This window comes from Brevibacillus panacihumi W25 (assembly GCF_000503775.1).
Lineage (GTDB): Bacteria > Bacillota > Bacilli > Brevibacillales > Brevibacillaceae > Brevibacillus > Brevibacillus panacihumi_A.
On record NZ_KI629786.1, the window covers coordinates 207501 to 250000 of the forward strand.

A 42500-nucleotide genomic window follows, 5' to 3' on the forward strand; every position below is an offset into this window, starting at 1 on the left:
TCGCTCCATCACTCAACCATCTGACTTGAAAAGCACTCATCATCGGCGAGCAAGAAATAATATAACACCAAAACAAGTTCAATGCAAGTGAAAAAATAAAAGTCGCTTGAAAAATATCAAGCGACCTCTTCATTTAGTCTCTCGCACGCATATGTGGGAAAAGCAAGACATCACGAATAGATGGCGAGTTCGTCAACAGCATAACCAGTCGGTCAATTCCGATCCCCAGACCACCGGTTGGCGGCATGCCGTATTCCAGCGCTTCAATAAAATCCTCATCCATGTCATGCGCTTCGTCATTCCCAGCTTCTTTTTCCAACAGCTGCGCTTCAAACCGCTCGCGTTGATCGATCGGATCGTTCAACTCTGTAAACGCATTGGCATGTTCACGCGCGACAATAAACAATTCAAAACGATCCGTGAAGCGCGGATCTTGCTCGTTTTTCTTAGCCAATGGAGAAATTGCCACCGGATGACCATACACGAAAGTTGGCTGAATCAGCGTATGCTCCAGTTTCTGTTCAAAGAATTCGTTTACGACATGACCAAACGTATGGTGAGGTTCCACGGTCACTCCATGCTCCTTAGCCAATGCCCGCGCCTCATCATCACTCATCTCCTGCCAGAAATCCACGCCCAGGTTTTCCTTGATCAGGTCAACCATGTGAACACGGCGCCATTGTGGTGTCAAGTCGATAACATGTCCCTGATACTCAATTTTCATTGTGCCTAACACGTCCTGGGCGATATGGGCAATCATTTCTTCCGTCAGCTTCATGATGTCCTGGAAGTCAGCGTATGCCTCATACAGCTCAATCATGGTGAACTCGGGATTGTGGCGTGTGGAAATTCCCTCATTGCGATATACCCGCCCAATCTCGTACACCTTCTCCAAGCCGCCTACGATCAAGCGCTTCAGATGCAGCTCGATGGCGATCCGCATATACAACTGCATGTCCAACGCATTGTGGTGCGTGATAAACGGACGAGCAGATGCACCGCCGGCGATGGCGTGCAGGGTCGGAGTCTCAACTTCCAGATAGCCAAGGTTGTCCAGGTAACGACGCATCGAGGTAAGAATCCGACTACGCGTCATAAAGGTTTGGCGCACTTCCGGATTGACGATTAGATCGACGTACCGCTTGCGATAACGAGTCTCGATATCTTTTAAACCGTGGTATTTCTCTGGCAGCGGACGCAGCGACTTGGTGAGATAAGTCAATTCCTTCGCCTTGACACTCAACTCGCCTGTCTTGGTCTTGAAGATCACCCCGGATACGCCTATCAAATCGCCAATATCACTGAGGTCGAAAACTTTTGCGGCTTCCTCCCCCACTGTATCCTGACGCACGTAGATCTGGATCTGTCCAGAGCGGTCAAGCACTTGAGCAAAACTCGCCTTCCCCATTTTGCGCTTAGCCATGAGGCGACCTGCAATGGTGACGACTGGTTCTTCTGCTTCCAGCTCTTCTTTGGATTTTTCACCATAAGCCTTTACGATGTCCTCAGCATGATGGGTTTGAGCGAACTTTTTGCCAAACGGGTCAAATCCCCATTCGCGAAGTTGATCCATCTTGTCGTGACGCACTTGAAGCAGCTCATGAAGCCCTTCCTGTTGTTCCAATTCACCTTGCTGCACGTCTTGCTCGTTTGCCATAACCTTTCACTCCTCTTAAAAGATGCCTGAATTAGTAAATTTGGGCAGACGGGTTTAAATAGCGATACGGCGTACCTTTATAAAAAAGGTACGCCACGGAAGTCCTGCTTACAGGGAGATATCGAGAATTTCGTACTGAATCACGCCAGCCGGGACTTGCACATCCACTACCGCGCCCTTTGCCTTACCCAATAGTGCTTGCCCTACTGGGGACTCGTTGGAAATCTTGTTGTTCATCGGGTCAGATTCAGCAGATCCTACGATTGTATAATCCACAATATCGCCAAACTCCAGATCCTTCAATCTTACTTTGGAGCCTACGCTCACCACACCGGTATCTACGTCCTCATTGGTGATAATTCGTGCGTTGCGAAGCATTTTCTCCAGTGTAAGAATACGTCCCTCGATAAAAGCCTGTTCGTTTTTCGCTTCCTCGTATTCAGAGTTCTCACTGATATCGCCAAAGCTGATCGCTTCTTTAATCCGAGCAGCTACTTCCTTGCGTTTAACCGTTTTCAAATCTTCAAGCTCTTGTTCTAACTTTGCTAACCCTTCTGGTGTCAAGATCACTTCTTTTTCAGACATGACTCAATTCCCCCGTTTATAGATAATTCCATTCGTGCTGGGTTAAAGTACGAATGATTATATGTAGTTGTTTTATGCATTATACAGTCGATTGCTAACTCTCGTGAGGATTCATAGGTAAAGCTGCCAGGTTGAACTGGCAGCTCGGTTCCCGATATTACGGCATATTATAGGATATGAAGGAACCCTTGTCAATGTCTGGGTGTTAGTAGCGAATTGCCTCTTCACGGGCGGATTCCAGAGGCTCCTCCATATCATCTCCGTAGTTTTCTACCCATTCGACATAATCATTGATAATCCGACGGAGTTCCTCTTCCGTCTCCACTGCATTGATCAAATTCTTGGTATGCGTAGCGCCCCTCAGGCCTTTCAAATACCAGGCTGCGTGCTTGCGCATTTCCAATACGCCTACGCGCGGCCCTTTCAAGGCAATCAACCGCTCCGCATGCAACAGGCAAATGTCCATTTTTTCCCGTACGGAAGGCTCACCCGGCAAATCTCCCGTAGTCAGGTACTGAATCGTCCGGTACAGCATCCACGGATTACCCAGTGCTGCACGTCCGATCATGACGCCGTCGCAGCCAGTGGTATCGAGCATGCGACGAGCATCCTCAGGAGTGGCGACATCCCCGTTCCCGATCACCGGAATGGAGACCGCTTCCTTGACCTTGCCAATCCAGCTCCAGTCCGCATGTCCCTTGTACATTTGCACACGTGTGCGTCCATGAATGGCGACCGCCTTGGCACCGGCTCGTTCTACAGCTCGGGCATTATCCAATACAAACAGATGCTCTTCATCCCATCCCAGTCTCATTTTCACTGTGACAGGCTTTTCAACGGCATCGACGACAGCCGAAACGACCTCATAAATCTTGTTCGGGTCCAGCAAAAGGCGCGCTCCTGCATCACAGCTGGTAATTTTCGGAACAGGACAACCCATATTGATGTCGATAATGTCGGCATTGGTATGCTGGTCGACATATTTCGCGGCTTGTACGAGGGTCTCCCTGTCACCGCCAAAAATTTGCAGGCTGAGCGGTTTTTCCCGTTCATCCACGTACAACATGTCCATGGTCTTCTTGTTGCCGTGGACGATTCCTTTGTCACTCACCATTTCAGCACAGACCAAGCCCGTGCCAAATTCTTTGGCGATCAAGCGAAAAGCAGGGTTGCAGACTCCTGCCATCGGAGCCAAAACCACGTTGTTTTTTAATTCGATGTTACCGATTTTCATCTATAAAACCTCCTATCTGCAAAATCACCCGCCGCATGCGAGCGGTTGCCTGGAGAGGGAATAGCCCATCCATTCCATCATGCATTATTTATATCACATAATTCTTCTACATCGATTTGTAAAGTACTGGCGATCTTCCGTAGAACTGGCTCCGTCGGGACTCGAGTTCCACGCTCCAACGACCCTACAAAGGAGAGCGACACTCCCAGCTTTTCCGCCAGTCCTTGCTGCGTATACCCTTTTAATTTTCGGAAGGACCGGATTCGGTTTCCCAGTCGATTGTTCCCCACTTTCGTACCCCCTTCTGATCCTCCGACAAATATGAAAGATAATGAGAAATCGTCTGATTGAAAATCGGCAGAGCCCCGCCCTTCCAGACGTCATTCAATGGTACGAGCACAAAAGCCCGTTTTGTCAGCTCCGGGTGGGGGATGCGCAAATGCTCCAGAGAAATGCTGCTCTCCCCGTACAGCAACAGATCAATATCAATCGTACGCGGTCCCCAGCGGATGGTGCGTACACGGCCCAGCTCCTGCTCGACTAAGAGTGCGGCCGACAGCAATTGCTCAGCAGACAGCTCTGTTTGCACGGCGATGACCATATTCAGAAAAGCGTCTTGATCCACATAACCGACCGGATCGGTCTCGTACACATCCGAAATCTGCAATACGCGAATCCCCGGGTGTGCATCCAGCCGGGTAATCGCCTGTTGCAGATGGTCCGCACGATCTCCGAGATTGGACCCAAGCGCCAGGTAAGCGCGAACTGTCATCAGCGAAAATCCTCTCTTTTGCGCGTCATCTCGATGGCTACCGAATCATAATGCCCGTTAATCGGCGGGTTCGGCTTCGTAACCTTGACTTTTACTTCTGCCAGCGGAAACTGGTGCAGAAGCTTTTCTGCAATGTTCGCAGTCAAAGCCTCCACCAGCTTGAAGCGCTGACCCTCCACGATCTGCTGAACACTGGAGAAGATCTCCGCGTAATTGATCGTATCATTCAGGTCATCACTTGCCCCCGCCTTGGAAAGGTCTGCAGAAAGCGCAAGATCGACATAAAAACGTTGTCCCAGCTCTGCCTCCGCTGCAAAAACACCGTGGTATCCGTAGAATGACATGCCGCTGAAGTAGATTTTATCCAACGTGTACGCCTCCCTTGACCATTGCGTCCATCATCGTGGTCACGCGCTTCATTTCTTTGACGTCATGCACCCGGACCATGTGGCATCCTTTGGCGACGCCCAGCGCCACTGTCGCCGCCGTTCCTTCCATTCGTTCATCCACCGGAAGGTCCAAGACATGTCCGATCATTGATTTTCGCGAGGTAGCCAACAAGACAGGAAAACCAAGTCCGACCAGATCGTCCAGCCTTCTCATCGTCTCCAGATTTTGTTCCAGAGACTTGGCAAATCCGATGCCAGGATCCAGGATAATCTGGTCATGGCGCACCCCTGCCTGGAGCGCAATCTGTACGGATTCTCGCAAGTCTTTGACAAAATTGGCGAAGAAGTGCTGATAATTCCGGTCTTCCCGATTGTGCATCAAAATAATCGGCACCTGGTGGCGTGCGGCGACCTCCGCCATGCGCTTGTCCCGTTTGGCGCCCCAGATGTCATTGATAATATGTGCGCCTGCCTGTACCGCTCGATCCGCCACTTCTGCTTTATACGTATCAATCGAGAGCGGCACCTGAAGCTCGGTCGACAGAGCGCGAATAATCGGGAGGACCCGATCCATTTCCTCGGCTGCATCTACTGGCTCTGATCCCGGACGAGTCGATTCGCCGCCGATGTCAATCAAATCGGCACCCGCCTCAACCATATGACGGGCCTGCGCGACCGCCTGATCCAAATCTATATACCGTCCACCGTCCGAGAAGGAGTCCGGCGTGACATTCAAAATTCCCATCACCAGCGTACGCTCGCCCAAGGGCAGCACATGAGGACCGCATACCAGCCTGCGGCGTCGGTCCAGCTGTTCGCGCATAGCCAAGGCTTCCCGTATCTCCTCCGCTGCCGCATACATCCTCTGCTCCTCGTTGGATAAGCGTTGCAATGCCAGCTCCAACTGGGAACGTGTAGCTAAAAGCAAGGCTTCCAGCTCATCTCCAGGATGACCCGAAAAAATGGCTTCTCCACCGCACGCTTGCATGGTTTGACGCAAAAAATGAGCCTCTTCCCATGTGAGGCCCTCCAAATGGATCAGCATATTCTCACCATATTGAGCCAACTGCTCCGCTAGGGGAGAAACAATTCCTCGTTTGGACAGCTCTGATACACGTTCCCTGTGCTGGGCCTGGATCAGGAATGGATTGTACTTCATCTTTCTAACTACTCCCTTTACCGTCTTGGCATGTTGATTAGTAGCATACCATAAGTCAGCCGTTGCCCGCTACAGACTCACGGTAGGCGCGGTGCAGTTTGCTCGTATGCTCCCCGTAGCAAACCGGAACTCTTTTTCCATCTATTTCACTGACAGGAACCATCTCCTGCACAGAATTGGTCAGAAATACTTCTTCAGCTCCCAACAGCTCTTCCAATCGGTATTTGCCTTGCTCCACAGACATGCCAAGCCTTTGCGCCAGCTGCAACACATGCTGCCTGGTAACCCCGCCCAAAATTCCCGTATCGAGCGAAGGCGTGTAGAGACAGCTATTTTTCACCCAAAAGAGATTGCTGACGATCCCTTCTGCCACATACCCTTCTGCGGTCAAAAACAACCCCTCCGCATCTGTACGCGGTCCCAGCTCCTGCTTGGCCAAGGCGTTATTCAAATAGTTGTGGGATTTGAAGCGCTGATGTCCTTCTGCGGTCTGTCGCGCGAGTCTTAGAGTCTGCAGTTTTTTGGGAGCAGGAGGAATAGTCAAGGCCGCGACTGGCTTGACGAAAATAAACAAGGAAGGACGCTCGTAACCCTCCGCTGCCAATCCGACTCCTTCCTCTCCTGCCGTCACGCTAAGACGAACGTAAGCGTCAGACAGTCCGTTGGCAGCTACGGTCTGCAAAACAGCCTGGGCCAGCTCATCCGAGGTCCACGGAGCCGAAATGCGCAACGCCAAAAGCCCGGATTGAAGCCGGGCGTAGTGCTGGTCCCACAAAAACAGTTGGCGGTCGTACACGCGCATCGTCTCAAACAAGCCAATTCCGTATAAAAAGCCGTGGTCCATTACGGAAACCACGGCTTCATGAGCAGGGCAGATAGATCCGTTTACATAGACATGCATGTTCGTTCTCTCCCGATATGATCAATACATCCATCATATCATACATTCTACGAGGTGAGCGCTGTCTCCTCTGCGCGCTTGCGGTGAATGAAGCGGGAGATGGCGATTGAACATTCGTACAAAAACAGCAGCGGCACAATAACCAGCACATCGGAAAGCAAATCCGGCGGCGTGATCGTAATGGATATCACACAGAGGATAAAATAGGCTGGCTTCCGCATTTTCGCCAGCCGATGCGGATTGACGATGCCTAGATGGCTGAGAAAAAGCACGATGACAGGCATCTCGAACAGCAGGGCAAACGGCAGGCAGAGATGAAACATGAACGTAAAGTAGTCATTGGCTGTAATCACCAGGTCAAAATTGCCGTTGGACAGGCCCAGAACGAACTGATACGTCATCGGAAACAAAATGAAATACGCAAAGGAAAGGCCCAGCAAAAAAAGGATAAAGAGGGCGGGAATGTACATCAAGGCTACCTTTTTCTCCCGCTCCCGCAAGGCAGGTACGACGAATTTCCATATCTGGTAGGCAGCGACCGGGATCGTCACCGCAATCGCTCCTACCGCTGCCAATTTGACATAGATCGACAAAATATCGCCGGGCCCCAAAATCGCCAGTTTTTCCCCAGAACGCCGCGCAAGCTCCTGATAGATGGTATCTACAAACAGGAAGCAAAGCACCAGGCTGCCGAGAAATGTGGCCAGCACTATCATGATGCGGCGGCGCAAATCGGTCAGATGCTCAAAAAAAGGCATCTCCTGTCTAGTTGACACGTTTTGTTGTTTCCTCCCCGTTTTTCGCCAAATCCGCATCATCGTCTTTGGTCAAATCCCTGGCCGCTGTTTTAAACTCGGTCAAGGTACGGCCAAAAGCACGGCCAATCTCTGGAAGCTTGCTGGGTCCAAAAATGACCAGCGCAATGACCAGAATTAAGATGAGCCCAGGAATTCCGATACTCGACAACATCTTCTGCTACACTCCCTCCTAGAACCCGTTGATTGCGATCACGCTAGGCAAAGCTACATGACTTCCGCCTTTGGGCCAGTGACTGGTCGGCTTGTCGTATGTCTTGAGATTTTCTCCCGGATGCTGGACAGCAAGGAACAAGGTTTTCTCATCCGGCGTGAACCAGGGTCCCGTCATTTCCGAACCGACCGGGCCAGAAGCGAATTGAACGGCTACACCCTTATTCTCTCCCGCTGTCGGAATGAAAAATACACCATTGTTGCCAAAAGACTGATAGATTCCCGTATTGGTTGACGAAGAAGAGATGTCTGTCACGACCCACAGATTGCCGGCACTGTCAAAAGCCATATTGTCCGGTGCGGAGAAGCCGCTTTGCGGACCACCTGTTGCGAAGATTTCAAAGGTGAATTCTTCCCCGGCATGCTGATTGTCTTTTTCGAACAGACGCACGATTTGGCCGTAAAAATTGCCGTGGCTGCTGTTGTTTGTCAGCGCGATAAACACGGAACCATCGATCGGGTGGACTTCCAGGTCCTCAGGACGATCCATCGGCGTAGCGCCCACTGCCTTCGCTGCATCGCGGCAATTGATCAGAACATCTGCCTGGGAAGCAAACAAAGGTTTTCCGTCCTTGGCTGCCTTTTGCAATGCTTCATTGGTAGCCAGATCCAACGAAATCCAGGTGCCTTTTCCAAAGTTGGCGACATACAGGGTGCCATCTTCCAGCAGTCTGGAATTGGCCTTGCCAGCCTTGGGATCATACTTTCCTTTGGAGACGTATTTGTACACGTACTGATCTCGCGCGTCATCCCCCATATAGACGACCAGCTGTCCTGTGGAGGCCAAGACCATTGCCGTATTTTCGTGCGAGAAACGACCGAGTGCTGTATGTTTTTTCGGAGTGGATTTTGGATCGAACGGATCGACTTCTACCACCCAGCCGTAATGTCTGGCATCCTCCAGCTTGCAGTCTCCCACGACATCCATATAGTTTTCCTCGCAGGAGAGGATGGTGTTCCACAAGGTTACGCCGCCGGAGCAGTTGGCGAAGGTCCCGGTTACCTCCTTGGCGATGCTCGCTGCAGGTCCTGTCAGCACGTGCTTGGTCAAGCCGCTGACACGTCTGCCGTATGTAGAATCAGAGACGAGCTTCCATTTGCCGTTCTGTTTTTTGATTTCAATGACCGAGCCACCCAAGGCGTACAGGTACTTCTGGATTTGCTCAGGCGTACGCTTGTTGTCTTCAGCATCAGCGCCGAGATAGTCGTAGCCGTTCACGTAGTATTCCAGCTCGCCCAAGTATTCGTGGTTCACCCACAGCAAGCCATGCTCGGGGTTGCCTTCGATTGGCAGAAAACAAGTAAAGTCGTTGTTGAAGCCGAATGTATCGCCTGCAGGGTTGATCACATCGCCATAAGAGGCGATGACATCGTAGGTGTAGCCTTTTGGCAAGACAACATCATCCTTGGTCGTAGGTTGAATCGGCGAAAATTTTGGATTGAAATGGCTCGCTTTGGTCTCCAGTCCAAACAAGTGATCCGCTGTTCTGCCGGAAAGTGGTCCCGCCGCCAAAGCCGGAATCCCTGTAGCCAGCGAAGCCAATGCTGCTGTTCCCGCTCCCAGGTAAGTCAAAAATTGTCGACGATTGACGTCCATCTTCATCGCTCCCTTTTTCTTGGTTCTGTATCTCATCCTAATTCGATGGTACAGAAGCGACGTCAAAGGAGCGTTAATTCCCTATAAAGAAAGTGTAAATAATTGATTCAAGAAATGGGCGAATTTCATATGCGTATTTTGGGATGGAACCCACTCCGCGGAATGGGTATACACATAGAAATACATTGTGTTCAAGGATAGGGAGGTCGAAAGGAGGGTTTTATGTTGAATAAAGAGCATAGCCACTCGTTGCGCTTTGTAAGAATTGTCGATACTCCAGGCCATCTTCACGATTATGATACAAACACGAGTGTCAGTGAGCGGCACCGTCACCGAATGCGGGGGAGAACGTCGCCTCCAGAAGGTGCGGAGAATCAGCATGTCCATTATTATGAAGGCACTACCTCGTATGATGATGGACATGTGCATTACTACAGTGGCTGGACAGGTCCGCCTATTCCCTTGCCGGACGGAAATCATTATCATGAATTTTCGGGGCGAACCACGTATGATGACGGTCACACTCATTCCTACCAGGGTTATACCAGTGAGGCATTTCTGTAAAATCAGAGCTTCATGCAGCCAGGCTATTGATATTTTTACTCAGTAGCCTGGCAAAACCACTCGATGAACCTTTCACTCTCTCCGCAAATAAAAAACCGCCTGATCATCCAGACGGTCTGCTTCTTATATGGTGCAATTCTTTATCCGATCATCCGATTGTGCTGGCTTTGCGCTCATACGCGGTGAGGAAATTCTTCAATAGCTGCTTGCCATGCTGAGTGATGATCGATTCAGGGTGAAACTGGACCCCCTCGATCGGGTAATCGCGGTGACGAACGGCCATAATTTCCCCATCTGCCGTCCGGGCGGTCACTTCCAGCTCATCTGGCAGCGATACCTCCTCCACGAGCAGCGAATGGTAGCGTGCTGCCGTAAACGGCGAAGGAATGCCTTGAAAAATGGTTTTGCCATCGTGAAACACATCCGATGTTTTGCCATGCATCAGCCGCTCGGCGCGAACAACTTTTCCTCCGAACACCTGCCCGATGGATTGATGCCCCAGACAAACGCCCAAGATCGGAATGTTTCCGGCAAAATGGCGAATCACATCCATACTGATCCCCGCTTCATTAGGCGTGCACGGTCCGGGAGAGATCATCAGGTAGTCAGGATTCAATCGCTCGATCTCTTCCAGCGTAATCTTGTCATTGCGGTACACCTGCAGCTCCTCACCCAGCTCCCCTACATACTGGACCAGGTTGTAGGTAAAAGAATCGTAATTATCAATCATCAAAATCATCGTACACTCGTCTCCTCTCGGCTCTTCTTGCTCTGCTCGCTCCACTCAAGTGCTTTCCACAATGCTTCTGCCTTTTTCAATGACTCCGCATACTCTGCCTCTGGCATAGAGTCGATCACAATTCCCGCTCCAGCCTGTACATGCGCTAATCCGTCCTTGACTACCATGGTGCGGATCGCGATGTTCAGCTCGACATCTCCGTTGAACCCAAACCACCCGATTGAGCCAGTGTAGACGCCTCTTCGGACGGGCTCCAGCTCATCGATGATCTCCATCGTTCTGACCTTCGGCGCCCCTGTGATGGTTCCTCCGGGAAAAGCAGCCGCTACAGCATCGAACGCATCCCTACCGTCAGCCAACTCCCCCTGCACATGCGATACAATGTGCATGACATGAGAGTACTTTTCGACGACCATAAACTCGCTGACCTCTACGCTGCCATACCGGCATACACGACCGATGTCGTTTCGCTCCAGATCGACCAGCATCACATGCTCGGCACGTTCTTTTTCGTTGTCGATCAGTTCACGAGCCAATTCCTGGTCTTCTTCGTCGTTTTGCCCGCGCGGTCGGGTCCCGGCGATTGGTCGCGTGTGTACCTCCCTGCCCTTGACCTTGATCAACAATTCAGGCGAAGCGCTCACCAACTGAAATTCCGGAAAGCTGAGGTACCCCATGTAAGGAGAGGGATTCAGCTTGCGCAACACGCTGTAGACCTCTGGGGCTGTCACCTGGATCGGTTTGCTTTGGCGTACGGAGAGATTGACCTGGAACACGTCTCCCTGCGAGATATAGGCTTGGACGCGTCTCACGGCTTCCTCGAACTCCGCCTGCTGCCAGGATACATCCGCCGGAGCAGATGCCTGTATCGGCAGCTTGCGCAAGCTCTCCCAATCCGTGCTGTCCTCTCCCACGGTCAGTTCGGTCAACATCTCGGCGCGCTGTCTGACGCGCTGGACGGCTTCGTAATAGGACTCCTCGGTCATTTGATCCGATGCCAGATGGGTCAGACAGATGACTTCCCGGCGTTCATGATCAAAGGCTATCAAATCTTTCATTATCATAACATAGAGATCAGGGAGCTGTAAGTCATCTTCAGCCGACTGCGGCAAGGTTGGTTCAAAAAAACGGTTCATCTCGTAGCTCATATATCCGACCGCGCCTCCGGAAAAGTCGGGCAACTCGGAGATGACAGGGGTACGGTATTGGCTTAGTACGACTCGCAAGGCCTCCAAAGGATCGGACACCTCTAGATCGGTCACCCCTCCATTCGGATCAATCAGTACGGCGCTTCCCTGCTTGCTTTTCAATGTCGCCACGGGCTGAAAAGCCAAGAAGCTGTACCTGCCGGCTCGTCCGCTTTCCAAGAGAACGGCGTCTTGCAAGGACGGCTGCAGGGTTTGCAGCACATGCCACGGGTCCACCTGGCTGGGCCATGGAACACGCACCGCCAATGGGACGTATGGGTAGGATCGGGAATAAGTCAGACAATCAGCATAGATAGGAAAGATCATGGCTTTTCACGCTCCGCTTTTACAAGTCTTATGCCCGTAAATTATATCCTCTTCCCGTACAAAAAGAAATGACCACATCCAGGCTCGATAAAAGCCGGATGTGGCCGTATTCGAATTCGATTAATCTTCAAACTGGTAAAGCGGTGTGGAAAGATAGCGTTCCCCATTGCTAGGAATGACGACAATCACGTTTTTCCCTTTTCCGAGCTGTGCCGCCACTTTCAGTCCGGCGTAAATAGCCGCACCGGACGAAATTCCTCCGAGAATGCCTTCCTGGCGTGCTACACGGCGAGCGGTCTCAAACGCATCTTCGTTTTCAACGGCAATGATTTCGTTGTAGATATCCGTATCCAAAATTTCTGGCACGAAGCCGGCACCAATTCCCTGGATCTTGTGCGGTCCTGGCTTTCCGCCCGACAGGACAGGGGATGCCGCTGGTTCTACCGCTACGATTTTGACGTCCGGATATTGCTCACGCAGCACCTGACCGGCACCTGTAATCGTTCCACCCGTCCCGATACCAGAAATGAATGCGTCTACGCCCCCGATCTGCGCAGCCTGTTCCAGCAGCTCCCGTCCTGTAGTCTCGCGATGAATCGCAGGATTGGCAGGGTTGTTAAACTGTTGGGGAATGAAGTAATTGTCGTTCTCACGCGCCAGCTCCTCCGCTTTGCGGATTGCGCCGCCCATTCCCTCACTGCCTGGTGTCAGCACCAATTCCGCTCCGTAGGCACGCAGCAAATTGCGCCGCTCCATACTCATCGTCTCTGGCATGACCAAAATCGCACGGTAGCCTTTGGCAGCTGCGACCATCGCCAAGCCAATCCCGGTGTTTCCGCTCGTCGGTTCAATGATCGTCGCTCCAGGCTTTAACTTTCCTTCTGCTTCCGCTGCTTCGATCATAGCGAGAGCGATACGATCTTTTACACTGCTGCCCGGATTAAAGAATTCCAATTTTAGGTAAATATTTGCCATATCTTCGTTGACGACTCGATTTAATTTTACCAATGGTGTATAACCGATCAGATCTGTGATGGAATTGGCCACACGCACGTGTCATTCCTCCTCTTCAATTGCCGAGTAAAATACTAGGTTTTATAGGTCTTATTATAGCAATCGCCGCCCAAATGGTCAATGCGGCATTTGCCCATTTGTCTCGACTCCTGCTGATTCCCGCAAGCGTTCCAAGATCGCATCCAGCGATTCCACTTGGGCAAAGGCGATCTCTTCGCGCAATTCGTCTTTGACCTGATCGTACGTAAGCTGCTTTGCTTCCCTGCGCTCCACGACCTCATAGATGACGTACTCCTCTTCCTGCTTGACGGGAGGGCTGACTGTTCCCTTCTTCAAATCAGCCAACAGCTTTTTCGCTTCATCCGTCAGATCTGATTTTTCCAGCGTGACCCACCCCATGTTCCCGCCAGCTGCTGCGGTGGCGTCATCGATCGAGCGCTCTTTTGCCAAGGTCTGAAAGTTAGCGCCTTGTTTGAGCTCTGCCAGCACTCGATCTGCTTCTTCCCTGGAGGCTACCGCGATCTTCCTGAGATGCACCTGCAACGGCTGTACAAATCGCTCGGGATTATTATGGTAAAAGGCCTGTATCTGATCTTCCGAGACGGTTACCTCCTGAGTCGCCAGTTCACGCAGCAACAGTTGGTAGGTGATCTCCCTGGTAAGTGCCTCGATTGTGGTTCCGGCCTGCTTCTTCAATGCCTGCTCAAATTCCTCGTCGGTCTGACTTCCATAGCTTTCACGAATTTGTTCCAGCTCTTTTTTCAGTCTTTCGGGATTGACCGTGACGCCGAGGCGTTGTGCCTCCTGAAACACCACTTCCCGATTAATCATATCCTGCAGGACCTGCTGACCGTACTTTTCCTTCAATGCAGTTACCCATTCAGCATCCGTGATCGTTTTCTCCCCTACGACTGCAGCCGTCTTCAGCTTGCCGGAAGACTGGGACCACGACCACGTCACCACCATTAAAAGCACCACTAGTGCGCCGACGAATGTCCACAACCCTTTGCCGTTGGTCATGCCACCCTCCCCTTCGGAGTGCCGCGCCTACATGTGTCTCTTGATGTCCTCCAACGCGGACTTATCAAAATGATACCGTTCATTGCAAAAATGGCAGTGAACCTCTGCTTCTCCCTGCTCGGCAATCATGCTGTCCATCTCTTCTTTCCCCATGCTGATCAACGCTCTGATCACTTTTTGTTCGGAGCAGTCGCAGCGGAAGTGAATTTCAGTTCGGCTCAGGATTTTGGGCTCATCCAAAACCTTGGCCAGGATCTCTTCCGGTGACAGGCCTTCCCCGATCATGCGGGACACTTGCGGCAATTGAGACAGACGCTCCTCAATTTGCGCGACTACATCGTCCGGTGTGGCTGGCAGCAATTGCAGAATAAAGCCCCCTGCCGCCAAAACGGAGCGGTCTTCAGGATTGACCAAGACTCCTACCCCCACAGCGGATGGCGTCTGCTCGGACACCACGAAGTAGTAGGTAAAATCCTCGCCAATCTCCCCAGATACGATCGGAGAGCTTCCCTGGTACGGTTCCTTCAGTCCCAGGTCTTTTGTGACGTAGACGAAGCCGTCCGTTCCTACTGCCCGCTTCACATCGAGCTTGCCTTTCTCGTTCAGTTCAAAATGAACGTGGGGATTGGTCACGTAGGCGACTCCTTCTCCGTGAGCATTGGCTTCTGCGACGATTTGGCCAATCGGGCCTCCCCCTTTTATTTTGACGGAGAGGCTTTCATTTCCTTTTAGCATCGCCCCCATCATCAAAGTCGTCGTAAGAGTACGTCCCGCTGCTGCTGCCGCTGTATTCCACATGTCGTGGCGGCGGCGCATCTCTTCGACAATCCCTGTCGTACGTGCCGCAAACGCACGCACATGTCCTTTGAATCCGGTAGCTCGTATCATATAATCGCTCATTGTGCGATCCCCCTTGTCTCTTCATCAGTATCCTTCTGCTCTGCTTTATGCATTAACCAGTTTACCACATCACTCCATTTGCTACGCCACCTTCGACACTTTCTTCACCCCGGGAACCATCTGTTTTTTTCCATATAAAAAGTCCCCCGTGGTTAGCGAGGGACGAGCGTGTCCAATTCTGCCTTAGCTTAGATAATCTTTTAACACATGCGCTGCTTTTTGCGTACGCAAACGGTCTATCGTCGTGGCTTCGATCTGGCGGATGCGCTCGCGGGTCAGGCCGAACATCTTGCCCACTTCTTCAAGCGTATACACCTGGTCGTCATACAAGCCGTAACGCATGGCGATAATCTCCTGCGCCCGCGGATTGAGCCTCTCCAATGCTGCCTGCATTTGTACTCGCAGATCCACCTTTTCGATCCAATCATCGAGGGAGGATTCACCGTCATCGACAATTTCTGCATAGCTGAGCGTCTCTTCCTCCTGCTCAGCCAAATGCTGTGAGCCATCCAACTCATCATCGATGGACTCCAGCTTGAGCATCAGCGCATATTCGATCGTATCCACCTTCTCCAGCGGGATGTCCAGCATATGCGAAATTTCAAAACGATCCGGCATTCGATTGAGCAGATGAACCAAGCTAAGCACTTGTTTTTGATACTGTCGAATTTGTTCATGCATATGGACAGGGATACGGATCAGATTTCCCTTGTCATTAATCGCACGGGTAATTGCCTGGGAGATCCACCAGTGTGAGTAGTGGTACAGGCGAACGCCCCGACTGACATCAAATTTCTCGATCGCTGTAAATAAGCCGATCGTGCCTTCCTGGATCAGATCAAGGAATGGCATGCCTCTTCGCAAGTGGCGCAGCGCTGTATTCACGACGTAACGCAAATAGGCGCGGACCAGGGTCTCACGGGCTTCCAGGTCGCCTTTTTCTTGATAACGGATCAAACATGCTAACTCTTCGTCTTTGTCCAACATGGGTGTTGCAGCGACGCTTTCCAGAAACAATAAGACAGATGTATCGGACCGAAGTGATTTTGGCACGACGATGCCCAACTGTGACTCAACCTCCCGCCAGCGCCGGGGGGTAGTATGGAAAGAAGACGTACTCACGTTCATATGCAACCCTCATTTCTCTGGATTGAGATACATGATGAAGGCAGGCTTGATTTTTTTCATTTCTTTATATCCCATTATTTTCGACAAAAACAGGCTAATCCCTTCCATTTAACAGAATATTAACAGAACTCGCGTTATGAAACGGTTGGTAACGTTGCCATTTTCCATACAAAAAAGCCATCCCTCCAATCAGGGATAGCTCATGGAAAATTGTCGCATATTGTCGTAAACGGATGATTCCGCCAATCTACTGATAGATATGGCAGGCGACAAAATGATTTTTCTCTACTTCCTGCCATGCCGGTTTTTGTTGGGCGCACACTTCCTTGGCTACTGGACACCGGGTACGGAAGACACAACCGCTGGGAGGATCGATCGGGCTGGGCACATCCCCTTCGATAATCATCCGCTCGCGGCTCTTCTCCAGATCAGGGTCAGGTACCGGGATGGCCGACAGCAACGCCTGCGTGTATGGATGCAAAGGCTTCTCGTAAAGCTGCTCACTTTCCGTCATCTCCACCAGATTGCCCAGGTACATGACGCCGATCCGATCACTGATGTGTTTGACCATCGCCAAGTCGTGCGCAATAAACAAGTAGGTGAGCTTTTGCTCCCGCTGAAGATTTTTCATCAGATTGACGACCTGCGCCTGGACCGATACGTCCAAGGCCGAAATCGGCTCATCCGCAATAATGAAGCGCGGATTGACTGCCAAGGCACGTGCAATCCCGATCCGCTGCCGCTGACCGCCACTGAACTCGTGCGGAAAACGGTGGGCATGCTCCTTTTGCAAACCGACCATCTCCAACAGCTCGATGACGCGCTCGGCTCTTTCCTTTCCTTTATATAGGCCGTTTAGCGCCATGCCCTCGGAGATGATTTCCGAGATATTCATTCGCGGGTTCAACGAGGCGTACGGGTCCTGAAAAATCATCTGCATATTGCGGGTGAGTTTGCTTCGCTCCTGGCCGGACGCCTGATGGACGTTCAGCCCGTCGAAAATCACCTCGCCCGACGTCGGCTGATACAAACCGATAATCGTCCGTCCCGTCGTAGACTTGCCGCAGCCGGACTCGCCCACTAGCCCAAGCGTCTCTCCTTCGTAAATCTCGAAAGAAACCTGGTCTGCCGCCTTGAGTGACATTCCTTTTCCCAGATGGAAGGTTTTCGTCAGGTTTTTTACTTGTACAAGTGGCTTTTTCTGCATGGGTCACTCCCCCAGTCGTCAATCCTGCCAGTAACGTCGCGAAATCGAATGCTCATGTTTCAATTTATAGCCAGACAATTGAACGATCTCAATGGCACCGCGGGAATCAGGCGAATGGATCATCTCCCCATTGCCCATGTAGATCCCGACATGATGGACGCGTCCTTTTCCTTCTTCATAGGCAAAAAACAACAAGTCTCCCGGCAGCAAATCTTCCTTCTCTACCTTCTGGCCCGCTGTTGCCTGGTCGGAGGCATCTCGCGGAATTTCAATTCCAACCGAGCGGTGCATGTTATAGGCAAAACCCGAGCAGTCATAGCCGTAGGAAGACATCCCGCCCCATAAATAGGGAAGCCCGAGGAACTGTTTCCCATGAGCCACAATAGCCTCCCCGGCATTTGCTGCCTGAATATCTTTGATTCGTTCCCCTGCCGCAACGATCTGGACATCCTCACGCCGCAAATAAGCATCTCCTAACGGCGTCGCTATCTTCACCCAGTCCGTTTCCTCCTGCAATAGCGGAAGACGAGTCAGATACGCGAGTTCAATCCCCGCTTGCCGCTGTGAATCGTACAAGCGTGCATGCGGCGCCGCAACGAGTACGGCAGATTGCCCTGATTGGATCGCATACGCGTCAGACCAAGCAGCCAACTGCGCGGTCGGAACCCAGCCCGGATAACCTCTTTCGTCTTTCTTGCTGGATTGGTCGGGTATCAGAATAGATGACCAATCTCCTCGCTCTTCCAGAACTTCCACACGCGTCCCGAACAACGCCTGAGTCTGTATCGCATTGCGATTGTAAAAGTCCAGTTTGTCTTCCACGGTCAGCGAGCCAAGCCAGCCGCGCAAATCGACAGGCGCTGTGAGGGCCGCTCGATCTGTGTCGACTGGAGACTCCGGCTTCGTCCAAACCGTCGCTACACTGACAGCCACGATTGCTGATTTCATCCCTGCTCTCCTTCCTCCCACAGGCTCACGGAGCGAATTCCCAAGCCTGGCGCTTGCGGCATCGTCATCTTTCGGCCCTCATAGATCACGCCGCCCTCGACGCCATCTCGCAACAGCATCAGCGGCGCATCAAAATCATAGCGCGTAATATTTCTTTTGCTGGCTGCAAAATGGGCAGCTGCCGAGACGGACAGGCGCGACTCCACCATGCTGCCAACCATGCAAGGAATCCCGTGCTCCTCTGCCATTTGGTTGATCAGCTGAGCCTTGAAAATGCCTCCCGCCTTCATCAGCTTGATGTTGATCATATCGGCTGCCCGGTTGCGCAATACCTCCAATGCTTGAGCCGGGGAAAAGACACTCTCATCCGCCATGATTGGAGTATCGACAGCATCTGTTACCCGTTTCAAGCCCTCAAGATCATGAGCCTTTACGGGTTGCTCGACCAGTTCGATACCCAGTCCCATGTCCTCCATCTTGCGGATCGAAACAATCGCTTCTTTGACATTCCAGCCCTGGTTAGCGTCGAGACGAATCTTCACTTGATTGCCTACCGTTTTTCGAATCTGTTGAATCCGAACGATATCTTCCTCGATGTCGTCCTTCCCTACCTTGATTTTCAGGACATGAAAACCATCCTTCAGATAGGCAGCGGCATCTTCTCCCATTTCTTCAGGGCTGTTGACGCTAACGGTATAATTCGTCTCCAACTCATCCCGGTACCCTCCGAGAAGCTGGTAGAGAGGCAGATTGGCTCGCTGGGCAAGCAAATCGTACAAGGCGATGTCTACTGCGGCTTTCGCGCTGCTGTTGCCTACCATCGACTGGTGCAGGGTATGAAAAACATGCTCATGCGCCAGCAGATTGAGACCGACCAGTTGTGGTTTGATCGTTTGCAGGATTGCAGCTTCAATGCTTTGTATGCTGTCACCGGTAATGACGACGGTCGCGGATGCTTCTCCCCACCCTACCATGCCGTTGTCGCAGGTGATTTTTACCAAAACGGAATAAAGATGGTCGACGGTACGCAACGCTGTCTTAAAGGGCTTTTTCAATGGAACCGCGATGCGTCTTGCTTCGATATTTTGGATAATCATAATTTCCTCCATGTGTCTAAGTTGGCTGTCCTGTAAATAATAGCATTATTGAAAAAGTTCGTAAAAAGGGAGAGCCATTCGCCAAATGGGAATGACGTCTCCCAGCCAACTTACGTTACTTGACCACTACTTTTCTCAAATCCGTGTAGCTGAGGGAGGAGCTTTGAATACCGCTGACCTTTTCGCTTTGCAGCAGGGACGTATTGTAGAAGAAGAGTGGAGCGATCGGCGCTTCATCCATCAGCATCTTCTCCGCGTCATGCAGCATTTGGAAACGCTTGGCATCATCTGCTTCGAGGTATGTCGCCTGAATCAGCTTGTCGTACTCTGCGTTTTTCCAGCCAGTGCGGTTATTTGGGCTCTCCGAGCGGAAGTTATCCAGGAAGTTGATCGGATCACCGAAGTCAGGCAACCAGGAAGAACGTGCGATCTGGTACTGCAGCTGCTTGGTCATGTCGGTCAGCACCTGGCCTTCTACCTTCTGCAGCTTGATGTCGACTCCCAGGTTTTGCTTGAACATCTCTTGAACAGCCAATGCTGTTTTTTCCGGGTTTGTACCGCTGCGATACGTAAGTGTGATTTCTGGCAAAGTGGTGTAGCCTTTTTCCTTCATGCCTTGCTCCAGCAGTTTTTTCGCTTCGGCTGGATCAAATTTGACCAGATCGCCGCCTACTTCACGGAATTCTCCAGTGGAGTTGGCATCAGGCATGCCATACGATACGAAGGCGGTTCCCGGTCTTTGCTTGCGCATCAGCACCATATCCACCAAGGTTTGACGGTCAATCGCCATGCTGAACGCCTTGCGGATATTGGCGTTGTCGAACGGCTCTTTGGTTACGTTGAAACGGTAAAACTCCGTTCCTGCACCATCGCGAACATATACTTTCCCTTCACTGAAAAGCTGATCTGCCAGGTCAGCAGGTACTGATGTAGTTCTGTGCAGCTCTTCGTTTTGGTACATCTGGTATTCCGTATTCGTATCATCGATCATCTTCCAGACAGCGCCTGCCAATGTCACATTTGCTGCATCCCAGTAGTTCTCGTTCTTCATGATTTTTACTTCGCTGTCATGTGCCCACTCTGTCAGCTTGAAAGGTCCGTTGCCCACGAAGGTAGCGGCTTCGTTTGCCCAGTTCGGGTCTTTTTCTACAGTCGCTTTATGAACCGGGAAGAATGCCGGGTTGGAGAGCATCAGCAAAGTCCAGGAAGCAGGCTGAGCCAGTTTGAATTCCAGTGTTTTGTCGTCGACCGCCTTTATTTGCACGTCATCGGCAGTACCTTTCCCGGTGTTGTACGCTTCTGCGCCCTCAATGATGTAGGCAAGCGGCGCAGCCTGGGAAGCGGTTTGCGGATCAAGCATGCGTTTCCAGGCGAATACAAAATCTTCGGCTTTGACAGGTTCGCCATTTGTCCATTTATTGTCGCGAAGGGTAAACGTGTACGTTTTTCCATCGTCCGATATCTTCCATTCAGTCGCTGCAGCAGGCTGCGGCTTTTGGTTCTCATCCAGTCGGGTCAACCCTTCCATCAGGTTGTTCAGAATGTTGTAGGATGGCTCATCAAAACCAACCGGAGGATCCAGGGAAGTCGGTTCCTTGATGTTGTTGAGCAGCAGCAGCTTGGCAGCTTGCTCGGTCGGTGTTGGCGCCGGCTCATTGGAATTGGCCGCTGGCGGCTGGGCATTGTTTGCAGGCGGTTCGCCCGATGAACAGCCCACGACGAGCATGGACACAGAAAGCGTGGCCGAAAACAGAAGTTTTGACCATTTTTTCACGAAAATTCCCCCTTGGATTTTTTATGTGGTAATCGGATGACGTCAAAGTCGACGTCCCCTGATCCCATCGAATGGAATGGACAAAATTGCTTACGTGCCAGTAGGCGATTGCTGTGCGGTCGTCAGCTTCTTGGCCCGCGGGTCCTGCAGCCAACAGGAGACGACATGCTTGCTGCCCAGCTGTGTTTCCTCGGGCTGGTGCGCGCGGCATACCTCCAGGGCATACTCACAGCGCGCCGCGAAGGCACAGCCGGCGGGTGGTGCGAAAAGGTCCGGCGGCGTGCCCGGAATCGGGCTGAGCGGAATGTTGCGATCCGCATCCAGACGCGGCATGGAAGAGAGAAGCCCTTTTGTATACGGATGCTGCGGATTGTAGAAAATTTCGCGCACAGGTCCTGACTCGACGACCTTGCCGGCATACATCACGTTCACCCGATCCGCAATCTTGGCGACCACTCCCAGATCGTGTGTGATCATGATGATCGAGACCCCCGTCTTGCGCTGGATGGTCTGAAACAGCTCGATAATCTGCGCTTGAATGGTGACGTCCAATGCGGTCGTCGGCTCATCCGCGATCAGGATGGCCGGCTTGCAGACCAACGCGATCGCAATCATGATCCGCTGCCTCATCCCTCCGCTGAACTGGTGCAGGTACTGCTTCAACCGGCTTTCCGGATTGGCGATGCCGACCAATTGCAGGATTTCAGTCGCCTGCCTCTTGGCTTCGCTTCTGGGGACCTTTTGATGGCGAATGATCCCTTCCATGATCTGCTCCCCGATCGATATGGTGGGATTGAGCGAGGTCATGGCATCCTGGAAGATCATCGAGATCTGCGAACCGCGCATCTCCCGCATTTCTTTTTCCGGCAGCTGCGCTAGGTCTTTTCCCTGAAACAGCATCTTGCCTCCGACAATTTTGCCGATATGTTCGGGGATCAGGCGCATGATGCTTTTGGCAGTCACGCTCTTGCCGCAGCCCGATTCACCCACGATCGCGATCGTCTCCCCCTTGTGCAGGGTAAAGCTTACGCCTCGAACGGCTTGAATGGGTCCCCCGTGCGTTTTGAACGCGACTTGAAGTCCGTCTACTTCCAGTAATTTTTCCACAGTCGCTACCTCCTTGTCTTCGGATCAAATGCGTCACGCAATCCGTCGCCAAGCACGTTGAACGCAAGCATTGTCATAGAGATGAAGAATGCAGGGAAAAAGAGACGCCACCAGTGACCCGACAAGATCGTGGGAAGACCGTCATTGGCCATCGTTCCCCAGCTCGCCATCGGCGCCTGAATGCCCAGTCCGAGAAAGCTGAGGAAAGCCTCCGCAAAAATAGCAGAAGGGACAGACAGCGTGACGTAGACGATAATGATCCCGATGGTATTGGGCAAAAGATGTTTGCGGACGATGTAGAACGGCTTGGCTCCCATGGTTTTGGCCGCCAGCACATACTCCGAGTTCTTCATCTGCAGCACCTGTCCGCGCACCGTACGCGCCATCCCGATCCACCCCGTCGCACTCAAGGCGACGATAATCGTCACTAATCCGGACCCCATCACAACCATGAGCAGGATGACGACCAAAAGATAGGGCAGACCGTACAAAATATCGACGAAGCGCATCATGATATTGTCGACACGCCCGCCAAGATAACCGGCGATTCCACCGTAAAGGACACCAATGAAAAAGTCGATCAGCGCCGCCATCAGTCCGACGAACAGGGAGATGCGCGCACCATGCCATACCCGTGTGAACACGTCCCGGCCAAAATCATCGGTGCCAAACCAATTTTCCGCAGAAGGCGGCTGGTTCTTCGTAATCATGGACTGCTTCGCGTAGTCATGCGGCGAGATGATGGGACCGGCAATCGCCATGACGCCAAGAATGATAATAATGACCAATCCTGCCAGTGCCAGCTTGTTGCCGCGCAGCCGCAGCCAAGCCTCCTGCCAATAGGTGAGCTGGGGTCGCACAATCGCTTCCGCACTCAGGTTGTCTTTGCGCATGGGGGTAAACAATTCGTCAGAAACGATCATCCTTCCCTCTCCTTTCCATGGAACTTAATACGCGGATCGATAATGCTGTACAGAACATCTACTACGAACATCATGAAGATCAGCAGGGTGCTGTAAAAGACGGTTGTCCCCATGATCACGGAATAGTCGCGGTTGTTGATGCCCGCCACAAAGTACTTGCCCATTCCCGGAATCGCAAAAATTTTCTCGATGACAAAGCTTCCGGTCAAAATATTGGCGATCAGCGCACCCAAGAGAGTGACGACTGGCAATATGGCATTGCGCAGCGCGTGCTTGAACACGATCGTGGCAGGCGACAAGCCTTTGGCGCGAGCCGTCTCGATGTATTCCGCCGTCAACACCTCCAGCATGTTGGTGCGGGTCAAGCGCGCGATAATCGCGATCGGGCTGAAGGCCAATGCCAGCGCAGGCAAGACCACATGCTGCCACGTTCCCCAGGTGGCCGTGGGAAACAGCTTCCATTCTACAGCCAGGTATTTGATCAACAGGGAGGCCAACACGAAGCTGGGAACCGAGATCCCGATCACCGCAATCACCATCGCGACATAATCAATCAGGCGATTATGCCGCAGCGCCGCTACCACGCCGAGCGCGATCCCGGTCACTATGGCGAAGAGGATCGCGACAAGTCCCAATTGAAAGGAGACGGGAAACCCGCGAGCGATAATTTTGTTGACCGAATCCGAGCTGTTGGCGATGGAAGGGCCCAAATCGAATTTGACCAGATTTTGCAGGTAAAGCCCGTACTGCACAATCAGCGGCTTATCCAGATTGTAGAAGGCATTCAGGTTGGCAGCTACGGCGTCCGGCAGGCCCTTGCCTTCCTTCTCAAAAGGATTGCCGGGCGCTGCATGCATGAGGAAAAAGGTAAGCGTGATGATCAGCCACAACGTCACGATCATGGAGACAAATCGGCGCAAGATAAAAGATAACAAGGACGCTCCTCCTTCTGAGATGTAGATTGTAAGCAGGTGAATATAACAAAAAACCCAGCAAATGCGATGAATCAGGGCATTTGCTGGGTTTTACTTACGTGTATGCCGTGCATACGGATAAATAAAGCAGCGGTCAGGATTATTCGGTTGGGTTGAGCTGCTTTTCACGAAAGGCAATCGCCTGTTTGTACTTCTTGTGGGCGTCTTTAAAAGCAGCAATCAAGGTTTTTTGGGACGAGCCAAAATAGCGATACCGAATCTCGTCTCCTACTTTGTCCAAATCCAGGATCGAATGACCTACAAAAAGAGAGCGGGTAAAATCAGAAGTGAGCTGGATCGTAGAGGAACATGAGGCTTCTACGATCTTGTGATTGCTGGTGTCTACAACCAAGCCGATAAAGAACGCGCTAAACTGCTGCGTAATCGGATTGTTGGACGAAGATTGGGCATCCCCTACGATGTAAACCGTATCTTTATCAAACACCAAAAGGTCAACCTCGCTTTAACCGGGCCTCGGGCTCATCCATGCGAGACGTTCGGAACGCTACTTCCTCACAATCGCGGATGACAAGGCGCTTTCCTTTATATTAGCAGAAATATCTCAATTTTGTAAACAAATATACTAACGTTTTACTTCTTCCACACTCACGACCGGGAAGGCATGCCCAGGCAGCGTGGAGAGGAAGGGGCGTTCATCGACGTAAGCAACCACGACATGCGAGGGGCCAACCATCGTTTTGGGTGCCAGTTGCAAAACCTCTCCCTGCTTGGTGGTCACAAGGATGCGCAGACGTCCTCCGTCTGGATTTCGCGCACCCGGGTTGATTCTTTCCACAGCAAGTGCCGAGCCGTCATAGCGCAGATGCAGCTCCCAATCCTGCCTCCAAGAACGAAAATCAATGTAGTGTCGGACAAAGGGAATCGGATCCGTCGTGACACTATTGGCGGCAGGAATGAAAGAAGCAGCCTCCATTAAGTAACTGCCGTTCTCCCGCATGCGTTCCGCAAAGCGAATCAGCGCCTCCTCCTCTATCAAATCAATAACCCCTTCCGTCTTGAGCACAGGGTCTACCGCAAAGCTGGCGTGGTGATTGGCAAGCTCCAACAGGGTCTTAACCTCTTGTTTCTTTTGCATAGCCAAGTCCGTATCCACCACAAATAACCCGATCAAGAGAAAGAAGAGCAATGTAGAAATAGACAAGAGATTGATGCCCATAACCTTCTCCCCTCCTCAAAAACAGTCATAGATCGTAATCCATGACGTTGATCGTCCCCTGCCTGCTCACGGCCAGGGTTCGCGATGAGGTCGGCAGGAGGTTGGTAAAACGCGGATACGGAATTTCCAGGCGCAGCATAAATTCATCCTCGTGGCTCCACATGGCAGGGTCAGCTGACTGCGTACGGACAATACTGACAGCAACATCCTGCTCAGTCAGGGAGAACTGTTTTTCCCTCAGCTCTCTGGAGATGACTCTCTTAACCTGCTGTTGGACCACGGCATCGTTAACACCGCCGTGATTGCTTACATATTTGGCTGCAGCGGCGCTTATCTCCAATAGTTCGTTGTGAGCCTGAATCACCGTGTGCACTTGCAACAAACCCAATGGGACCAACAGCAGCACCATAACATTGAGAATGACCGCAATAAGCTGTCCCATCAGCCTGTACCAAACCGGGTGACTTGCGTAAGCAGTTTGCCAAAAAACTGTGTGCCAGATGACATCAGATTATCTGGTCCGGTCAATAACAGATGAACTGTCAAAGGCAGGACCAAAACCATTAAGGCCAGGATGGCGATCATTTTACTCATCACTTACCACTCCGGATCAAAGTATTCGGAAGGGCGGCTTCCCGCAAACGAAAACAAAACTTCTCCCTGTACGAAGCGATGCATCCACTGTGAAAGGCGGGATGGGTGAATACGCAGGACAAGCGTCACCTCTTCTTGCCTTTCCTTGCGAGCCCGCTCACCGGGAGTGCGGGGACGGCTTCCGTCAAATACGTCACCCGACACATCCCAGCCAAGCTCCTCCATTTTCTGTACATAATACGCCGCCAAATCAGGCTCCAAATAGCCAATATCCTGCATGTCGTCAAGGACATCTGCATAAATGGCTCTGGCGACGGAGCGTTCCATTGCATACATGTGATACGCCCCCATCCCGGAGAAAATGAGCAGGAGAACGGTGAATGAGATCAGGAATACTTTTGCTTTAACCATCGCTTCAGGAATTCGGTCCTTTCCTTAACATTAATGAAAGATGATTGTCGCCGCACGATACACCCTCTCCTCTTGAGTCTGACGAAATTGAGCTTCCGGTTCAGCCATCCATAGAGAGGAACACAAACTGCCGACCATGATTACGATGACGAGAAAAACATGGACGTGCAGCATCAGTTGGAGGTATACGGCGAGCCGTTTTGCATCCGGAATTGTATGTTTTCATTGCTGGTGTCGTAATTGAGAGAAGTAACGGAACGATTGATGCGATCAGCCGAGTCATTTGCCGCCGGGCTTAATTCATTGCCGTAGCTGCTGACGCCAATTCCCAATACCATGACGCAGGCCAGAAAGATAAAAAACATTTTAGACATGTAGATACACTCCCTTTGGATTCATTGATTTGATAATGAAATGCTTGTTACCTAGGGGATTGCTTGGTCAATCCAGGAAACGGCGCGATCACGCAATCCTCCTTCTCCGACAACTGAACTGTTTACCTCCGACATGCTGGATACGATAATGCCAAGCGTAATCACGAGGCACATCAATATCGAAAAAAGCTTTGTCATGGATCGCCCCCTCCTTATGTCAAATATTTATCCAAAATTTCCGTCAATAGCTTGTACCAAGGAAACATCGCTACCAGCAGACCGATGTAGAAAGCGGGATAGACGATCACACTATATCCGATTCCCAACGATTTAATTTTCTTGCGATGGCGAAACATGCGGCGATGATCAACCGCCCATTCCAGGCGCTGCATCGTCAAGCCGAGCTGCGCATCGCTGAGTTGTTCGATCGTGCGCATGCCAGAGACCAGAATTACCGCATCATCTACACCAAGTTTTTGTTTGAAATTTTCCAATGCCTCTACAGGGTCTTTGTTCCACTCCGAGATCGTTGGGATGTATTCCTTAAGAAGCCTCGTCGGCCTTGCAGCCTTGACCATTGCACTGTAGACCGGAACCTGATTTTCAAGCAGCGTCACATAGCGATTGATAAACCGGGCAATGTCCGTGCTTAATATTTCCTCTCTGCGCCCTGCCCACATTTTCAATCCTAAATACGGCAGCAGAAAACTACCCGCAGCAGCCAAACACATGGACAAGACGGGAAAAGACTCTACTCGGCCAACCCACACCCACATCACTGTCAGTACACAGACAGCACTGCCAGAGATCACTTGAGCAAATACCCACTCCGGTTTTCCCCATCCAAAAGGTCTTCCAGCACGTGACAGTAATTTCTCCCACTGCTCCTCATCGTTGGAATGAACAGCCTTCTCCCATTTGCCCCACCATGCGGAAGAGATGAACAGCTTTGGCTTCTGCGCGTGAACCAGGTACTTTCCAATCGAGAATGCCATGATAAAAATAAAGAGGGAACCGAGCGCCAAACAGATGTACAACGTTACCAGAGGCATTAACGAAACCTCCTTCCCCAGATGAAGGCTAGCAGAATGGAAAGAAGCCAGACCGTCACTGCGATTGCAAGAATCGCCTGACCATCAGGTGTAAAGAAATAGAGACGGTAGGAGTCCTGCAGCAAACTTTGGTTGTACGGAATCAGCAGGACGCAGATAACGATGACGATCAACAAACTAATCCAGATCGAATGAATCTCGCTGTCCCGCTCCTCTTTTTCGTCCTGTTGGATGAACATTTCGTTGGTCAATCGATTTAATGGGGACTGAATTTCCTCGGTCTCGCCTTCCAAGCCGCTGGCGATATACATCGCAAAGTCATATGCCCATGGATGGTGAAGCCGATCCGCAAATGCCTCCACTGCTTTCACAGGGTCTCCACCATCAGCCAAGGCGTTGTTTAATAGCAGTAAGTCCGGCAATAATTCCTTGGGACACTCTTCGATCATTTCCCGAAAGGTCAGGATAATATTTTTGCGACTGTTATAGTAGCGGGCGAAAAGATCGACAAATTGGCAAAAAGAATTGATTTTCTTGTTCATCACTACGGTATAACGGGCATAAAGCAGTAGTGTAGGAAGAAGGAAAAACAGCAAAAACAGCGATAGGGAAACAATGAGATTGCCCAATAAAATCCCTGCTGTAAAACCTGCCACGCCACCGGTCAAAGAATAAAGCAGGCAAGCTTCCGGGGTCCCCCCTACTACCTTGCACCAGCGATCGTATCCTTCATAGAGCACACGTCCGGTCTCGTAATTCAATAGCCTTTCGCGCCAGACAGCCACCGTTCGAGGGAATAGCATTTTGGGAGTAGACCAGCTTCTGTACAGGTACAAGCCCAGAAAGTAGAAACCGCAAAGCAGGCTAAGAAACATCGGCAAGAGTAAGAGGTGCTTCATAGCTGTCTGCCCAGATCAGTCAGACGTAGCTCCCTTAGTACATCCAGATCTGCTTTTCCTACGTAGCACATGTATTCCGTAAGATGGGCATCCAACATTTTCCCTGTCCATTCATACTCGCCAGTCGCCATATGACGAACGACCAAAGGGACGGAATCGACACGATGAAACGTATCATTCCATTGTGTCACGTGGATCGCGTCTATGAATCGATGTCCGTTGTTTCGGTAGGTAAGCGAGTTGACAAAATTCACTGCTCTGCTAATCCTCTCCTGTGTCAGTTCTACGCTGCGCCCGCCATACTGATAGACCAAATCCGTCAAATCTTGCAGCGCCTTGTGAGGAAACCGCTCATGCATTGCCCCGATCGTAGCGTCGGTACCCCTGACGCCGGCATTGATAAAGTGATAGGCTTCAATTGGCTCCCTAATCTCACCAATCAGGATCGTGTTTGCTGTCGAGCGATAGATATCTTTGAAGCAGTGGGCCAGATCAATGCCTATCTCCTCGACATTTTGCAATTCAATCACTTCACCCGGCCACACATCGCCAAAACGCATCTCATGTTCACTCTCAAATATCGTGACGTATTCCGTCAAAGGATCTTTTAGCTTCAGCATGCATAACATCAGCGTGGTTTTCCCAGCAGCCATAGGCCCGATTACCAATACATTGGCTCTTCCGTATACTTGTTGCTCGATCAACATTTGGACCTTTTCATCAAACGTGGGAAACGGTTGTGTTCTCAGATTGTCCAAGGAAAAGGTCGGTGTCGTAAAACGCCGGACTAGAATGGTCGGCACTCTCGAGTAGGGAAAGGTAAACATCGTCAACCTGGCTTTTAATGAATCCAAATACCCGCTCAACCGCGGCTTTTTCTCATTAAAAGATAAGCCAGCTGTATTTGTCAGCTTTTGCTGAAGAGTCTCAACTTCTCTCCACCCCGGCTTGTAGGAAAGGAATTTCTTTACGCCTTGCTCCATATACGCCACATTGCGGTTCGCTGATATGCGCACCTCCTCCACCCAAGGGGACAGATGCAGGACCGCGTCCAGGATCCCCCAGCCATAGGTAGCAAAGGTAAGCCCTTCATATCCATTGACGTGGGGTAAAATCTCCTCCGTCACAGGCCGCTTGATAATTTCCTCAAAATAATGCTGTAAGCGAAGGATGATATGATTATGACTATCTCTGTCCCCTTGTTCCGCCAGCGCGAGAATACGTTGCATTTCCAGCTTTTCTTCTTTGGTGTTGCCAAAATGGTTTAAATAATCTCGCGCGGCCTGCTTGATCTCCTCTACATTCTGCAAAGATACGGGAATCAGGGGTTCAGCCAATATCTTCATCGAGTCAACACCACACTATTCGTTACATGTTCTGTTTTTATGATTTCCTCTAAGCTGTTTTTATAGATCTTGGGAGGAAATATCTCCTCCACCAGTACACTGCTGCTGCGCTGCGATTGCATCAATCGGCTCTCCGAAATACGAGGTACAACGCCGTAAACGTCTACATCTTCCCCGATCCGATAGGGGTGTCCTTTATCCAAATGGCTGAGCAGCACCTCGCAGGTGATCCCCCGGCTCTTCCACGTATGTATCCATTCTTTCGCGCTCTCGATGCTAAATGGATCCGCCCTGACAAACAGAAGGATGCGGCTTGCCAAATGCATCATCCGGTGCAACGTCTCGGACTCTGGAAAACAATAGCCCCAGTCCACATAAACGTAGTCGAACTGTCTTCGCAAAACTTCTATCATGTTGGAGAGTTCCGCACTTTTCCATTTGTTTGCCGCATGAGCGTAATACAGATTTGCCATATGCTCGCTCTGTTTGCAAATCCTTGCCCAGTTGCGCTTGCCAGCCGTTTTTACATCCAAAAAATCAGGGCGAAAGAGGGCTAATTGATGATGCTGTAGCTTGAAAAAGCGGGTTAAATCTGGCTTGGCGCCATTCATATCAAGGACCAGAATCTTTTTGTCCGGGTTGTGCTTTGCCAACAGGACAGGGAAATTGATACAAAAGGTAGTAATCCCAGAAGCGCCGTAACTCATCATGGCCGTGACCTGTCCCTCGCCGTTCATGCTTGGCGTTTCAGAGTCCGCTTCTGCAAAACCGAGAACAAGGCTGATCTGTTCGCGGATTTCCGTTTGGGAAAGATTAGCCGACAACAAATACACACCTTGCAGCGGCATTTCTTCCACGACCTGTTGGATCTTTTTCTCATCCCGATAAAGCGGAATGATGATGAGCGGTGTATGTACAGGCAATTCGGCCCGCACAGCGGGAAGCCACTCCCAGACAGGATCGGTGAACATTTCTGAGAACAGGATAACCGAGTCTGGCTGATAGAGATCGACGAGGCGAGAATACTCTCCTGCAGACTCAGCTACCAATGCCTCTACGTTTTCTGGCAAATACGTTTTTGCCAATGACTTCATCACATAACAGACTAGTATTTTCATGAGGTTGATTCCTCCGAAACCATAATGTGACCCACTTGCAGCATCCCGTATGCCATCGCCTCTGTTATTTTCATGTACTGCTGATCGGTCAAATTAAAGCCCACATAAGCCGGTAAAGCAGTGGGCTGTACACGATAATCCCGATATCTTTTTTCCGCATTCAACATGGGTTGTTCACGTGTACCACCATGGAAGATCGAATCCATTTGGTCAGGTGACGGCAACAGATTGGGCTTCAACGTATAAATTTCAATTCCATTGCTGTCGCGGACACTGACCAGCTGACTTTCAAACAATAAATCTGCCGTGTCATTGCTCTTGTGGAAATGGTGAGGGGGAGGATAGTCTTCCAGCTCATGGATGGACTTGTACTTCACCCAGATTTTCACGTAATCGCCTTTTCGCAGTTCCGTCAGCGGCTGGATATTCATCAGCGGAAATTCATACCTGCCTTCTCCAATCTCTGGCAAAAGCTGCTGTTCCGTCAATTTTGTGCGCAAGAGCTGCTCTCCTGGATACATGGTTTGAACGCTTCTTTTCCCCACTACCTGTTCGATCTCACGGACAGAGTCTGGAAGGATTTCATCCACCGATTCCTGAACCAGCACCACATCATCGCGCGTAATGGGTTCAAATGGGGAGATTTCTTTTCCCTGTGCTACTTTAACGACTGGCGCAAAAAGCTTTTTGGCTGCCAAGGCATCAATGTATTGGGTAGCGGCGTAGAACGAAGCTCCCGCGAGCAAAAATGAGACCACACAAATGAGTACCACCGTTTGTTTTTTCATAGCATCCTTCCTTTACAAGCGTTCACCAGTGGATGAAAACACGTTTCTTCCTCTGGATAGCGTTCCAGCAGAAGGCTGCCTTTCGCTTGAGCCAATGAGATCTTCTCTCCGTCAAATTGTGGCAAAACCGCGTGTATGGTAGCGCAATTGGCTTCTGTATTCCACAAAGAGAGCGTGCCTTCTACTTTTTTCTTCATGCCTGATCGTGAAAGGCGATCATTCCATTTATTCGCGACCCACATCATTTTGTGACCTGCAAGATTCCACCAAGGCGGAGCGGATTCCATGAGAAACAAGCGAGTCAGCCGTGCAAAGTCGGTGTCAAAGATGACCCAAATTTCGTCTGCAAAGTCCAGTATTCGAGTAGCTTCAGCTTCTCGCCAACGAGATGAGAGATCTATCACAACCACTGAACTTTCTTTGTTTGTACGTAATAACCAATCAGCGATGTCTATTTGAGGTGTATGATGGTGAAGATATGGAGGCTTGATCTGGATGCGAAGATAGTTATCTTGCATAAGGAGCACAGCTGCGGATGAGTGTTTCATGCTTGTTTTCGCTCGTCGTTCGAAATCGAGTGAAAAATAGTAATATGAAGCGGAGCCAGGCATCTCACAAAGCGTAACCGGTATGCCCTGGCTTGCGAGCGAGTAGGCGACATTGCCAGCCACAAAACTGGCGCCTGCCTGTTCATAAAGACTTGTCACTGCAATGCACTTACGGTTGATAGTTTGGTGCTGTTCTTCGACCTGCGGTGCGGCCAGTTTGATCTTCAACAGATTCCATTGTCGTTCTTCCTCACGGGTTTGCGTGTATTCTTGCTGTTCCAATTCACGAAACCGGGAGACGAAACGACTCATTTGATCTAACATATCAGCCTACCTGCGTGTCTTTTAATTTGCTTTTGCTTGAGATGTACTTTTTAAACTTCTCCACCATTTCGCGAAGTGTCAACGTCTTGCGGTGGTAATAGTAAATCTTCCTTAGACGTTCCCGCTCCTGCGACGTCAGTTCGGGCTTCAACTGGCTTGCTTTTTCTACCAGCAATGCTAATTCCACGTTGTTGGGTCTTCCTCTCCGCGGTGGTTTAGCGAATAATTGCTGCTGCTTTTTTTGAAAGGCATTGGGGTATTCGACAAGCCACATATCGACCAATGTTTCGATGTCTTCCAAAGAACGTATCCCCAGCTTCATCAGGTACTTAAAATAATTGGGCAAGGCGCGCTCATTTCGATAACCACTCTGCCAGCGAGCGATAAAGCCTGTGGGAAGAGTCAGCAGCTTGGTAACATCACGAATCAGATCTGCACGATTTTGAGACTGATACTCCACAATCGCCTCTTTCACGAGATTAAACAGAATCTCGTGAAAATTCGCATCCCTCGAGTCGCAGCCATACTGGATCATATACCACTCGTCTACTGCCTTATCAAAATCTCTGCGACAATTCGTCAGATTCAATTGATCCAGGTGTTCGTAGAACTTTTCCAAATCAAACTGATGTACAAAGGCTTCCTGGTAATTGCCAAAGACGAAAGCAATAAACGATTCCTTTAAACGATCCAACGACACTAAACAATTTGTCTCTTCATAGCAGAGGTTGACCAAATCGACAGCATTCTTTGCCAACACGGCAAATCACCTCCATTTTTTTACAATTAAAACATTAATAGACATTTTGCAACATCTTTCGGCACTCGTCAAATCATTTCTTTGAGAAATTTGAGAGGGTCGTCTCACACGCATCCGTGCAAGACGACTCCCGAGAGAGTTACTCTACTGTGAAATAGAGTTCCTCTCCTGTTGCGAGCAAAAGGGCTATTCTCCCCGCTCGCTCCATGACGGTCGGAGCACTCTCCATCACCACTGCCCCGTCATTCAGTACTACTCTGCTTCCAAATCTGTTGACCGTGTCGATCTGGAAGGCTACCAGCGGGATTCTTTCCAACGAAAGATACCTGCCTGGCTTGTGCTTCTGGTAGCGAACCCGCCTGCCCAAAAGCTGCTCCACATCTGTAGAGCAAACATCGTGGTGAGCCTCTACTGTTGCCATGCGCAACGCCTCCTTCTCTCACCTGTAGAGTACGGCCGTTTCATCTGCTTATAAGCCAATGAAACTATCCCCAAGGTAAAAAAAGACAGAAGGTGCACGCAAGTTTTTTTAGTAATCTTTCCAAAGGACTGGATCATTGAGGATCGGATACATCTCCGTAACCATGTCAAAAGGGGAAAAATAGAGCGTATCAACAAGAATTTTGAGCCTGTGCTTCTTTAAAATGGAGTAGGCTCTTTCTGTTTTCCCAAATATTTGGGGCAATACATAGATGTCGCGTTCCCCCATGAGTTCATAAAACATGTAATCGAAGCAAATTTTCGCCCGTTCCTCGCCTTTCACACTTTGAAAGTAAAGCGGAGGAAAATGGCGGCGAATGCCTGCGAGAACTTCTTTGTACACCCAGAGAACCCTCTCCTCCTCGGATAGTTTGGGGAGATATGGGTAGGCGAAATCCACCAGGTAGTACACATCGTTCGGCTTCGCTTCGATCGGTGGTTCGATGTATTCCCTTACCAGATGCAGTTTGAGATCCTTTACGTCTTTGAGGCTCAATTCACGACGAGCTTGCTCCGGCGTCCAGTTTTTCACGTTTTCGATGGCATACCGTAGGACCAGCTGGACTTTTTGCTTGCGATACTGCGCATCTTCAAACTCGTACGGGGAAAAACGCTTCTGCTCACCCGAGAGGATGCGTTTGTACCGTTCCACGATTTTAGATGGCACTGTTCCCTCACTCCTATACCCGCTTTTGATAGATGAGACTAAATTATCATGTCAGGTTAGGACAAAAATAATAGGGAAGCAGCCTTCCAAAAAAGTTAGATTTCTGATTGAGATACCCTTTCTAGCAGTAATTGAAACCTATTCCAGAAAATAGGTATATTTTTCTTCATTCCTACACTCACATGGTAGATTCCCTGCCTGTAGAGCTGGGCGCTTTCCCCCCTCTGGTGAACAATACTGGTCCGATCACCCCAATTGTCCCATTTTGGCGTGTTCAGACCCCACAGGAGCTCTGCTTCTTCCCTGGCACCGCGTACGATGTCCGCTTCATAGCGCCTTGCCTCCTGGGCTGTAGCAAAAAGACGCTTTTGTACCGCTCCCTGTTCATCGACGTACTCCCATTTCCCCGCAGCACGGGCTCCTTTTGAGATGGCATCGGCAGTTTGCTGCATATGCATTTCCCAATAATCGACCTGTTCTTGCAGCAGCAGGATCGACAGTAGACCTCCCAAACAGAGGAAGAAAAAGAGCACTGTCACCATCGTAGCCCCGCGCTCATCCGCAAAATGCTTCCTCCAGCTTCTAGCGGGTCTGCTCATCTCTTTTCCTCCGCATTCTCAATCATCATGAAATAGCTTTCCGTAACCTGATATTGAGTTCCGGTAGCCAGGAGTGTAAACGTCAGTGTTGCTTCTGTCTGCACGTGACTTCCCTTGCTCCAGCTCCCCTCCCGCAACAAAAGTCGGATTTTGCTGTCCGTGGAGCCTATTGCCTGGCGGAGCTCCGCCTTTCCGCGTTCTTCAGCATAATAGGCAGCCAAACCGTAATTGGGCTGGACCGCCGCGATTCTTCCCGCCTCATACGCAGCAGCCAGCGCCTTTTGTTTGTTGTACATGATGCTGAATTGATCAAACGCAAAGACAATCAGCAACCATACCAAGGGAAAGACAAGAATGAATTCGATCAGTTGGCTTCCCCGCTCATCGTTCCAAAGGGATCTGATGCCCTCTCTGAAGCCCTTTTTCATAACCGCATCTCCATACTGGACCACATGGAATGAAGCACGTACGCAGCCAATAGCCAAACTGCATAGGAAAAGGATACGGCAGATTTTTGCAAAGCGGGAATCCATAGCTGTCTGTGCGCAGCCCATCCGACGAGCATAAGATTCAGATTGACATGCAATCTCATCCAACTACGCGGGACCAGAACAACACTAGCCAAACACAACAGGATCGACAGGAGAAATACGGAATAAACCTCTGACCAACCGCTCCATGCCCCAACTGCCATCAACAGCTTCTGGTCCCCCATCCCCATTCCTTTGAGCCCCACGGGGACAAGCGTAAGTAAAAACCCGCCTGCAATACCTGTAAAAGCAAGCCATCCTGTCCCACCTGCGAACTGGAAAAGGAGCCCCGCCGCCATCATGGGCATCGTGAGCTGATTGGGAATCTTCCGGTTGCGCCAGTCAAACCAGGCTGCCACGACGAGTAAAGCAAAGACCATCAATTCCCTCATTTGCTGAGCTTGTCCGCGATTTCCTCCAGCCTCGCCTCTTCTGCCTGCCCCAGGGTGACCAGAGCCGGAATCACGACCATCAAGATCACGGCCACGATAACAACCATTTCCACAATCGTGACCCCATCCTCCTCATGCCAAAAACGCTTCAAATACTGTGAAACCATAGACATTGCAATCACTCCTTTTTTCGATGTACCTTCACTCTGCCAAAAGACAGTGATTGCCTGCAAAAATATTTACATCTGCTGGCTGATTCCCATCATTACGGGCCCCATTACCAGAAAAAGCAGGGGAAGTCCCATCAACACAATGACAAACGGAAGCAGACGGATATTGAGCCGATTCATATGTGCGGAGGCTTCATCCTCCTGAAGCCTAAGCTGTTCCTCCACCTGAACAGCCAGCATGTTGGAGATGCTGACTCCTTTTCGGATCGCTTCATTCATTTCCATCGCAATCGTAGACAATGCATCTACCTCCCAGCGATAAGCCATTTCTTCGAGCGCCTTTCTCCAGTTGCCAAACCGTTTTTCCTCCATCTCCAAGCGAGCCATTTCATGCCCTAGAAGCGCGTCAAAGCGTTTGGCTGTCTGTTTTACAGCGGCCTGCAACGGCATCCCGGCTTCAACCAAGGATTGGACGATGCTGAAAAACACCGGGACTTGAGACTGTATCTTCGCCTTGGCCCGTTTGTCCCCGGACTCGAGCAATAGCGTCGGGAACAAATAGAGCAACAGACTGATGAGAAGCGGCATTCCCACAGCCATCCCGAGAGATTGGCCCGTATAGATTGCGACGAGCAGACGAAGAAGGGAAGAGGCGATCAGAACCATTGCCACTCCCCTGAACAATACAATTTCCACCAGGCTTACACGCCAGCGCAAACGCAGCAACATCTGCTCGGTCTTTTTTCGATCTACTCCGGTCCATTCGCATGCACGTTGCATCAATCGCTCGTTTTTTTCCAAGATCCTTACAAGACGCAGCCTGCTTTTTCCTCGTTCGAAGGTCTGGTCTAGCTCCTGATCAATCCTGTCCATCAAGGAATCGGACTGGCTGCTGACTCTGACTCGCTCCAGACAAGCGGGCAAACCAAAACAAAATACCGCTGCTGCTGCCATAATGCAAAGGATCAGCATCGCTATCCCCCTCCATGGACACTTTTTTGGGCAACAAACCGGATCGCTTCTCCCCCGATCAAGATGCTGGACAAGCAGGCCAAAATCAAGAAACGTCCCTCAACCGTAGCGGTCAATGGATCAAAGTGATGGGGGTTGTTCATATACAAAGCGGTTATGAATACAAAAGGCATCAGACTGAGCAAGTTGACTTGGGCGACGATCTGCGCGAGTGCTGCCCTTTGCCTGCGCAGTGATTGCCTGCGGCGCAAGATAGTAGCAGCCGCCAAGTCTAGCGTTTTTGCCATGTCTCCACCCATCTCGCGTTGAATGTGTATAATCGTCGCCAAGTATTTTGCATCCACAGACCCTGTCCGCTCGTAAAAGGCTTGCATGACATTCTCCAATGGCACCTTTGCCCTCAGATGCTCCACGATTCTGCTGTACTCCTCAGCCACAAGTTCATCCATATAGGGGCTTTTTGCTACTTGTTCAAATGCATGCAGGGAAGATGGTGAGGTGCGAAGAGAGCTTGCCATCAGCCTGATTGCCTTTACATTCCCGGCTTCAAATCGATCCTTTCGCTTGGCTCCCCACAGCATAACCAATCGCTCGGTGAACAGGATGCCTGCCAAAAGCATAGGCAATCCCAGCAACCAGGATTGCAAAAGCTGGCTGCTGAGCAGATAGCAAAGCAGCCCCAGAAAAAATGAAACCGTGATGTAGCGTGCAACACTCCAGTCCGATTGAGATCGTCGCAGCCGGTCCTCCAATCTGTGCCAGATCGTTCTACGCTCGCGTTGCAAATAATTGACCATTTCATGCTTGTCCGATCTTCCCCGGATAAAAGCATTTCGTGGAGCCAGCAGGAAAAACAAACCCAGTCCCGTCCCTAGCGATATAGGCAATCCTATGTCCATCCTACTCTCTCCTCCCTTTTACACTTGAATGGGGGTCGAAAAAAACACCTTGTCAATCTCTTCTCGGGACAGTCCTTTTTCCTGCCAGCGCTTGACCAAGCGCTCCGGTCGATAGCCCGTCCATTTAAAGTGGCCTGTCACCTTGCCATTGCGCACACCTGTAGGCTCAAATACGTAAATATCCTGCAGGTAGACACGGTCAGGCTGAACCTGCTTGACATGGCATGCACGCCGAATCCGCTCCTCATGGGATTGCCCTGTCCCCACCACTTCTGTAATAGCGACGACCTTTCTGCTGCCATCCTCCTCAAAGCGTTTTACCTGCACAATCAAATCAAGCGCCGAGCCAATCATCAGGTTGCGTTCCGTTGTACTGTAGGCCTCGTCCGCTTTTCCAAACAAGATCGGCAACGTGGAGTCCACCAGGGAGCGCGGAGAATTGGCATGTGCCGTACTCCAACTGCCGGGGTGGTCGGTATTCATCGCCCATAGCATATCTACGATTTCCCCTCCCCGTGTCTCGCCGACGATGATCACATCAGGTCGTTTTCGCAACGACAAGCGGACGCAGTCTTTGATGGAAAAGCCGCCCTTTCCCTCGTAGTTTGCTGGTTTGGCCAAAAAACGGCGCACGAAAGGATGCTGCAGCTTCATCTCAAGCACGTCCTCAATCGTAATAATGCTCAGATACGGAAGGACGTATTGAGAGATCAGATTGAGCATATGCGTTTTGCCCGACCCTGTACCGCCGCTTACGATGCCCGAAGCACGGGAAAGACCCACGGCCCATTTTAAAAATTGCAGCATCGGTTCACAGATGGAGCCATAGCGAAGATAATCCGTTTCTGACAACAAATCGCGGTGTTTGCGGATTGTCAGCATATGCCCGTCCGGAGAGATCGATTTATGGGTAGCAGCTACGCGTGAGCCATCTGGCAATTGAGCATGCAGTTCTGCTTTGGTCTCGTTAAATTCTCTTCCTACTGTCGCCGCAATTTGTTCCAGAAGGCGCAGCATCTCCTCCTCATCCCGAAACACAGGGATATTGGGGGTTTCTAAACGGCCGGTGCTCTTTCTTTCCACGACCAGATAGTCGTGGCGATGAAACAAAATCTCGGTTACATCTGGATCGTCCAACATCGCATCTAAAGGACCCCAGCCGGTCAGAGAATGGAGCAAGCGTTTTACTTCGATCTCCAACTGTGCTGAAGAGAGCGGAGCATGCGCCTCCAGCAATACTTTGATGTCTCGAGACAGCTCGGTTATGTAGCCAGGATTTTGCTTCTCCTCCCAAAGGCGTTTTCCGTGCTTCTCCACAATATGCGTGCGCACCGTAGCCTCAATCTCGTTGCTTATCCCTTTTTCGTTCAATCCGGAAGTCGTGGAGCTCTGTATTTTTTCGTGCAGTGTCTGTGGTAGCCGAATGGTATCGCGCCCATTTTGCAATAAGTCTTGTACACTGCGCTCCGGTGTTGGCATGGACAGCATTTTTTTTCGATCAAACACGGTGAGAATTCCCCCTTATCCCCAAAGCCAACGGAGCAAAGCTGGCCGTTCTTTGGTTTTATTTTTCGACGGACCGTCCGCATTCTCGCTTTCCTCAGGCAGCAAGGCTTTGCCCAATGTTTCAATGGCGTCTTTGGCAGCGGTTCGCCCCTGCTGCAACATCATCGGGGCACCCGTATTAATGGACTTTTTCACTTCTACATCGTCTGGAATGGGGTAGATTTTTTTGCTGGGATGCAGTTGAAAGTACGCACGTATTTCATCCAAAGTGAACATCTCTTTGCGCTGAAGTCGATTCATGCAGACTTGAATCCGTTCTTCCGGATACTCCGCTTCCCGCAACAATTTTAATAAACGTTGAATATTTTCAATGGAATCAACGACAGGATTGCCCACCATGACCACTTGTTCGGCGAAAAAAAGCGCCTGTATGGTAGCATCTGTCGTATCGGGAGCCGTATCGATGATGATGACGTCATATGCGCTTTGCTTAAGGGCCTCCAGGATCAGGTACAAGTGGTAATTGCGAATTTCAAAGCTGTGCCGGATGTCACGCGGCGAAGTAAGGACCTGCAAGCCGGATTCCACGTGAGTGACCGTAAACTTTTCAATATCTGCTGGAGAGAGACGGACACCTGCTGCGTATTCCTGCCACTCTTCCATTCCGATCTCCAACGGGTCTCTCCCCTGACGCTTGACCCATTCATGCAATTGGGCATCAATTTCTTGTACCCAGGTAAACAGATTCGGAGTTCGGGGAAGGTTTAAGGTAGTAGCAAAAGTGCCAAGATCGAGATTTAAATCTACCGCAAGTACCCGCAACTTTTTCTCCCCTCTTTTTTGCTGGGAAAAATAGATGGCCAGCTCACGCGACAAAAAGGTTTTCCCGACACCACCTTTGGGACCATATACCGTAATCAAGTGTTTTGGCCGTGCTTCCCCTGCAGAATAGACTGATTCTAGTGGAGTTTCTGCCACGAGCTGCTGTTCTGGCGAAAATGAAGGTGCCGGAGTAAAATTCGCTTGTGATGATAGCGGTCGGTGAGCCTCTTTCGGCATCGTGATTCCCACACTCTGGGGAATCATGGCCAACGCTTCTATTTGTCCGGGCTGCACTGGTTTGGTAACGACCCAGATTCCAAGATTGCGGAAAAAAGGTTCCCACATCAAATCTTGCGGTGAGCATACCGCAATGAAAGAGAGATGTGGAAATGCCAGTCGAAATTGCTGGCTGATAACGCCGCGTTCTGACTCCCGAATCTCCCCCAATAAAACCAAATCCGGACGAAGGGTTTGCAACATCTGCCAGGCCTGGTCAAGGCGCGACGCTTGACCGCACACTTCCACCCATTGGCTGTCGACTAGTTGCTGCATAAGCATACTGCTTGATGCTGTGTCCTCATCCACCAAGAGCAGGCGCCTTTTCATTCACTTTCCTCCTTTTGTGACTCCCATCGTTTCTTGGTTTTCATCAAATCATTAGCAAAGGCTGTATCTCCGATTCCCGACTGTTGTCCATCGCCCCCTGCTGCCAGGCCCAAACGGATTTTTCCATAATGGAGAGCATGTGTGAGAAGCACCGCTTCATGACGAGTTAGCGCCAAGGTTACCGCAACCAGATTGGGACGGGTCCCCTCCATCTCCCTCTGGACAGCAAGAATCGGCATATTCTGTAGCAGCAATCCGGAATGGGCTCCTGCCTCATTTTCAAAGGACGCGTAAACGTGTACACGCTCTCCCTTTGCGAGATGTGGGGTGACTCCCGCTATGTTGTTTACGGGTATGCTCATTCCTGTCATAGAGGAATCTAACGTTCTTTCCTGCTGAGGCAGATTGCTTTTTTCCACGTCACGATCAAGCAACGGGCGACCTCCTGCTACTTGACGTGAAAAAGGCAAGCCCAGATACTCGGGCAATCGCTCCCAAGGAATCAGACCTGGGATAGCAAGCCTCGATTCCTGAAAAGGGGAGCCCAGGGTCAAGGTAACTGCCTCTACGTCCTCCAATTCGAGCTGTTGCCCACTTTCCTTTGTTACATGGTCCCGCAACTGGACATACGTAAATGTTTGTGGCTTCAAAAAGTGATAGACCCCAAACCCTAAAGATACGCTTAACAATAAAAGCGCCAATAATCGCAAGGGATGTATGGACAAGGCATCGTTTCCTCCTCTCTAACACATTTCTGTTAGCGTACAGGGAGTGGAAGGGACAAAAAAAGAGAGTGTCCCAAAAGTAAACTTTTGAACACCCTCTGATGCAAAAATAAGATGAGTTTCGGAAGAAACCAAGAAGCTAGGCAGCCTGTCCTGCTTAGCTTCTTGGTTTTTAGCATCTATTGCTGCTTTCTTGAGCAGATTGTGGGTAAGGGAATCCACCCGACCTTCAGACTTACTTTTGGCAAAGCTCGAAGCAGGAACCTTTTAAAGCTTCGCTTGTTCTTCAGATCGCTGCGAATTGGGGCCCAAAATTTGATTTTTTCAGCAACAAACTTACTTGGTTACAAACTCCATTTGGCTGTTGATACAAAAAGCGAGCTTCCGTTCACACTTCAAGTACACTAGCGTATGTCAATGACGGGGAAATAGCGCCTGGCTTGATTGAGATTGTCGCTACCAAAGCAAGTACGCGATTCATTATCATTATGCTGGACGCTGGCTACGCCC

The 42500-nt window shown here is 50.6% G+C and carries 50 protein-coding genes and 2 pseudogenes (1 of these 52 only partly in view); 2 read left to right on the forward strand and 50 right to left on the reverse strand.

What is annotated here, in order from left to right:
• Window positions 1-133: 133 nt before the first annotated feature.
• The 11 genes from lysS to T458_RS50625 form a co-directional block, all read right to left on the reverse strand.
• Complete coding sequence (gene lysS / locus T458_RS50585; RefSeq protein ID WP_023558792.1) at window positions 134-1657, reverse strand: lysine--tRNA ligase; 1524 nt, start codon at window positions 1655-1657, stop codon at window positions 134-136.
• Window positions 1658-1765: 108 nt separating this feature from the next.
• Window positions 1766-2242, reverse strand: a complete 477-nt coding sequence (gene greA, locus T458_RS50590; RefSeq protein ID WP_023558794.1) for a transcription elongation factor GreA — start codon at window positions 2240-2242, stop codon at window positions 1766-1768.
• Window positions 2243-2447: 205 nt separating this feature from the next.
• Window positions 2448-3476: a tRNA dihydrouridine synthase DusB gene (dusB, locus tag T458_RS50595; protein WP_023558796.1), complete on the reverse strand. Its 1029-nt coding sequence runs from the start codon at window positions 3474-3476 to the stop codon at window positions 2448-2450.
• A gap of 77 nt (window positions 3477-3553) precedes the next feature.
• Window positions 3554-3766, reverse strand: a complete 213-nt coding sequence (locus T458_RS56685) for a helix-turn-helix domain-containing protein (RefSeq protein WP_031306174.1) — start codon at window positions 3764-3766, stop codon at window positions 3554-3556.
• A complete protein-coding gene (gene folK, locus T458_RS50600) occupies window positions 3718-4248 on the reverse strand; it encodes a 2-amino-4-hydroxy-6-hydroxymethyldihydropteridine diphosphokinase (protein ID WP_023558797.1) in 531 nt (176 codons plus the stop codon). Before folK ends, T458_RS56685 begins: the two co-directional genes overlap by 49 nt.
• Window positions 4248-4616 carry a dihydroneopterin aldolase gene (gene folB, locus T458_RS50605; RefSeq protein WP_023558799.1) on the reverse strand — a complete coding sequence of 123 codons (369 nt, stop codon included), beginning with the start codon at window positions 4614-4616 and terminating at the stop codon, window positions 4248-4250. Before folB ends, folK begins: the two co-directional genes overlap by 1 nt.
• A complete protein-coding gene (folP, locus tag T458_RS0129330; protein WP_023558801.1) occupies window positions 4609-5796 on the reverse strand; it encodes a dihydropteroate synthase in 1188 nt (395 codons plus the stop codon). Before folP ends, folB begins: the two co-directional genes overlap by 8 nt.
• 55 nt (window positions 5797-5851) lie before the next feature.
• Window positions 5852-6697, reverse strand: coding sequence for an aminodeoxychorismate lyase (gene pabC / locus T458_RS50610; protein WP_023558803.1), 846 nt, complete (start codon window positions 6695-6697; stop codon window positions 5852-5854).
• A gap of 47 nt (window positions 6698-6744) precedes the next feature.
• Window positions 6745-7455 (reverse strand): twin-arginine translocase subunit TatC, encoded by a 711-nt coding sequence (tatC, locus tag T458_RS50615; RefSeq protein ID WP_031306176.1) that lies wholly within the window; start codon window positions 7453-7455, stop codon window positions 6745-6747.
• 7 nt (window positions 7456-7462) lie between these two features.
• Window positions 7463-7666 (reverse strand): twin-arginine translocase TatA/TatE family subunit, encoded by a 204-nt coding sequence (locus tag T458_RS50620; RefSeq protein WP_023558807.1) that lies wholly within the window; start codon window positions 7664-7666, stop codon window positions 7463-7465.
• A gap of 18 nt (window positions 7667-7684) precedes the next feature.
• Window positions 7685-9322: a PhoX family protein gene (locus tag T458_RS50625; RefSeq protein ID WP_023558809.1), complete on the reverse strand. Its 1638-nt coding sequence runs from the start codon at window positions 9320-9322 to the stop codon at window positions 7685-7687.
• A gap of 222 nt (window positions 9323-9544) precedes the next feature.
• On the opposite strand from T458_RS50625, the gene T458_RS0129335 reads away from it, so the two are divergent.
• On the forward strand, window positions 9545-9886 hold the full coding sequence (locus T458_RS0129335) for a YmaF family protein (RefSeq protein WP_051410132.1): 342 nt from the start codon (window positions 9545-9547) through the stop codon (window positions 9884-9886).
• 148 nt (window positions 9887-10034) lie between these two features.
• Here T458_RS0129335 and pabA read toward each other — a convergent pair whose 3' ends face one another.
• From pabA to T458_RS58055, 39 genes and pseudogenes are all read right to left on the reverse strand, one after another.
• A complete protein-coding gene (gene pabA, locus T458_RS50630) occupies window positions 10035-10625 on the reverse strand; it encodes an aminodeoxychorismate/anthranilate synthase component II (protein WP_023558810.1) in 591 nt (196 codons plus the stop codon).
• Window positions 10622-12136 carry an anthranilate synthase component I family protein gene (locus tag T458_RS50635; protein WP_051410140.1) on the reverse strand — a complete coding sequence of 505 codons (1515 nt, stop codon included), beginning with the start codon at window positions 12134-12136 and terminating at the stop codon, window positions 10622-10624. The genes pabA and T458_RS50635 overlap by 4 nt, the downstream gene beginning before the upstream one ends.
• Before the next feature lie 123 nt (window positions 12137-12259).
• Window positions 12260-13192: a cysteine synthase A gene (cysK, locus tag T458_RS50640; protein WP_023558813.1), complete on the reverse strand. Its 933-nt coding sequence runs from the start codon at window positions 13190-13192 to the stop codon at window positions 12260-12262.
• Between the two features lie 78 nt (window positions 13193-13270).
• On the reverse strand, window positions 13271-14173 hold the full coding sequence (locus T458_RS50645; protein ID WP_023558815.1) for a peptidyl-prolyl cis-trans isomerase: 903 nt from the start codon (window positions 14171-14173) through the stop codon (window positions 13271-13273).
• 27 nt (window positions 14174-14200) lie between these two features.
• Window positions 14201-15073, reverse strand: coding sequence for an Hsp33 family molecular chaperone HslO (gene hslO / locus T458_RS50650; protein WP_023558817.1), 873 nt, complete (start codon window positions 15071-15073; stop codon window positions 14201-14203).
• Between the two features lie 183 nt (window positions 15074-15256).
• Window positions 15257-16201 carry a sigma-70 family RNA polymerase sigma factor gene (locus T458_RS50655; RefSeq protein WP_023558819.1) on the reverse strand — a complete coding sequence of 315 codons (945 nt, stop codon included), beginning with the start codon at window positions 16199-16201 and terminating at the stop codon, window positions 15257-15259.
• Window positions 16202-16448: 247 nt separating this feature from the next.
• Complete coding sequence (locus tag T458_RS50660; protein ID WP_023558821.1) at window positions 16449-17408, reverse strand: ABC transporter ATP-binding protein; 960 nt, start codon at window positions 17406-17408, stop codon at window positions 16449-16451.
• Window positions 17409-17426: 18 nt separating this feature from the next.
• On the reverse strand, window positions 17427-18356 hold the full coding sequence (locus T458_RS50665; protein WP_023558823.1) for a C40 family peptidase: 930 nt from the start codon (window positions 18354-18356) through the stop codon (window positions 17427-17429).
• On the reverse strand, window positions 18353-19453 hold the full coding sequence (locus T458_RS50670) for a mandelate racemase/muconate lactonizing enzyme family protein (protein WP_023558825.1): 1101 nt from the start codon (window positions 19451-19453) through the stop codon (window positions 18353-18355). The genes T458_RS50665 and T458_RS50670 overlap by 4 nt, the downstream gene beginning before the upstream one ends.
• 115 nt (window positions 19454-19568) lie before the next feature.
• Entirely contained in the window at window positions 19569-21227 is a 1659-nt protein-coding gene (locus tag T458_RS50675) for a peptide ABC transporter substrate-binding protein (RefSeq protein ID WP_023558826.1), read from the reverse strand.
• A 90-nt stretch (window positions 21228-21317) separates the two neighbouring features.
• Window positions 21318-22334, reverse strand: coding sequence for an ABC transporter ATP-binding protein (locus tag T458_RS50680; protein ID WP_023558828.1), 1017 nt, complete (start codon window positions 22332-22334; stop codon window positions 21318-21320).
• Window positions 22335-22339: 5 nt separating this feature from the next.
• Window positions 22340-23227: an ABC transporter permease gene (locus T458_RS50685; RefSeq protein ID WP_427332127.1), complete on the reverse strand. Its 888-nt coding sequence runs from the start codon at window positions 23225-23227 to the stop codon at window positions 22340-22342.
• 26 nt (window positions 23228-23253) lie between these two features.
• Window positions 23254-24192 carry an ABC transporter permease gene (locus T458_RS50690; protein ID WP_023558832.1) on the reverse strand — a complete coding sequence of 313 codons (939 nt, stop codon included), beginning with the start codon at window positions 24190-24192 and terminating at the stop codon, window positions 23254-23256.
• A gap of 139 nt (window positions 24193-24331) precedes the next feature.
• Window positions 24332-24676 (reverse strand): DUF3870 domain-containing protein, encoded by a 345-nt coding sequence (locus T458_RS50695; protein WP_023558834.1) that lies wholly within the window; start codon window positions 24674-24676, stop codon window positions 24332-24334.
• A 138-nt stretch (window positions 24677-24814) separates the two neighbouring features.
• Window positions 24815-25408, reverse strand: a complete 594-nt coding sequence (locus T458_RS50700; protein WP_023558835.1) for a hypothetical protein — start codon at window positions 25406-25408, stop codon at window positions 24815-24817.
• A gap of 25 nt (window positions 25409-25433) precedes the next feature.
• Window positions 25434-25850, reverse strand: a complete 417-nt coding sequence (locus T458_RS50705; protein WP_023558837.1) for a hypothetical protein — start codon at window positions 25848-25850, stop codon at window positions 25434-25436.
• Complete coding sequence (locus T458_RS57345; protein ID WP_023558839.1) at window positions 25850-26002, reverse strand: hypothetical protein; 153 nt, start codon at window positions 26000-26002, stop codon at window positions 25850-25852. Before T458_RS57345 ends, T458_RS50705 begins: the two co-directional genes overlap by 1 nt.
• Before the next feature lie 3 nt (window positions 26003-26005).
• Window positions 26006-26338 (reverse strand): hypothetical protein, encoded by a 333-nt coding sequence (locus tag T458_RS50710; protein WP_252989867.1) that lies wholly within the window; start codon window positions 26336-26338, stop codon window positions 26006-26008.
• A 248-nt stretch (window positions 26339-26586) separates the two neighbouring features.
• Window positions 26587-26787 carry a hypothetical protein gene (locus tag T458_RS50715; protein WP_023558845.1) on the reverse strand — a complete coding sequence of 67 codons (201 nt, stop codon included), beginning with the start codon at window positions 26785-26787 and terminating at the stop codon, window positions 26587-26589.
• A gap of 51 nt (window positions 26788-26838) precedes the next feature.
• Window positions 26839-26985, reverse strand: coding sequence for a hypothetical protein (locus T458_RS57350; RefSeq protein ID WP_023558847.1), 147 nt, complete (start codon window positions 26983-26985; stop codon window positions 26839-26841).
• Window positions 26986-26999: 14 nt separating this feature from the next.
• Window positions 27000-27839, reverse strand: a complete 840-nt coding sequence (locus tag T458_RS50720; RefSeq protein WP_023558849.1) for a hypothetical protein — start codon at window positions 27837-27839, stop codon at window positions 27000-27002.
• Window positions 27839-28738, reverse strand: coding sequence for a type II secretion system F family protein (locus T458_RS50725; protein ID WP_023558851.1), 900 nt, complete (start codon window positions 28736-28738; stop codon window positions 27839-27841). Before T458_RS50725 ends, T458_RS50720 begins: the two co-directional genes overlap by 1 nt.
• Window positions 28735-30084 carry an ATPase, T2SS/T4P/T4SS family gene (locus T458_RS50730; RefSeq protein WP_023558853.1) on the reverse strand — a complete coding sequence of 450 codons (1350 nt, stop codon included), beginning with the start codon at window positions 30082-30084 and terminating at the stop codon, window positions 28735-28737. Before T458_RS50730 ends, T458_RS50725 begins: the two co-directional genes overlap by 4 nt.
• Window positions 30081-31202, reverse strand: coding sequence for a CpaE/TadZ family protein (locus T458_RS50735; protein WP_023558854.1), 1122 nt, complete (start codon window positions 31200-31202; stop codon window positions 30081-30083). Before T458_RS50735 ends, T458_RS50730 begins: the two co-directional genes overlap by 4 nt.
• Window positions 31199-31990, reverse strand: a complete 792-nt coding sequence (locus tag T458_RS50740; RefSeq protein WP_023558855.1) for an SAF domain-containing protein — start codon at window positions 31988-31990, stop codon at window positions 31199-31201. Before T458_RS50740 ends, T458_RS50735 begins: the two co-directional genes overlap by 4 nt.
• Window positions 31987-32862, reverse strand: coding sequence for a CpaE/TadZ family protein (locus tag T458_RS50745; protein WP_023558856.1), 876 nt, complete (start codon window positions 32860-32862; stop codon window positions 31987-31989). The genes T458_RS50740 and T458_RS50745 overlap by 4 nt, the downstream gene beginning before the upstream one ends.
• Window position 32863: 1 nt before the next feature.
• A complete protein-coding gene (locus tag T458_RS50750; protein WP_023558857.1) occupies window positions 32864-33622 on the reverse strand; it encodes a hypothetical protein in 759 nt (252 codons plus the stop codon).
• A 139-nt stretch (window positions 33623-33761) separates the two neighbouring features.
• Window positions 33762-34043, reverse strand: a complete 282-nt coding sequence (locus tag T458_RS50755; RefSeq protein WP_023558858.1) for a hypothetical protein — start codon at window positions 34041-34043, stop codon at window positions 33762-33764.
• Window positions 34044-34151: 108 nt separating this feature from the next.
• Window positions 34152-34769 (reverse strand): DUF4046 domain-containing protein, encoded by a 618-nt coding sequence (locus tag T458_RS50760; RefSeq protein ID WP_023558859.1) that lies wholly within the window; start codon window positions 34767-34769, stop codon window positions 34152-34154.
• A gap of 95 nt (window positions 34770-34864) precedes the next feature.
• Window positions 34865-35368: a hypothetical protein gene (locus T458_RS50765; RefSeq protein WP_023558860.1), complete on the reverse strand. Its 504-nt coding sequence runs from the start codon at window positions 35366-35368 to the stop codon at window positions 34865-34867.
• Complete coding sequence (locus tag T458_RS50770; RefSeq protein ID WP_023558861.1) at window positions 35365-35796, reverse strand: TadE/TadG family type IV pilus assembly protein; 432 nt, start codon at window positions 35794-35796, stop codon at window positions 35365-35367. Before T458_RS50770 ends, T458_RS50765 begins: the two co-directional genes overlap by 4 nt.
• Entirely contained in the window at window positions 35793-36278 is a 486-nt protein-coding gene (locus T458_RS50775) for an A24 family peptidase (protein WP_252989868.1), read from the reverse strand. The genes T458_RS50770 and T458_RS50775 overlap by 4 nt, the downstream gene beginning before the upstream one ends.
• 8 nt (window positions 36279-36286) lie before the next feature.
• A complete protein-coding gene (locus tag T458_RS50780; RefSeq protein ID WP_023558863.1) occupies window positions 36287-36463 on the reverse strand; it encodes a Flp family type IVb pilin in 177 nt (58 codons plus the stop codon).
• 66 nt (window positions 36464-36529) lie between these two features.
• Window positions 36530-37432: a type II secretion system F family protein gene (locus T458_RS50785; protein WP_023558864.1), complete on the reverse strand. Its 903-nt coding sequence runs from the start codon at window positions 37430-37432 to the stop codon at window positions 36530-36532.
• A 2-nt stretch (window positions 37433-37434) separates the two neighbouring features.
• Window positions 37435-38331, reverse strand: a complete 897-nt coding sequence (locus T458_RS50790) for a type II secretion system F family protein (protein WP_023558865.1) — start codon at window positions 38329-38331, stop codon at window positions 37435-37437.
• Window positions 38332-38349: 18 nt separating this feature from the next.
• Complete coding sequence (locus T458_RS50795; RefSeq protein ID WP_023558866.1) at window positions 38350-39837, reverse strand: TadA family conjugal transfer-associated ATPase; 1488 nt, start codon at window positions 39835-39837, stop codon at window positions 38350-38352.
• A 15-nt stretch (window positions 39838-39852) separates the two neighbouring features.
• Window positions 39853-41265, reverse strand: coding sequence for a CpaE/TadZ family protein (locus T458_RS50800; RefSeq protein ID WP_023558867.1), 1413 nt, complete (start codon window positions 41263-41265; stop codon window positions 39853-39855).
• Entirely contained in the window at window positions 41262-41990 is a 729-nt protein-coding gene (locus T458_RS50805) for an RcpC/CpaB family pilus assembly protein (protein ID WP_023558868.1), read from the reverse strand. Before T458_RS50805 ends, T458_RS50800 begins: the two co-directional genes overlap by 4 nt.
• 183 nt (window positions 41991-42173) lie before the next feature.
• Window positions 42174-42280 (reverse strand): annotated as a pseudogene (locus T458_RS58055) (transposase); the annotation flags it as partial.
• A gap of 6 nt (window positions 42281-42286) precedes the next feature.
• Here T458_RS58055 and T458_RS58060 point away from each other — a divergent pair.
• Window positions 42287-42500: pseudogene (locus T458_RS58060) on the forward strand (transposase); its annotated part runs 223 nt beyond the window's last position; the annotation flags it as partial.

Excerpts from the sequence above, each read along its gene's own strand:
- T458_RS57345 (WP_023558839.1), bottom strand. The coding sequence starts at position 26,002 with ATGAGTAAAATGATCGCCATCCTGGCCTTAATGGTTTTGGTCCTGCCT.
- T458_RS50665 (WP_023558823.1), bottom strand. The coding sequence starts at position 18,356 with ATGAAATCAGCAATCGTGGCTGTCAGTGTAGCGACGGTTTGGACGAAG.
- T458_RS50735 (WP_023558854.1), bottom strand. The coding sequence starts at position 31,202 with ATGAAAATACTAGTCTGTTATGTGATGAAGTCATTGGCAAAAACGTAT.
- T458_RS50720 (WP_023558849.1), bottom strand. The coding sequence starts at position 27,839 with ATGCCTCTGGTAACGTTGTACATCTGTTTGGCGCTCGGTTCCCTCTTT.
- T458_RS50660 (WP_023558821.1), bottom strand. The coding sequence starts at position 17,408 with ATGCAGAAAAAGCCACTTGTACAAGTAAAAAACCTGACGAAAACCTTC.
- folP (WP_023558801.1), bottom strand. The coding sequence starts at position 5,796 with ATGAAGTACAATCCATTCCTGATCCAGGCCCAGCACAGGGAACGTGTA.
- dusB (WP_023558796.1), bottom strand. The coding sequence starts at position 3,476 with ATGAAAATCGGTAACATCGAATTAAAAAACAACGTGGTTTTGGCTCCG.
- T458_RS50770 (WP_023558861.1), bottom strand. The coding sequence starts at position 35,796 with ATGAAAAAGGGCTTCAGAGAGGGCATCAGATCCCTTTGGAACGATGAG.
- lysS (WP_023558792.1), bottom strand. The coding sequence starts at position 1,657 with ATGGCAAACGAGCAAGACGTGCAGCAAGGTGAATTGGAACAACAGGAA.
- T458_RS50785 (WP_023558864.1), bottom strand. The coding sequence starts at position 37,432 with ATGCTGATCCTTTGCATTATGGCAGCAGCAGCGGTATTTTGTTTTGGT.
- folK (WP_023558797.1), bottom strand. The coding sequence starts at position 4,248 with ATGACAGTTCGCGCTTACCTGGCGCTTGGGTCCAATCTCGGAGATCGT.
- T458_RS50730 (WP_023558853.1), bottom strand. The coding sequence starts at position 30,084 with ATGAAGATATTGGCTGAACCCCTGATTCCCGTATCTTTGCAGAATGTA.
- T458_RS50745 (WP_023558856.1), bottom strand. The coding sequence starts at position 32,862 with ATGTTAGATCAAATGAGTCGTTTCGTCTCCCGGTTTCGTGAATTGGAA.
- T458_RS0129335 (WP_051410132.1), top strand. The coding sequence starts at position 9,545 with ATGTTGAATAAAGAGCATAGCCACTCGTTGCGCTTTGTAAGAATTGTC.
- T458_RS50620 (WP_023558807.1), bottom strand. The coding sequence starts at position 7,666 with ATGTTGTCGAGTATCGGAATTCCTGGGCTCATCTTAATTCTGGTCATT.
- hslO (WP_023558817.1), bottom strand. The coding sequence starts at position 15,073 with ATGAGCGATTATATGATACGAGCTACCGGATTCAAAGGACATGTGCGT.
- T458_RS50710 (WP_252989867.1), bottom strand. The coding sequence starts at position 26,338 with ATGTATGCAATGGAACGCTCCGTCGCCAGAGCCATTTATGCAGATGTC.
- tatC (WP_031306176.1), bottom strand. The coding sequence starts at position 7,455 with ATGCCTTTTTTTGAGCATCTGACCGATTTGCGCCGCCGCATCATGATA.
- T458_RS57350 (WP_023558847.1), bottom strand. The coding sequence starts at position 26,985 with ATGACAAAGCTTTTTTCGATATTGATGTGCCTCGTGATTACGCTTGGC.
- T458_RS50740 (WP_023558855.1), bottom strand. The coding sequence starts at position 31,990 with ATGAAAAAACAAACGGTGGTACTCATTTGTGTGGTCTCATTTTTGCTC.
- T458_RS50725 (WP_023558851.1), bottom strand. The coding sequence starts at position 28,738 with ATGAAGCACCTCTTACTCTTGCCGATGTTTCTTAGCCTGCTTTGCGGT.
- pabC (WP_023558803.1), bottom strand. The coding sequence starts at position 6,697 with ATGCATGTCTATGTAAACGGATCTATCTGCCCTGCTCATGAAGCCGTG.
- T458_RS50700 (WP_023558835.1), bottom strand. The coding sequence starts at position 25,408 with ATGGGCATCAATCTCTTGTCTATTTCTACATTGCTCTTCTTTCTCTTG.
- pabA (WP_023558810.1), bottom strand. The coding sequence starts at position 10,625 with ATGATTTTGATGATTGATAATTACGATTCTTTTACCTACAACCTGGTC.
- T458_RS50645 (WP_023558815.1), bottom strand. The coding sequence starts at position 14,173 with ATGACCAACGGCAAAGGGTTGTGGACATTCGTCGGCGCACTAGTGGTG.
- T458_RS50705 (WP_023558837.1), bottom strand. The coding sequence starts at position 25,850 with ATGGGACAGCTTATTGCGGTCATTCTCAATGTTATGGTGCTGCTGTTG.
- T458_RS50670 (WP_023558825.1), bottom strand. The coding sequence starts at position 19,453 with ATGATTATCCAAAATATCGAAGCAAGACGCATCGCGGTTCCATTGAAA.
- T458_RS50685 (WP_427332127.1), bottom strand. The coding sequence starts at position 23,227 with ATGCGCAAAGACAACCTGAGTGCGGAAGCGATTGTGCGACCCCAGCTC.
- T458_RS50780 (WP_023558863.1), bottom strand. The coding sequence starts at position 36,463 with ATGTCTATGGTTTCACAGTATTTGAAGCGTTTTTGGCATGAGGAGGAT.
- T458_RS50765 (WP_023558860.1), bottom strand. The coding sequence starts at position 35,368 with ATGAGCAGACCCGCTAGAAGCTGGAGGAAGCATTTTGCGGATGAGCGC.
- T458_RS50790 (WP_023558865.1), bottom strand. The coding sequence starts at position 38,331 with ATGGACATAGGATTGCCTATATCGCTAGGGACGGGACTGGGTTTGTTT.
- T458_RS50755 (WP_023558858.1), bottom strand. The coding sequence starts at position 34,043 with ATGGCAACAGTAGAGGCTCACCACGATGTTTGCTCTACAGATGTGGAG.
- T458_RS50625 (WP_023558809.1), bottom strand. The coding sequence starts at position 9,322 with ATGGACGTCAATCGTCGACAATTTTTGACTTACCTGGGAGCGGGAACA.
- greA (WP_023558794.1), bottom strand. The coding sequence starts at position 2,242 with ATGTCTGAAAAAGAAGTGATCTTGACACCAGAAGGGTTAGCAAAGTTA.
- T458_RS50775 (WP_252989868.1), bottom strand. The coding sequence starts at position 36,278 with ATGGTCTTTGCTTTACTCGTCGTGGCAGCCTGGTTTGACTGGCGCAAC.
- T458_RS50800 (WP_023558867.1), bottom strand. The coding sequence starts at position 41,265 with ATGAAAAGGCGCCTGCTCTTGGTGGATGAGGACACAGCATCAAGCAGT.
- T458_RS50655 (WP_023558819.1), bottom strand. The coding sequence starts at position 16,201 with ATGAACGTGAGTACGTCTTCTTTCCATACTACCCCCCGGCGCTGGCGG.
- T458_RS50715 (WP_023558845.1), bottom strand. The coding sequence starts at position 26,787 with ATGTCTAAAATGTTTTTTATCTTTCTGGCCTGCGTCATGGTATTGGGA.